General features: G+C 61.5%; 52 protein-coding genes (1 of these 52 only partly in view). 33 read left to right on the forward strand and 19 right to left on the reverse strand.

Annotated features, from left to right (window positions below; all coding sequences use genetic code 11):
• Positions 1 to 283: 283 nt before the first annotated feature.
• Positions 284 to 1,615 carry a replication-associated recombination protein A gene (locus B058_RS0107825; protein WP_018507917.1) on the forward strand — a complete coding sequence of 444 codons (1,332 nt, stop codon included), beginning with the start codon at positions 284 to 286 and terminating at the stop codon, positions 1,613 to 1,615.
• 64 nt (positions 1,616 to 1,679) lie between these two features.
• Here the strand turns inward: B058_RS0107825 and B058_RS0107830 are convergent, their stop codons facing one another.
• Complete coding sequence (locus B058_RS0107830; RefSeq protein WP_018507918.1) at positions 1,680 to 2,555, reverse strand: LysR family transcriptional regulator; 876 nt, start codon at positions 2,553 to 2,555, stop codon at positions 1,680 to 1,682.
• Between the two features lie 89 nt (positions 2,556 to 2,644).
• Here B058_RS0107830 and B058_RS0107835 point away from each other — a divergent pair, with 89 nt between their 5' ends.
• The 5 genes from B058_RS0107835 to B058_RS0107855 all read left to right on the forward strand — a co-directional run bounded on the left by B058_RS0107835 (position 2,645) and on the right by B058_RS0107855 (position 5,791).
• Positions 2,645 to 3,121 (forward strand): DUF4395 family protein, encoded by a 477-nt coding sequence (locus B058_RS0107835; RefSeq protein ID WP_157265674.1) that lies wholly within the window; start codon positions 2,645 to 2,647, stop codon positions 3,119 to 3,121.
• An 11-nt stretch (positions 3,122 to 3,132) separates the two neighbouring features.
• Positions 3,133 to 3,963 (forward strand): class I SAM-dependent methyltransferase, encoded by an 831-nt coding sequence (locus B058_RS16625; protein ID WP_018507920.1) that lies wholly within the window; start codon positions 3,133 to 3,135, stop codon positions 3,961 to 3,963.
• A 147-nt stretch (positions 3,964 to 4,110) separates the two neighbouring features.
• Positions 4,111 to 4,527, forward strand: a complete 417-nt coding sequence (locus tag B058_RS0107845; RefSeq protein WP_026240741.1) for an MbcA/ParS/Xre antitoxin family protein — start codon at positions 4,111 to 4,113, stop codon at positions 4,525 to 4,527.
• Positions 4,528 to 4,539: 12 nt separating this feature from the next.
• The gene (locus B058_RS0107850; protein WP_018507922.1) at positions 4,540 to 5,220 is read left to right on the forward strand and encodes an RES family NAD+ phosphorylase; all 681 of its coding nucleotides are present in this window, start codon (positions 4,540 to 4,542) and stop codon (positions 5,218 to 5,220) included.
• A gap of 100 nt (positions 5,221 to 5,320) precedes the next feature.
• A complete protein-coding gene (locus B058_RS0107855) occupies positions 5,321 to 5,791 on the forward strand; it encodes a DsrE family protein (RefSeq protein WP_018507923.1) in 471 nt (156 codons plus the stop codon).
• On the opposite strand, the gene B058_RS18150 is transcribed toward B058_RS0107855, so the two are convergent.
• On the reverse strand, positions 5,779 to 8,685 hold the full coding sequence (locus tag B058_RS18150; protein ID WP_018507924.1) for a patatin-like phospholipase family protein: 2,907 nt from the start codon (positions 8,683 to 8,685) through the stop codon (positions 5,779 to 5,781). The genes B058_RS0107855 and B058_RS18150 overlap by 13 nt on opposite strands.
• 179 nt (positions 8,686 to 8,864) lie before the next feature.
• Here B058_RS18150 and B058_RS0107865 point away from each other — a divergent pair, with 179 nt between their 5' ends.
• The 11 genes from B058_RS0107865 (at position 8,865) to B058_RS0107915 (ending at position 22,045) form a co-directional block, all read left to right on the forward strand.
• Entirely contained in the window at positions 8,865 to 9,275 is a 411-nt protein-coding gene (locus B058_RS0107865; RefSeq protein ID WP_081616756.1) for a type I restriction endonuclease, read from the forward strand.
• A gap of 58 nt (positions 9,276 to 9,333) precedes the next feature.
• Entirely contained in the window at positions 9,334 to 10,890 is a 1,557-nt protein-coding gene (locus tag B058_RS0107870; RefSeq protein ID WP_018507926.1) for a type I restriction-modification system subunit M, read from the forward strand.
• Positions 10,887 to 12,047, forward strand: a complete 1,161-nt coding sequence (locus B058_RS0107875; protein ID WP_018507927.1) for a restriction endonuclease subunit S — start codon at positions 10,887 to 10,889, stop codon at positions 12,045 to 12,047. Before B058_RS0107870 ends, B058_RS0107875 begins: the two co-directional genes overlap by 4 nt.
• Position 12,048: 1 nt before the next feature.
• Positions 12,049 to 13,260, forward strand: a complete 1,212-nt coding sequence (locus tag B058_RS0107880) for an AAA family ATPase (RefSeq protein ID WP_018507928.1) — start codon at positions 12,049 to 12,051, stop codon at positions 13,258 to 13,260.
• A complete protein-coding gene (locus B058_RS0107885; RefSeq protein WP_018507929.1) occupies positions 13,257 to 16,388 on the forward strand; it encodes an HsdR family type I site-specific deoxyribonuclease in 3,132 nt (1,043 codons plus the stop codon). The genes B058_RS0107880 and B058_RS0107885 overlap by 4 nt, the downstream gene beginning before the upstream one ends.
• A 21-nt stretch (positions 16,389 to 16,409) precedes the next feature.
• The gene (locus tag B058_RS0107890; protein ID WP_211208663.1) at positions 16,410 to 16,898 is read left to right on the forward strand and encodes an N-6 DNA methylase; all 489 of its coding nucleotides are present in this window, start codon (positions 16,410 to 16,412) and stop codon (positions 16,896 to 16,898) included.
• Positions 16,895 to 17,539: a DUF429 domain-containing protein gene (locus B058_RS0107895; protein ID WP_018507931.1), complete on the forward strand. Its 645-nt coding sequence runs from the start codon at positions 16,895 to 16,897 to the stop codon at positions 17,537 to 17,539. The genes B058_RS0107890 and B058_RS0107895 overlap by 4 nt, the downstream gene beginning before the upstream one ends.
• A 36-nt stretch (positions 17,540 to 17,575) precedes the next feature.
• Positions 17,576 to 18,580, forward strand: coding sequence for a restriction endonuclease (locus B058_RS0107900; RefSeq protein WP_018507932.1), 1,005 nt, complete (start codon positions 17,576 to 17,578; stop codon positions 18,578 to 18,580).
• A 99-nt stretch (positions 18,581 to 18,679) separates the two neighbouring features.
• Positions 18,680 to 20,473 carry a 3'-5' exonuclease gene (locus B058_RS16635; RefSeq protein WP_211208664.1) on the forward strand — a complete coding sequence of 598 codons (1,794 nt, stop codon included), beginning with the start codon at positions 18,680 to 18,682 and terminating at the stop codon, positions 20,471 to 20,473.
• Between the two features lie 69 nt (positions 20,474 to 20,542).
• Complete coding sequence (locus B058_RS0107910) at positions 20,543 to 21,196, forward strand: small multi-drug export protein (protein ID WP_018507934.1); 654 nt, start codon at positions 20,543 to 20,545, stop codon at positions 21,194 to 21,196.
• Positions 21,197 to 21,307: 111 nt separating this feature from the next.
• Entirely contained in the window at positions 21,308 to 22,045 is a 738-nt protein-coding gene (locus B058_RS0107915) for a sulfotransferase family protein (RefSeq protein WP_018507935.1), read from the forward strand.
• A 30-nt stretch (positions 22,046 to 22,075) separates the two neighbouring features.
• Here the strand turns inward: B058_RS0107915 and B058_RS0107920 are convergent, their stop codons facing one another.
• From B058_RS0107920 to B058_RS0107940, 5 genes are all read right to left on the reverse strand, one after another.
• The gene (locus B058_RS0107920) at positions 22,076 to 23,203 is read right to left on the reverse strand and encodes a Fic family protein (protein WP_018507936.1); all 1,128 of its coding nucleotides are present in this window, start codon (positions 23,201 to 23,203) and stop codon (positions 22,076 to 22,078) included.
• A gap of 142 nt (positions 23,204 to 23,345) precedes the next feature.
• A complete protein-coding gene (locus B058_RS0107925; protein WP_018507937.1) occupies positions 23,346 to 25,202 on the reverse strand; it encodes a hypothetical protein in 1,857 nt (618 codons plus the stop codon).
• A 194-nt stretch (positions 25,203 to 25,396) separates the two neighbouring features.
• Complete coding sequence (locus B058_RS0107930; protein WP_018507938.1) at positions 25,397 to 25,819, reverse strand: type II toxin-antitoxin system VapC family toxin; 423 nt, start codon at positions 25,817 to 25,819, stop codon at positions 25,397 to 25,399.
• Complete coding sequence (locus tag B058_RS0107935) at positions 25,816 to 26,070, reverse strand: type II toxin-antitoxin system Phd/YefM family antitoxin (RefSeq protein WP_018507939.1); 255 nt, start codon at positions 26,068 to 26,070, stop codon at positions 25,816 to 25,818. The genes B058_RS0107930 and B058_RS0107935 overlap by 4 nt, the downstream gene beginning before the upstream one ends.
• A gap of 89 nt (positions 26,071 to 26,159) precedes the next feature.
• Positions 26,160 to 26,414 carry a hypothetical protein gene (locus B058_RS0107940; RefSeq protein WP_018507940.1) on the reverse strand — a complete coding sequence of 85 codons (255 nt, stop codon included), beginning with the start codon at positions 26,412 to 26,414 and terminating at the stop codon, positions 26,160 to 26,162.
• A 125-nt stretch (positions 26,415 to 26,539) separates the two neighbouring features.
• Between B058_RS0107940 and lexA the strand changes: the two genes are divergently transcribed.
• The 6 genes from lexA (at position 26,540) to B058_RS0107975 (ending at position 30,233) form a co-directional block, all read left to right on the forward strand.
• Entirely contained in the window at positions 26,540 to 27,142 is a 603-nt protein-coding gene (gene lexA / locus B058_RS0107945) for a transcriptional repressor LexA (protein ID WP_018507941.1), read from the forward strand.
• Positions 27,143 to 27,352: 210 nt separating this feature from the next.
• Positions 27,353 to 28,189 (forward strand): restriction endonuclease, encoded by an 837-nt coding sequence (locus tag B058_RS0107950; protein WP_026240744.1) that lies wholly within the window; start codon positions 27,353 to 27,355, stop codon positions 28,187 to 28,189.
• A gap of 99 nt (positions 28,190 to 28,288) precedes the next feature.
• On the forward strand, positions 28,289 to 28,906 hold the full coding sequence (locus B058_RS0107955) for a SagB/ThcOx family dehydrogenase (protein WP_157265677.1): 618 nt from the start codon (positions 28,289 to 28,291) through the stop codon (positions 28,904 to 28,906).
• A gap of 182 nt (positions 28,907 to 29,088) precedes the next feature.
• A complete protein-coding gene (locus B058_RS16640; RefSeq protein ID WP_281166668.1) occupies positions 29,089 to 29,322 on the forward strand; it encodes an MOSC domain-containing protein in 234 nt (77 codons plus the stop codon).
• A gap of 42 nt (positions 29,323 to 29,364) precedes the next feature.
• Positions 29,365 to 29,616 (forward strand): hypothetical protein, encoded by a 252-nt coding sequence (locus B058_RS0107970; RefSeq protein WP_018507946.1) that lies wholly within the window; start codon positions 29,365 to 29,367, stop codon positions 29,614 to 29,616.
• Between the two features lie 122 nt (positions 29,617 to 29,738).
• On the forward strand, positions 29,739 to 30,233 hold the full coding sequence (locus tag B058_RS0107975) for a hypothetical protein (protein WP_018507947.1): 495 nt from the start codon (positions 29,739 to 29,741) through the stop codon (positions 30,231 to 30,233).
• Positions 30,234 to 30,305: 72 nt separating this feature from the next.
• On the opposite strand, the gene B058_RS0107980 is transcribed toward B058_RS0107975, so the two are convergent.
• Positions 30,306 to 30,923: an MBL fold metallo-hydrolase gene (locus tag B058_RS0107980; protein ID WP_018507948.1), complete on the reverse strand. Its 618-nt coding sequence runs from the start codon at positions 30,921 to 30,923 to the stop codon at positions 30,306 to 30,308.
• 122 nt (positions 30,924 to 31,045) lie between these two features.
• On the opposite strand from B058_RS0107980, the gene B058_RS0107985 reads away from it, so the two are divergent.
• Positions 31,046 to 31,750, forward strand: coding sequence for an SDR family oxidoreductase (locus tag B058_RS0107985; protein WP_018507949.1), 705 nt, complete (start codon positions 31,046 to 31,048; stop codon positions 31,748 to 31,750).
• A gap of 25 nt (positions 31,751 to 31,775) precedes the next feature.
• Here the strand turns inward: B058_RS0107985 and B058_RS16645 are convergent, their stop codons facing one another.
• The 9 genes from B058_RS16645 to B058_RS0108030 form a co-directional block, all read right to left on the reverse strand.
• Positions 31,776 to 32,372: a Spy/CpxP family protein refolding chaperone gene (locus B058_RS16645; protein WP_018507950.1), complete on the reverse strand. Its 597-nt coding sequence runs from the start codon at positions 32,370 to 32,372 to the stop codon at positions 31,776 to 31,778.
• Positions 32,373 to 32,429: 57 nt separating this feature from the next.
• Positions 32,430 to 32,699, reverse strand: coding sequence for an SHOCT domain-containing protein (locus tag B058_RS0107995; protein WP_018507951.1), 270 nt, complete (start codon positions 32,697 to 32,699; stop codon positions 32,430 to 32,432).
• A gap of 138 nt (positions 32,700 to 32,837) precedes the next feature.
• Positions 32,838 to 33,212 (reverse strand): hypothetical protein, encoded by a 375-nt coding sequence (locus B058_RS0108000; protein ID WP_018507952.1) that lies wholly within the window; start codon positions 33,210 to 33,212, stop codon positions 32,838 to 32,840.
• Between the two features lie 170 nt (positions 33,213 to 33,382).
• Positions 33,383 to 33,925, reverse strand: a complete 543-nt coding sequence (gene mepK, locus B058_RS0108005; protein ID WP_018507953.1) for a peptidoglycan L,D-endopeptidase MepK — start codon at positions 33,923 to 33,925, stop codon at positions 33,383 to 33,385.
• A complete protein-coding gene (locus B058_RS0108010) occupies positions 33,922 to 34,839 on the reverse strand; it encodes a L,D-transpeptidase family protein (protein ID WP_081616768.1) in 918 nt (305 codons plus the stop codon). Before B058_RS0108010 ends, mepK begins: the two co-directional genes overlap by 4 nt.
• 162 nt (positions 34,840 to 35,001) lie before the next feature.
• Positions 35,002 to 43,917: a glycoside hydrolase family 94 protein gene (locus tag B058_RS0108015; protein WP_018507955.1), complete on the reverse strand. Its 8,916-nt coding sequence runs from the start codon at positions 43,915 to 43,917 to the stop codon at positions 35,002 to 35,004.
• A 372-nt stretch (positions 43,918 to 44,289) separates the two neighbouring features.
• Positions 44,290 to 44,577 (reverse strand): hypothetical protein, encoded by a 288-nt coding sequence (locus tag B058_RS16650; protein ID WP_157265680.1) that lies wholly within the window; start codon positions 44,575 to 44,577, stop codon positions 44,290 to 44,292.
• A 17-nt stretch (positions 44,578 to 44,594) separates the two neighbouring features.
• Entirely contained in the window at positions 44,595 to 44,861 is a 267-nt protein-coding gene (infA, locus tag B058_RS0108025) for a translation initiation factor IF-1 (RefSeq protein ID WP_026240747.1), read from the reverse strand.
• A gap of 306 nt (positions 44,862 to 45,167) precedes the next feature.
• The gene (locus B058_RS0108030) at positions 45,168 to 46,262 is read right to left on the reverse strand and encodes a mechanosensitive ion channel family protein (RefSeq protein WP_018507958.1); all 1,095 of its coding nucleotides are present in this window, start codon (positions 46,260 to 46,262) and stop codon (positions 45,168 to 45,170) included.
• A 132-nt stretch (positions 46,263 to 46,394) separates the two neighbouring features.
• Here B058_RS0108030 and B058_RS0108035 point away from each other — a divergent pair, with 132 nt between their 5' ends.
• The gene (locus tag B058_RS0108035) at positions 46,395 to 46,853 is read left to right on the forward strand and encodes an outer membrane lipoprotein (RefSeq protein WP_018507959.1); all 459 of its coding nucleotides are present in this window, start codon (positions 46,395 to 46,397) and stop codon (positions 46,851 to 46,853) included.
• Positions 46,854 to 46,984: 131 nt separating this feature from the next.
• Here B058_RS0108035 and B058_RS18155 read toward each other — a convergent pair whose 3' ends face one another.
• Together B058_RS18155 and B058_RS18160 are read right to left on the reverse strand one after the other, a co-directional pair.
• A complete protein-coding gene (locus tag B058_RS18155; protein ID WP_018507960.1) occupies positions 46,985 to 47,122 on the reverse strand; it encodes a carbonic anhydrase in 138 nt (45 codons plus the stop codon).
• Positions 47,123 to 47,224: 102 nt separating this feature from the next.
• On the reverse strand, positions 47,225 to 47,560 hold the full coding sequence (locus tag B058_RS18160) for a beta-class carbonic anhydrase (RefSeq protein ID WP_211208665.1): 336 nt from the start codon (positions 47,558 to 47,560) through the stop codon (positions 47,225 to 47,227).
• A 300-nt stretch (positions 47,561 to 47,860) separates the two neighbouring features.
• On the opposite strand from B058_RS18160, the gene B058_RS17265 reads away from it, so the two are divergent.
• The 8 genes from B058_RS17265 to fdhE all read left to right on the forward strand — a co-directional run.
• Complete coding sequence (locus B058_RS17265) at positions 47,861 to 51,139, forward strand: EAL domain-containing protein (RefSeq protein ID WP_018507961.1); 3,279 nt, start codon at positions 47,861 to 47,863, stop codon at positions 51,137 to 51,139.
• Between the two features lie 83 nt (positions 51,140 to 51,222).
• The gene (locus B058_RS0108050; protein ID WP_018507962.1) at positions 51,223 to 51,492 is read left to right on the forward strand and encodes a hypothetical protein; all 270 of its coding nucleotides are present in this window, start codon (positions 51,223 to 51,225) and stop codon (positions 51,490 to 51,492) included.
• Positions 51,489 to 51,812 (forward strand): hypothetical protein, encoded by a 324-nt coding sequence (locus tag B058_RS17270; protein ID WP_018507963.1) that lies wholly within the window; start codon positions 51,489 to 51,491, stop codon positions 51,810 to 51,812. The genes B058_RS0108050 and B058_RS17270 overlap by 4 nt, the downstream gene beginning before the upstream one ends.
• A gap of 229 nt (positions 51,813 to 52,041) precedes the next feature.
• Positions 52,042 to 52,629: a molybdopterin-binding domain-containing protein gene (locus B058_RS18550; protein ID WP_018507964.1), complete on the forward strand. Its 588-nt coding sequence runs from the start codon at positions 52,042 to 52,044 to the stop codon at positions 52,627 to 52,629.
• Between the two features lie 12 nt (positions 52,630 to 52,641).
• Complete coding sequence (fdnG, locus tag B058_RS0108065; RefSeq protein ID WP_081616758.1) at positions 52,642 to 55,113, forward strand: formate dehydrogenase-N subunit alpha; 2,472 nt, start codon at positions 52,642 to 52,644, stop codon at positions 55,111 to 55,113.
• Between the two features lie 9 nt (positions 55,114 to 55,122).
• Positions 55,123 to 55,998: a formate dehydrogenase subunit beta gene (fdxH, locus tag B058_RS0108070; RefSeq protein WP_018507966.1), complete on the forward strand. Its 876-nt coding sequence runs from the start codon at positions 55,123 to 55,125 to the stop codon at positions 55,996 to 55,998.
• Positions 55,999 to 56,040: 42 nt separating this feature from the next.
• The gene (locus B058_RS0108075) at positions 56,041 to 56,658 is read left to right on the forward strand and encodes a formate dehydrogenase subunit gamma (RefSeq protein ID WP_018507967.1); all 618 of its coding nucleotides are present in this window, start codon (positions 56,041 to 56,043) and stop codon (positions 56,656 to 56,658) included.
• 34 nt (positions 56,659 to 56,692) lie between these two features.
• Positions 56,693 to 57,366: the 5' portion of a formate dehydrogenase accessory protein FdhE gene (fdhE, locus tag B058_RS0108080; RefSeq protein WP_018507968.1), read on the forward strand. It continues 241 nt past the right edge of the window; 674 of the gene's 915 nt are visible here — the first part of the coding sequence; it begins with the start codon at positions 56,693 to 56,695; its stop codon lies beyond the right edge, outside the window.

The following is a 57,366-nucleotide window of genomic DNA, read 5'->3' on the forward strand; positions in this document are numbered from 1 at the left end:
CAGATGGAGTTGTTCGACCAATTCGGCCAGCACACCACGCTCAAGCTGACGCACTTCGTGCGCAATCCGTCCATCGCGCCGTCGCGTTTCAAGTTCACGCCGCCGAAGGGCGCGGATGTGATTGGGGAGTAGTCAGCAGTGAGCAGTGAGCAGTGAGCAGTGAGGAGTGGACCGCTTCCCGCTTCCCGCTTCCCGCTTCCCGCTTCCCGCTTCCCGCTTCCCGCTTCCCGCTCACCGCTCACCGCTCACCGCTCACCGCTCACCATGTGATAATTCGGGACAAATGAGCTCCCAGGACCTTTTCCAGACCGACACCCCCGGGCCCGCGCGCGACGACCCGAACGCGCCGCTGGCCGAGCGCCTGCGCCCGCATACCCTGGCCGACGTCGTCGGGCAAACGCACTTATTGGGCCCCGGCAAGCCGCTACGGCTCGCCTTCGATTCCGGCAAGCTGCATTCGATGATCCTGTGGGGGCCGCCGGGGGTGGGCAAGACCACGCTGGCGCGACTGACCGCGCAGGCCTTCGGCGCCGACTTCATTGCGATTTCGGCCGTACTGTCGGGCGTCAAGGACATCCGCGAAGCGGTCGAGCGCGCGCGCATGAACCAGACCATGGCCCGCACGACCATCCTGTTCGTCGACGAAGTCCATCGCTTCAACAAGGCGCAGCAGGACGCCTTCCTGCCGCACGTCGAATCGGGGCTCTTCACCTTCATCGGCGCCACCACCGAGAACCCCTCGTTCGAAGTCGTCGGCGCGCTGTTGTCGCGCGCCCAAGTCTACGTGCTGAAGTCGCTCACGCCCGAGGAGCTCGGCCAGCTGATGCAGCGCGCCCTCAAAGAACTGCCCGACCTGAAGCTGGGCGAGGGCGTCGACAGGCTGCTGGCCGCCTACGCCGACGGCGACGCCCGCAAGCTGTTGAACCTGCTGGAGCAGCTCGACACCGCCGCGCGTAGCTCCCAGGTGAAGGAAGTCGACGCCGCCTTCGTCGAAAACGCCCTGGCGCAGTCGCTGCGCCGCTTCGACAAGGGCGGCGAGAATTTCTACGACCAGATTTCCGCGCTGCACAAAAGCGTGCGCGGCAGCGACCCCGACGCCTCGCTCTACTGGTTTGTGCGCATGCTCGACGGCGGTGCCGACCCGCGCTACCTCGGCCGGCGGCTGATCCGCATGGCGAGCGAGGACATCGGTCTGGCCGATCCGCGCGCGCTGCGCCTGGCGCTCGACGCCGTCGAAACCTACGAGCGGCTGGGCACACCCGAAGGCGAGCTGGCGCTGGCCGAAGCCTGCCTCTACATGGCCTGCGCGCCCAAGAGCAACGCCGTCTACGTCGCCTACAACGCCGCGCGCGCCTTCGTGCAGTCCAACCCTTCCAACGACGTTCCCATCCACCTGCGCAACGCGCCCACCAAGCTGATGAAGGAACTCGGATACGGCCGCGCCTACCGCTACGCCCACGACGAGCCCGAAGCCTACGCTGCCGGCGAACGCTACTTCCCCGACGATATCGAAGAGCAGACCTGGTACCACCCCACCCCGCGCGGGCTCGAAGGCAAGATCGCCGAGAAGCTGGCGCATTTGAGAAAGCTGGACGAGGAAGCGGGGAAGGAATAGGTTGGCTGTTTCGCCGCCGGCATCGCCATGGAAAGGCGCACTGCGAAGCACTCTTCGTGCTCGATCAAGTACCAAGAAGCGCAATCAAAAAATCTGCCGTGACCCGCACCCGCAGAATATGCCTCAGGTCGCGGTGATACGTGATCCAAACCTCATGCCGGGGCAAGGGTGCGTGCTGCAGAATTCGTACAAGGCCGGGATGGGTGTCCGCCAGAACACAGGGTTGAATCGATATCCCGAGCCCGCCCACCGTGGCCCTCAGGCGACTGGTTGTACTGTCGCTTTGCAGGATGCGATGGCCTGGCGTCGCATGATCGAGCAGCCAAATATTCTCCGGCAGACCCGCCAGTTCATCCCCATAACTGATGATGCGATGACTCAACAGGTCCGATTCGTTTTCGGGCCGATCATGTGTCTGCAGATATTCCCGACTGGCATAAAGCCCCATCTCCATGCGCGTCAACTGACGCGCGACCAGGTCAGCGTCTTTAGGGCGAAACAGACGCACGGCGATATCGGCTTCCCCGCGCGTGAGGTCAGCGGTGCGTGACGATACATTGAGGATCAGCCGAAGGTTCGGATACTGGCGATAGAACGTGTCCAGATGGGGGATGAGCACCTCGTTGCACAAGCCCTCGGGCAAGGCCAAGCGGACACTCCCGCGCAATTGCTGGAAATCGCCCTCGACCATGCGTTGGATGCTTTGCACCCCGCTTTGCATCAGTTGCGCCTGCTCCAACACCCACGCACATTCGTGCGTCAGCGTGAGTCCCTTTTTGTGACGCTGAAAAAGTCTGAGCCCGAGCGCTGCTTCCAGGGCGTCGATGTGCCTGCCGACCGTGGGCTGGTTGGAGTGCAGGCGTTTTGCTGCCGCCGACAGGCTTCCCGACTCGGCGGCGGCCAGGAAGTAACGCAAGTCGTCCCAGTTCAAGTTATTCATATATGAATTAATGTGGTTCATGGATCGTTGTAGATGGTTATTCTATGAATAATCTAGCATGCGGCTTCGATATAAAAAAGGAGCGCATCGTGGCTACGCAGGTCGATCATGCAGAAATAAAGCTGGGCCAGATTCTTACGATGCTGCTGTCTGCGGCAGCGGTCGTACTGGAGGAATCTGCCTACCTTGTCGTCTTGGGAGGCGTGTTTCTGGTGACCGCCGTGTATCGCCCGCTCAGTCCGTTCGTTCTCGTCTACCGGCATGTCGTCCAACCCCTGGGGTTGATCCGGTCAGACTATCGCCTGGACAACATTCAATCGCACGCCTTCGGTCAGTTCATCGGTGCAATTACAGTAATGCTCGCCCTGGCACTGCTTTACATGGGGTATCGCCCAGCGGGATGGGGTATCGTCTGGGTTCTGTTTGGCCTGACGCTCGTTTCCTATCTGGGCTGGTGTGTCGGCTGCTTTCTGTATTACCAGTTGTATCGCCTTGGACTCCGGGGTTTCTTCAGCCACGCGCCGACGGATGGCGCCGCGCGGCGAGGGCAGCGGCCGGGGAAATAACAGGGGAGGTCATGGACGCACAACAGCACAAGCAACAGATTCAGACGGCATTTGATACCGTGGCGGAGGGCTACGATCATCCTTCGCTGCCGTTCTTCCCGCAAACGGCGCAGCGAATGTGGCAGCATCTGTCGCCGCCACCGAACGCCCGCTGCCTGGATGTCGCGACTGGGACCGGCATGATGGCGCTCGAGGCGGCAAGGCAGCTGCCGGCCGGCTCGGTCGTTGGGGTCGACCTGTCCGACGGTATGCTGCGCCAGGCGCGGGCCAAGGCGCAGGCTCAACACCTGCACAATGCCACCTTTCGCCAGATGGATGTGGATGACCTGGATTTCTCCCAGGATCATTTCGATATCGCCACCTGTAGTTTCGGCCTGTTTTTCATGGACGACATGGAAGGTGCAATGCGCCGTATCGCGCGCACCGTGAAGCCCGGCGGGAAAATTGCCATCAGCAGCTTCACGGAAACCGCCTTCTCCCCCTTTACCCAGGCCTTCCTGTCCCTTTATGAGGATTTCGGGAAAGAGGCCCCACCCTTGTCCTGGCAACGTCTGGCGCAAGTCGGGGTGATCGAAAACATCTACCGCGCTGCAGGCCTGACCGATCTCGTTTTTTATCATGAACCGCTGGGTTATGCGCTTCAATCCGAACAACAATGGTGGGATGTGGTCTGGAACGCCGGGTTCAGAGGGCTGCTTAACCAGTTGAGCGATAGCGAGCGGGAGAGGTTCAAGGCGCAGCATCTGAAAACGGTGCGCGCGCTGTGCCGGGAAGGAAAAAACTGGCTGGATACCGGCGTGATCATCGCTATCGGGAAAAAGCAGCACTTGAAAGTTGAGTAGCGCGTTCACCTTCTCTGGAGACCCGGTTTTGCTTCCAGCTCTGAGTGCCGTCGTTGCAGTTCAGCTTAATTTCGGATCCGCCATTTCTAAAAGTCCATAAATGGACTATATTTCATCGTCAGTATGAAATGCTACGAGGTGGCCGACATGCAAAACACCGTCCGGGCAGCCGAGGCCCGCACCCAACCGAGCCACCGCGCGATGTCGGTCGCCGGCCTGCGCGCCTTCTTCAACATCGCGCGCGACTGGGGACTGAGCATCGACGAGCAGATGGTGCTGCTGGGCGCGCCCGGACGTTCGACCTTCTTCAAATGGAAATCCGCCCCCGAGGCGGCCGACCTCAAGCGCGACACCCTCGAGCGCCTGTCCTACCTGCTGGGCATCTACAAGGCGCTGCAGATCCTGCTGCCGGCCGCGACGGCGGCCGACGCCTGGGTGAAGAAGCCCAACAGCGCGCCGCTCTTCGGCGGCAGGAGCGCGCTCGACCGCATGCTGGGCGGCAACGTCGCCGACCTGATCGCGGTGCGCCAGTATCTGGATGCCCTCCGTGGTGGTTGGGCCTAGGCGCGGCTGGGCTTGAGCTACCCGACCGCGCGCCTGAAGTGGACCCCGGCCTGGCGGGTGATCCCCAGCCGCTTTCCGTCCGTCGGCCTGTTCGAGCGCGTGGCCAGTCCCGAGGATTTCGACGTCCTCTACGCGCTGGAAGCCATGACCAACGACCGCATCCGCGACGAAGTCGGCGAGATCAGCCTGGTGCCTGCGGAAGAGCGGCTGTTCGGCCCCGGCAGCACCTGCATCATGGCGGCCTTCACCCATCTCAACCCGCAGGGCAGCCGTTTCAGCGACGGCCGCTACGGCGTGTTCTATTGCGCCCGCACGCGCGACACCGCCATCGCCGAAACCCGCCATCATTCGGCCCGCTTCATGGCGGCCACCCAGGAACCGTCCATGCGGCTGCAGATGCGGCTCTACAGCGTGGACGCCCAGGGCCGGGCGGTCGACCTGCGCAAGGCCAGCCGGGCCGATCCCGGCATCGTCGATCCCGACGACTACGGCCATGCCCAGGGCATCGGGCGGCAGCTGCGGGCCGAGGGGGCGCACGGCATCCTGTATCCCTCGGTACGCCACCCCGGCGGCGAATGCCTGGCGGCCTTGCGCACGGACATCGTCAAAAACTGCCTGCATGCCGCCTATCTGGAATACAACTGGAACGGCCGGAGCATCGATGCCGTGTTCGAAGTCGCCCAGCTGCTATGACGGCGGCGCGCGGCCGGTATTGCATTCCATGTAAGGAATCGGCCGCATCCCCGACAAGCATGCAGGCACACACGCATCCTCATTCCACCTGGAGACCCTCATGCTCAAACGCATCCTCGTCATCGCCGCACTCGCCCTCAGTCAACCCGTCCTGGCCGACAGCCACGCGCCCTGGGGCAGCGCCAAGGTGCTGGACATCCAGTATGCGAAACAGAAAGTCGTCTACGACGCAGCCGTCAACTTAGTTGAGGCGCTGACCAGCGTACTGGATCGCGCCAGCTACCTGAGTGCGATCAACGGTGCCGATCCGTTCGACAACAAGATCGTCATCGTCCTGCATGGCAATGAGATCCCCTTCTTCGCCATCAGGAACTACGCCAAGTACAAAGACCTGATGGACCGCGCGCAAAGCCTGACCGTGGGCGGCATCATCGAATTCAGGATGTGCAGGATCGCCGCCAAGGGCCATGGCTTCGAACCCGAGGACATCCACGGCTTCGTCTCCATGGTGCCGATGGGCGACGCCGAGATCGTCCGGCTGCAGCAGGAAGGCTATGCCTACATGCGCTGACGCGCCTGCAGGTCCGGATGGTCGGGCAGCCGCTCGGGCAGCGCGTCGCGAATCTGTTCCGGCGTCATGTCGTGGGCCGAGGTGTTCACCAGGGGCGAGAACAGCGGCGCGAACACCTTGAGCCCGACGTGCCGTCCCAGCTTGCGGTAGCTCTCGAACTGGTTCTCGTCGAAGAACTGGTCGCTCGTCGACTCGTGGGGAAAGCTGCGGTGGCAGTCGGCATATTCGCGCACGTCGCTTGATTCGTCGCCGCTCTGCGACGCCTTGATGTAGATCAGGATGCCCGGCTGCGCCCCGTTCGGATAGCGGATGCAGCCGACCGCGAAATGCGCCTGGCAGTGCTTGCGCTTGCCCTTGGGCGGCCGCAGCGCCGCCAGGTCGATTTCGATTCCCACGCCGAAATCCGCCGAGCACTTGCGGATGGCGTTGGCCAGGTCCTCGAACTGGTAGTCCGGATCGCAGCCGGCATCCACCGCCACCACGACATGGCAGCGCCGCCGCACCAGTTCGTAGATGCCCAGGTTTTCGAAATGGCCGCCGTCCGACACGTTGAGGAAGCTGGCGCAGCTGTCCAGCATGCCGAACACTTCCTTGAGCAGGGCCACGCCGCCGAAGCGCGGGCTGGCCTTGCGCCACGCCTTGGGGTGGCGCGGATTGCCGCACCAGCGCCCCAGGCGGACGTTGAACACGCTCAACAGCGCCGACAGCGCGGCCGAGGTGTGGTAGCCCATGTTGGGATTGGCCGCCGCGCCCGAGGTGGCGACCACGTTGCCCAGCAGGATGCCGCCGGGCGGATTGAAAAAGGAAAACTGGTTGGCCGCGTATTCCTCGGTGAGGCGATAGGCGCCGATGCGGTCGCCTTCCGAATCCCAGAACTCGAACCCGGTGTGGAAGGGCGTGAAGGCGAAGGCGGCGGCCCGGCGCGTCTGCCAGGCCAGGTCCTCGCCGCCGTTCAGGTTCATCGCCGCGTTGACGATGGGAAAGGGCCGCTGGTTGCCCAGCACAGACAGCGGCAGGTCGTCGCCGGGATCGAAGCCGGTGAACGGATGGGGCTTGCGCACGATCCTGATCGGCAGCGTTTGGCCCACGCGCGTGGCGCCCAGGTAGCAGCGCGTCAGGCGGTTGCGGTAGAAGCCGTTGAGCGAGAACAGGTTGATGTCGATCCGCCAACCCAGCAGGCCGAACACTGCCGCGCAGACGCCGCCCACCCACAGCACATTGCCCATGTCCACCCGGCCGAGATTGAGCAGCGACGCATGCAGGATGGGGCCGAACGGTCCCGCCGCCGCGATCGGTACGCAGGCGTCGCACAGCCGCTCGGGACTGGCCAGCACCGTATTCAACACACTGGCCAGCCCGATCGCCAGGCCGACAATGAACACATAGGGCGCCACCACCACCACACGATTCAACAGGGGTGTGCCCTTGCCCGACTTGCGCCGGTCCCCGGTGAGCGAACTCTTGCCCAGCAGCACCCCGCCGATGCTGGTGGCCGCCCAGGCCAGGCCGCCCGCCAGCGCCAGCCCCGCCAGCCATTTCACCAGCGGCGCGGCATACAGCGTGACCGCGAACAGGCCCAGCCAGGCCAGCGCCGCCAGCAGGATGAAGCCGCCCAGGCGCGCCCACCATTCGCGGTTCTGGTCCGTGTACAGCCGCTTCATCATCCCGATGTGCAGCGTCACCACCGTCGAAAAACTCAGCAGCACCAGCGGCGTGCCGAACGTGGTCGCGTAGGCCACGCCGCCTACTTCGGGCAGATCCGCGGCCCCCCTGCGCAGGCAGTAGAACAACACCCCGCCCAGCGCGCCCGCCAGCAGCGTCCAGGGCAGCTGCCAGGCGAAACGGGCCAGCCCCGCGCCCCATTCGACCAGTTCAGCCAGCGTCTCGCGCAGGCGCGCGGGATCGTTGCGCGCCGCCCACAGCGCCATCAGCTTGCCCAGCGCAGTCAGCGCAATATTGCTGCCGCCGCTCTTGATCCAGAACACCACCAGCCAGGGCGCCAGATACCCCAGCATCGTCCATGTCACCCAGTCCTGCAGCGAATAGTCGGCGGCCGGGGCATGCGCCTGCAGCGCCAGCGCGAACAGCCACGCCGAGACCAGCGACGGCACCACGATCAGGCCGATGATGAAGCCCGGCCCGGTCGAATTGAACCGGTCGCCCTTGTTGAAGCGCATCAGGCTCATCGCGCAGGCGCCGATTGCAATCAGCAGCGGCCCGATCGCCATCCCGAACAGCACAGGCAGCCCGGTGTCGGCCAGCGGCGTGGCCAGCGCGAACCCCAGCGGATCGGCCAGCCAGCGGCTCCAGTTCAGCAACACATACGGCAACGTCAACAGCGCGCCGAAGAAGGCCACGAGGATCAGCTGGTTCAGCAGCAGGTTGCGCAGATAGGTCGAGATCGCCGCCAGCGAATCGCCCGAAAACAGCCCCAGCCTGGGCGTGAGGTAATTGCTGTAGCGACGCAGAAAGCGCAGCGACGGATGCTCGGGCGGGCAATCCGACGCGATCGTACCCGCCGCGCACCAGGGCCGCGATTCGCCGGACAGTTCGAGCTCCACCGCCGCCAGCGCATCCGCCACCGACTGCCCCGGCTTGCGGCTGCGAAAAATCAGCGTCGACAGCCAGGCCCCGATATAGCCGCCGCCCGACACCGTCGACAGATAGTCGAACGCGCGCAGCAGCCGCAGCCGCGCCAGCGCCTGGATCACTCCCAGGCAAAACGTCGCGCTGCGAATTCCCCCACCGGAAAAAGCCAGCCCCACCAGTTGCGCTCGATCCGCGCACGCCTCGGCGCTTTGCTGCGGATCGTTCGCCTGCGGCCGCAACTGCGCGATCTCGTCGCGCAACACCCTGGAAAACGCGTCGCTGGGCGTATCCGTATTCGTATCCATGCTTCCCCCTTGTGCAGATAGCCGGCTCCGCTCCCGGTGTTCTTTTATTGATTTTTCGGTATTAGAGCAGGTTGGCGAGGTCCGTGGAAACCGGGGCGAAGGAGGCACGTGTCAAAGCAAGGTTCGACTACCTGGCGGGATATGCGAAGATTCGGCTGACAACAAAAACAGGGGGTGTCTTGGCGCCACAGCCGGAACAAGAAGCGAGGGGGAATATCGATGTGCTGCTGGAGGCGGCAGGCTGGCACGTCTGCGACGCATCCGCCGCCAACATCCACGCCGCGCGCGGCGTCGCCATTCGCGAATTCCCGCTGCCCGGTCACGGCTTTGCCGACTATCTGCTGTATGTGGACGGCAAGGCTGCCGGGGTGATCGAGGCCAAGAAGGAGGGTGTGACCCTCACCGGCGTCGAAACCCAGTCCGACAAATACATCCAGGGCCTGCCCGCTGGCCTGCCATGCTGGCGTAAGCCGCTGCCGTTTTCCTACCAGTCCACCGGCGTCGAAAACCGTTTCACCAACGGTCTCGACCCCACGCCGCGCTCGCGCCCGGTGTTCGCCTTCCACAAGCCCAAGTTGCGGGCTGAATAATGCCAAGCTGCTTTTGAGCTGATAGCTATTCAAAACGTAGTTAAACAGGAATTTAATAATGACAAGCATCCAACAACGCGCCGCACTGCAAAGCCAGATCTGGAAAATCGCCAACGATGTCCGAGGCGCAGTCGACGGCTGGGATTTCAAGCAATACGTGCTCGGCACCCTGTTTTATCGCTTCATCAGCGAGAACTTTGCCAGCTACATCGAAGGCGGAGACGACAGCATCCAGTATGCCGAGCTGCCCGACAGCGTCATCACCCCGGAAATCAAAGACGACGCCATCAAGACCAAGGGTTATTTCATCTACCCCACCCAGCTTTTTGCCAAGGTCGCTGCCAGCGCCAACACCAACGAGAGCCTGAACACCGAACTGGCCACCATCTTTGCCGCCATTGAAGCGTCCGCCAACGGCTACCCATCGGAGCAGGACATCAAAGGTCTGTTTGCCGACTTCGACACCACCAGCAACCGCCTCGGCAATACCGTCAAAGACAAAAACGCCCGCCTGGCCGCCGTGCTCAAAGGCGTGGCCGAGCTGGATTTCGGGCATTTTGACGCCAGCCACATCGACCTGTTTGGCGACGCCTACGAGTTCCTGATCTCCAACTACGCCGCCAACGCCGGCAAATCGGGTGGCGAGTTCTTCACGCCGCAACATGTGTCAAAGCTGATTGCCCAGCTCGCCATGCACAAGCAATCCAGCGTCAATAAGATTTACGACCCGGCCTGCGGCTCCGGCTCGCTGCTGCTGCAAGCCAAAAAGCACTTTGACGCCCACATCATCGAAGACGGTTTTTTCGGCCAGGAGATCAACCACACCACCTACAACCTGGCACGGATGAACATGTTCTTGCACAACATCAACTACGACAAGTTCAACATCCAGCTGGGCAATACCCTGATCGCCCCGCACTTTGGCGACGATAAACCCTTCGACGCCATCGTCACCAACCCGCCGTATTCGGTGAAATGGATCGGCAGCGACGACCCCACCCTGATCAATGACGAACGCTTTGCCCCGGCAGGCGTGCTTGCGCCCAAGTCCAAAGCCGACTTTGCCTTTGTGCTGCACGCGCTCAGCTACCTTTCAAGCCGTGGCCGCGCAGCCATCGTCTGCTTCCCCGGCATCTTCTACCGGGGCGGGGCTGAGCAGAAAATCCGTCAGTATCTGGTGGATCACAACTACGTCGAAACCGTCATCTCGCTCGCGCCCAACCTGTTCTTCGGCACCACCATCGCCGTGAACATCCTGGTGTTGTCCAAACACAAAACCGACACCACCACCCAGTTCATTGATGCCAGCAGACTGTTCAAGAAGGAAACCAACAACAACGTGCTGCTGGACGCGCACATCAAAGAGATCATGGAGGTGTTCGACAGCAAGGCGAATGTGGATCACTTTGCCCAATCGGTGAGCTTTGAAGCCATCGCCGCTAACGATTACAACCTGTCGGTCAGCAGCTATGTGGAAGCTGAGGACACTCGCGAAGTGGTGGATATTGCCGAACTCAATGCCGAGCTGAAAACGACCGTCGCCAGGATCGGTAAGCTACGGGCGGAGATCGATGTCATCGTGGCCGAGATCGAAGGTGAGGAATTGGAGGCATGAGTAGCATGAACTTTATGTACAAGCTGCTAGGTGGGGTTGCGGTGGAGTGGAAGGCGCTGGGGGATGTTATTAAATTAGAAAAAGGCAGGCAGTTAAATAAAGAATTGCTATCCGAGAATGGACTTTATCCCGCATATAACGGGGGCATTTCTCATTCCGGTTTTACCGACACTTACAACTACACTGAAAACACAACCATAGTGAGCCAGGGTGGGGCATCTGCGGGCTTTGTCAATTTCGTTACTTCAAAGTTTTACGCTAATGCTCACTGTTATGTCGTGCTTCCGAAAACTGAAGTAGTTAAAAATAGGTATGTTTATCACCTATTGAAGCTTAATCAGGAAAAACTAACTAATAAACAGCACGGCGCAGGTATACCTGCATTGCGACCTAGTGAAATTTTAGATATCCACATCGCCATCCCTTGTCCGCACAACCCTGAAAAATCGCTTGAAATCCAGACCGAAATTGTCCGTATTCTGGACGCCTTTACCGAGCTGACCGCCGAGCTGACCGCCGAGCTGACCGCCGAGCTGACCGCCCGAAAAAAACAATACAACTACTACCGCGACCAGTTGTTGAATTTTGAACAAAGGGAAGCGGAGTGGAAGACGTTGGGGGATTTGGCCGAAAATCTTGACTCGATGCGAAAGCCAATCACAAGTAGCTTAAGAGAGCCGGGCGATATTCCGTACTATGGCGCATCCGGGATTGTCGATTACGTTAAAGACTACATTTTCGACGAGGACTTATTGCTTGTCTCTGAAGATGGTGCCAATTTGTTGGCGCGTAACACGCCAATAGCTTTTAGTGTCAGCGGAAAAAGCTGGGTGAATAACCATGCCCACGTTCTTAAATTCGAGACATACGCTGAGCGTAGATTCGTTGAATACTATTTGAACAGTATTGATTTGACGCCTTACATCTCCGGCGCGGCTCAACCAAAATTGAATAAGAAGAGTTTGGAGAGCATCAGCATCCCTAACCCTTCCCCCAAAGAAAAAGAGCGCATCGTTTCCATCCTCGATAAATTCGACGCTTTGACTAACTCCATCACCGAAGGCTTACCCCGCGAAATTGCATTGCGGCAAAAGCAATACGCGTATTACCGCGATTTGCTGTTGAGCTTCCCCAGGCCGGAAGAGGTGGAGGCATAACATGGGCAAGACGCTGACCGAAATCGCCCAGCAACTTAAGAATGCCGACAAGAAGGTGCAGCTGATCTATGGCTTCAACGGCATGGGTAAGACGCGCCTGTCGCGCGAGTTCAAGCAGATGGTTGCGCCCAAATCCAATGACGGTGAAGGCGATGGCGAGGCCGATCAGCCCGAGTTGTCGCGCAACAAGATCCTGTATTACAACGCCTTCACCGAAGACTTGTTTTATTGGGATAACGATCTGGAAGAAGACGCTGAGCCCAAGCTGAGGATTCAGCCCAACACCTTCACGGATTGGGTGCTGAAGGATCAAGGTCAGGACATGAACGTCATCACGACCTTTCAGCGTTATACCAACGACAAGCTAACGCCGCACTTTAATGCAGAGCGTAAAGACGATAAAACCGGAGAGGTCATTGCAAAGGTCTTCTCGGAAGTTACTTTCACGATGGAGCGCGGCGATGCGACGCATTCTGGAAATCTGAAAATCTCCAAGGGCGAAGAAAGTAATTTCATCTGGAGTATTTTCTACGCGCTGCTTGAACAAGTGATCGGCGTTCTCAACATTGCCGAGCCTAGTGATCGAGAAACCGACCAATTCAACCAGCTTGAATATGTGTTCATTGATGATCCGGTCAGCTCTCTGGATGATAACCATTTGATTCAGTTGGCCGTGGACTTGGCGCAGCTGGTCAAATTAAACGATTCCAATGTCAAGTTCATTATCTCGACGCACAACCCACTTTTCTTCAATGTGCTTTGCAACGAGTTTGGTAGCGATGAAAAAACTGAGCGCTACAGCTGGAAATCAAAATGGTTCAGCAAGTCACGATTGGAGAAAAATGGTGATGGCAGTCTTCATCTAGCAGAGCAGCCAAACGATTCTCCTTTTGCATATCACCTGCACCTGATATCGCAGCTTGAGGAAGCCATAAAAAGTGGGCAGATCGAAAAATATCACTTCAACCTGCTCCGGAATATTCTCGAAAAGACGGCAACATTTCTTGGGTATAAAAGATGGGAACACCTTCTGCCGGAAACAGACGATGGCTTGCCTAATCCGTATGCAAAGCGAATTGTGAACTTCTCAAGTCATTCGAAGCACGCTGCCGAAGAAGTGTCACCACTGAAGCCAGAAGAGAAGCAGGTTCTGGAAAAATTGGTCAAGCACGTTGTCGAGCGCCATCGATTTTGGCAGGAAAAAATTACATGATCGAATACAACCCCATCGCCGAATCGAAAAACTTCATCGTTCTGGATAAATACACCCAAGAGTGGAAGGTCGCAGAAAGCTACCAGAGCGAAGGCGATCTGGAGCGCGAATTCATCCAGGATTTGAAAAATCAGGGTTTTGAATTTTTGCCCGGCCTGAACACACCTGAGGCCTTGCTGACCAATGTGCGCGTGCAGCTGCAAACGCTCAACAATGTGCAGTTTACGGAGGGTGAGTGGCTGCGCTTTGTGGAAACCTGGCTGGACAAGCCCAGTGATGGCATCGTCGAGAAAACCCGCAAGATTCACGACGACTATATCCACGACTTTGTCTTCGACGATGGCCGCATCCAGAACATCTACCTGCTGGACAAAAAAAACATCGCTCGCAACAAGCTGCAGGTGATCAAACAGTTTGAGCAGACGGGCAGCCACGCCAACCGCTATGACGTGACGATTCTGGTCAATGGTTTGCCGCTGGTACAGGTAGAGCTGAAGAAGCGCGGCGTGGCGATCCGTGAAGCCTTCAACCAAGTGCACCGCTACAGCAAGGAAAGCTTCAACAGCGAGCACTCCTTGTTCAAGTATTTGCAGCTGTTCGTGATCTCCAACGGCACCGACAGCCGTTACTTTGCCAACACCACGCAGCGCAACAAAAACAGCTTCGACTTCACCATGAATTGGGCGAATGCGGACAACAGTCTGATCAAAGACCTGAAGGACTTTACGGCCACCTTCTTCCAGAAGCACACCATGCTCAATGTGCTGCTGCATTATTCGGTGTTTGATGTCAGCAACACGCTGCTGGTGATGCGCCCTTACCAGATTGCGGCCACTGAGCGCATTCTGTGGAAGATCAACAGCGCCTGGCAGGCCAAAAACTGGAGCAATACGGAAAGCGGTGGCTTCATCTGGCACACCACCGGCTCGGGCAAGACGCTGACCAGTTTTAAGGCGGCGCGCTTGGCCACCGAGCTGGATTTCATCGACAAGGTGTTTTTCGTGGTGGACCGCAAGGATCTGGACTACCAGACCATGAAGGAATACCAGCGCTTTTCACCGGACAGCGTGAATGGGTCTGACAGCACTGCAGGCCTCAAGCGCAACCTGGACAAGGACGACAACAAGATCATCGTCACCACCATCCAGAAGCTCAACAACCTGATGAAGAGCGAAGGTGAGCTGCCTATCTACGGCAAGCAGGTGGTCTTCATTTTTGATGAATGCCACCGCAGTCACTTTGGCGAGGCTCAGAAGAACCTGAAGAAGAAGTTCAAGAAGTTCTATCAGTTTGGCTTTACCGGCACGCCGATCTTCCCTCAAAACGCCCTGGGCGCCGAAACCACCGCCAGCGTGTTTGGCCGCGAATTGCATTCGTATGTGATCACCGATGCGATTCGCGATGAGAAGGTGCTGAAGTTCAAGGTCGACTACAACGATGTACGACCGCAGTTCAAGGCCATTGAAACTGAGCAGGATGAGAAGAAGCTCAGCGCGGCGGAAAACAGGCAGGCCTTATTGCACCCCGACCGCATCCGCGAGATCACCCAGTACATCCTAAACAACTTCCGGCAGAAAACCCACCGCCTGCAAGCAGGCAATAAAGGTTTCAACGCTATGTTCGCGGTAAGCAGCGTGGACGCTGCCAAGCTGTACTACGAGTCCTTCAGGGAACGACAGAAGGGCAGCGACAAGCCGCTGAGGGTGGCCACCATTTTCTCGTTTGCGGCTAACGAGGAGCAGGATGCGGTCGGCGACATTCAGGACGAAAGCTTTGATGTTTCTGCCATGAACAGCAGCGCCAAAGAGTTCTTGAGCGCGGCCATTGCAGACTACAACGCGCTGTTCAAGACCAACTTCAGTGTGGATAGCAATGGCTTTCAAAATTACTACCGCGATCTGGCCAAGCGCGTAAAGGGTGCGGACGATAGCGGCAAGAGACTTCCTGCCAATGAACAAGTTGATCTGCTGATCGTGGTGGGCATGTTCCTTACCGGCTTTGATGCCCCCACGTTGAACACCTTGTTTGTGGACAAGAATCTGCGCTACCACGGCCTGTTGCAGGCCTATTCGCGCACCAACCGCATTTTTGACGCCACCAAAACCTTCGGCAATATCGTCACTTTCCGCGATCTGGAGCAGGCGACCATCGATGCCATCACCCTGTTCGGCGACAAGAACACCAAGAACGTGGTGCTGGAGAAGAGCTACAAGGAATACATGGAGGGCTTCACCGATGTGACCACCGGTGAGGCGCGGCGTGGCTTTGTAGACGTGGTGAAGGAGCTGGAAGCGCGCTTTCCCGACCCCGCCGCCGTTGAAAAGGAATCTGACAAAAAGGCTTTTGCCAAGCTGTTTGGCGAGTATTTGCGCGTGGAGAACGTGCTGCAGAACTATGACGAGTTCGCCAGCCTGAAGGCCTTGCAAGATCTCGATATGGACGACGCGGCGGCTGTAGAGGCGTTCAAGGCCAAGCACTATTTAAGCGATGAAGATCTGGCGGCGCTACAAGCGATCAAAATACCGGCTGAACGGAAAATTCAGGATTACCGTTCAACCTACAATGACGTGCGCGACTGGCTGCGCCGGGGAAAAGCTTCCGCCGAGAAGGAAAAATCCACCATCGACTGGGATGACGTTGTCTTTGAGGTGGATCTGCTCAAATCGCAGGAAATCAACCTGGATTACATTCTGGAGCTGATTTTCGAGCACAACAAGAAAACCAGAAGCAAATCAGAACTGGTGGATGAAGTACGCCGGGTGATTCGCGCTAGCCTGGGCAACCGGGCCAAAGAGAGCTTGTTGGTGGACTTCATCAATCAGACCGATCTGGATCAGATTGGCGACAAGGCCAGTGTGATTGACGCCTTCTTCACCTTTGCCCAGGCGGAACAACAGCGTGAGGCGCAAGAGCTGATCAGCTCCGAGAACCTGAATGCGGATGCGGCCCGGCGCTATATCGCCACCTCGCTAAAACGGGAATTTGCCAGTGACAATGGCACTGAGCTCAATGCAGTTCTGCCCAAGATGAGCCCGCTAAACCCACAATATCTGACAATAAAGCAAAGCGTGTTTCAGAAAATCTCTGCTTTCGTTGAGAAGTTTAAAGGCGTGGGGGGGCGGGTTTAATTGGACCGTTCCAGCTGCTTGGTGGAGTCCAAATTGGTTTGCGGCACCGGAGGCTTTCTGCTGGCGGCGCACGATTATGTGGTGAAGCACTACCCCAACATGACGTCGGCGGAGAAGAAGCTGCGCGGCGAAAGCTTCAAGGGCTGGGAGCTGGTGCAGGCCATCGCCCGGCTGTGCGCGATGAACATGCTGCGGCACGGCATGGGCAGCGAGGAATTCGAGCCGATTGCAGTGGGCGATTCGCTGGCCGCCGACCCCAGCGAACGCTTCGACGTGGTGCTGACCAATCTACCCTTCGGCAAGAGGAGCAGCACGACGATTGTTGGAGAAGAGGGCAGCCTGGACATCTTCTGGCTCAAGGACGAATCGCTGTCCGATTCCGACAACCTGCCGGCGCCGGAAGTGATCGCGGCGGAGATCGTGGAGGATTTGGAGGCGGCTCTGGAACAGTTTCGGGAGATATTGGCGGATATGGGGCCGGAAGTGGTCGCCGAGGATGCTAGTGCATGATGGATGTGGTGATCGGCATTGATGTTCAGGCAGCAAGAGGTTGCCCATACGCTGTGCTGGATGAGTCTTCGAGGGTGGTGGACTCAGGATGGTTAGGCACTGGGGATATAGGTAAGTCGGTACAGGAATTATCGGCCCGCTATCCAGACGCACTGTTTGCTATCGATGCGCCACGTATGGCGCTGCCGACACCGCGCGCATGGTTTTGGCGCAATAAAAGGTGGGGGCGTGCAACCGGAAATGAGGTTGGGAACGGCCGCCATTGCGAGGTGGTGATTGCCGCGCATCGACTTGCTAACCCGCAGTGGACCCCGTTGTCTGAGGCTGCACCCGAATGGATGCAACACGGTTTCGCGATCTTTGAGGCATTGGACGGCCGGGCCCAGACATTGGAAGTGTTTCCATCGGCCAGCTATCGGATGCTGAGTGACACGAAGGAGTTGCGCGTAGATATGCCGCTTTCAGGGTTTCTGCCTGGCCCCAAGGACATGCTTGATGCTGTGGTGGCTGCACTAACAGGAATGGAGTTCCTGGCTGGGCGTGGCCAGGAAGTTGGCGGCGGTGATGGACTGGGCACCATTGTGTTGCCAAGGCGAATCGACAAACCGATCGATGCGGTACTGCACTGGCCTGGTAGTTAGAGGTATCACACACAAATATATAAGGGAGAAGGGTTGATGCCTAAAAAAACCATGTGGATGGTTCGCGCCGAGGTTGGTGGCAAATACTTTGAGGACTTCAAGGCCAAGTCCATCGTAGCCATCGGTTGGGTAGGGCTGGGCGACATGAAATCTCTGTCGAGCCGTGAGGCCTTTACACAGGCCGTGGCCAAGGCTTACCCGGAAATGAAAAAAATGCAGGTGGCCATATCCGCAGGTCAGCTTTATCGCTTCGCGCGTGAGATGAAAGTAGGTGATCGCGTGTTGACCTATGACCCATCTGGCCGTGTTTACCTGGTTGGCACGATCAACAGTGATTACTTCTACGATCCTTCTTTTATCGAGGATGACCCCAACTGCCGTCGCGTGGTCTGGGAGGGTGAGGTTTCTCGGGATCTTTTGTCGGTCAGCACAAAAAATAGCCTTGGTGCAATTTCCACTCTGTTCCTTTTGCCTGATGAGGCAGTTACTGAAATCGAGGCCCTGCTGGCGGGCAAACAACCGACCAAGACAGCCATCGAGCCAGAGGACGAGGAGGTGGCTGTCGGGACAATCCTCAAGGACATCCAGTCCAAGGCGTTCGAGTTCATTAAGGATAAGGTGAGCAAACTGGACTGGGAGGAGATGCAGCAACTCGTTGCCGGCATGCTTCAGGCTATGGGCTACAAGACCCGTATTTCACCGAGCGGCCCGGACCGAGGAAAGGATATCGTGGCTTCCCCCGATGGCTTCGGGTTTGAAAGTCCGCGCATCGTTGTCGAGGTGAAACATCGCACAGGTAGCCAGATGGGATCTCAGGAAATCCGGAGTTTTCTGGGTGGTCGGCACAAGGATGACAAGGGCCTTTATGTAAGCACCGGTGGCTTCACCAAGGATGCTCGCTACGAGGCAGAGCGGGCGAGTATTCCGCTTACGCTGATGGACTTGGATGATCTGGTGAAAGCCTTGCTGGAACACTACGAGAGAATGGGCATCGACAACCAGAGGCTGATTCCGCTACGCAAGGTTTATTGGCCAGCTTGACTTTGGCTTTTGGGCCAGAACAGTTTTGGGGGATTCTGGCCGATAAGGATATTGAAGGAACAATCGAAGCCTAGTCACCAGGGCTAGGGGGAAAAAATAATGTCCACCCTGATCCCAAGCTACTCTTCTTGCGCCGCCCGTATGACCGGTGGCGAACGCCGCTTCGCCCAACGCCTGGAATCCAAACTCGAAGACGACTATCTGTGTTGGTACGACGTGCCGATTGGGCAGTCGATGCGGCATCCGGATTTTGTGGTGTTGCACCCCAGGCGGGGCTTGCTGATCCTGGAGGTGAAGGACTGGAAGCTGGATACGATCCAGTCGATCACCAAGTCGGACGTCACCCTGCTGACTGACAAGGGATTGAAGCATGCGGCCAACCCGCTGGAGCAGGCCCGTCAGTACGCGCATGCCGTGACCAATGTGCTGGAAAAAGACCCGCAGCTGGTTTTCAGCAGTGGCCGCATGCAGGGCAAGCTGCTGTTCCCCTGGGCTTATGGGGTGGTACTCGCGAACATCAGCCGTAAACAGTTTGAAAGCACGGACCTGGGCGACGTGTTGGAACCCCACCGGGTGATCTGCCAGGACGAGATGGTCGACTCTGTGGAGATGGAAGCTTTCCAGAAACGGCTGTGGGACATGTTCACGGTGGGTGGTTACGGCAAACTGGGTTTGCCGCAGATCGACCGGGTGCGCTGGCACATGTTTCCCGATATCCGCCTGTCCGGAAATCAGGGCGAATTGTTTGGCGGAGAGGGGGTAGAACCTGCCGAGCTACCCGATATTTTGCGGGTGATGGATTTGCAGCAGGAGCAGCTTGCCCGCAGCCTGGGCGAAGGCCACCGCGTGATTCATGGGGTGGCGGGTTCCGGCAAGACCCTGATCCTGGGCTACCGGGCCGAATATCTGGCCAAGGTGTGTACCAAGCCCATCCTGATTCTTTGCTACAACAAGTCGCTGGCCAAGCGGCTGGAACACTGGATGCAGGAAAAGGGCGTGGCCGATAAGGTCGTCGTGCAGAATTTTCATGCCTGGTGCCATCGTCAGTTGACCGCCTATAACGTGGGGCTGCCGCAAGGTAATGCCAAACGGGAAGGCTATTGGGACGACTTGGTGGACAAGGTCATTCGCGGGGTGGATAGAAAGCTCATTCCTTCCGGGCAGTACGAGGCTGTGCTGATCGACGAGGGCCATGACTTCAGGCCGGAATGGTTCAAGCTGGTGGTGCAGATGGTTGATCCGCATACCAATTCGCTGCTGGTGCTGTACGACGATGCGCAGTCGATATACGACCACGGCGAGAAGCGCAATTTCAGCTTCAAGAGCGTGGGGGTGCAGGCGCAGGGGCGGACGACGGTTCTGAAGATCAACTACCGCAATACGCAGGAGGTTCTGGAATTTGCCGCCCGCTTTGCCAAGGAACTGCTTTCACCGTCGGAAGCGTCGGAGGATGGGGTGCCCCGGCTGGCGCCCGTGTCGGCTGGGCGTCATGGACCCAAGCCATTGTTGATCAAGCTGCCGACGCTGAAAGACGAGGCGAAATACATTGTCGAGCAATTCAAGGCGGCGCATCGGGATGGTACGGCGTGGAGAGACATGGCCGTCCTCTACCGGCATTGGGAGCCGGTCGGCAAAACTATCATCCGTGCCTTTGAGAACGCAGGCGTGCCGATCACAAGCCACAAGAACATGGAGTTCGGCGACAAGCAGGACACGGTGAAACTGATCACTTTCCACAGCAGTAAGGGGCTGGAATTCCCGCTGGTGGCGATACCGGATGTGAGTATTTCGACCGACGACGACAAGGCGGCAGAAGATGAGGCGCGGCTGCTTTACGTGGCGATGACGCGGGCGACCAAAGAATTGCTGGTTCTTGAGAGCGAAGCTGCTTGATGATTGATTACCGGATCGCCCTTTTAGAGAAGTATTTCCGCACATATCCAGACAGCCCAAGGCACCCGCATGCATGAAACGCTTTTCACCCGCCCCGAAGGCCGCATGCTGGGCATTGGCCTGGCGCTCACCGGCTTGATGCTGCTGGCGTTCGGGATCGGCTGGCACCTGTATCCGGACCGCGTCCTTCCCTACGCGATCATGACCGGGCTGAACCTGATCATCGGCCGCGAAGCGGGGATGTCCTTCGGCTATGCGAGCGGTTTCGGCCATGCCCAGGTGGTGCCCCTCAACATCCTGATCGAGACCATCCAGGTGCTGGTGATCTACCCGCTGTTCGTGCAGAGCACGCGGCATCTGATCCGGCTGCGTACCCTGGAGCCTTTCATCACGCGCATCCACCACGCGGCGCAGTCCGGCGGGGGCGTGGTGCGCAAGTTCGGCGTCGCCGGCCTGTTCGTTTTCGTGTTTGCGCCGTTCTGGATGACCGGTCCGGTGGTGGGGGCGATCATCGGGTTTCTGATCGGCCTGCGCCCGTGGGTGAATCTGGCCGTCGTGCTGGTGTCGACCTATGTCGCGATTGGCGTGTGGGCGCTGTTGCTGAACGAGCTCAATGTCTGGGCATCGGCCGTCAACCAGTACGCGCCTTACTTGTTGTTCCTCGCAATCCTGCTGATCGCTGCCGCGATGGAGTGGATGGGGCGGCACCGTGCGCACGGCTGAAAACGGCCATGGCTGGATACGCGCTGTTCCATTACGAACAGCAGAATATCGCTGCCGGTTATTCCCGATTCTTGAAATGAGAATGCTGACGGCCGACCACGAATTGAACCAATGAGCGCTTCGCCTGATCCCTACGCCCGAATCTTCCTGCTGAGCCACATGCGCGCCTACACCAGTCTGGCGGGGCATATTCTCGGCTCGCATCCGCAGATCAACGGCTATTACGAAATGCATCTCAGCTATGAGGATGCCGCCGCGCTGGATAGGCAGCTGGAGGCGTTTCGGCATGACGAGGTGCCAAAGCCGGGGAGCCGCTACCTGTTCGACAAGCTGTTGCACAACGACTATGTGCTGACGCCCGGGCGGCTGGGCGTGGCCGAACTCAGGGTGTTGATCGCGCTGGCGGAGCCGGCGCACACGATCAGGAGCATCGTGCACCTGTTCCGGCAGAAGCCGGATCCGGACCTGTATGCCTCGCCGGTGGAGGCGGCGCGCTACTACGTCGAGCGGGTGCGGGCGCTGGATGCCTTCTGCCAGACGAGCGCTTGGCCTTATTTCTATTTCGACGCGGAATTGCTGCAACGCGCGCCGGGGAAACTATTGCCCCGGCTGACGGACTGGCTCGCGCTGGATTCGCCCTTGAGCGAGCGGTATGAGGTGTTCGGCCAGACGGGTAAGCCGCGCCGGGGGGATACGTCGGCGCGGATGCGGAGCGGAAGCATCGACCAGACCCGAACGGATTATTCGCATGTCGTGATTCCCAAGGAGGCGCTGAGCCTGGCGCAGGCGGCCTACCGGGAATGCCGGGCGCGGATCATCGCGCGGGCGGCGGATTCGGCGACGCTTTAGATATACCAGGCGCCTTGAAGCGGCGCCACATTAAAACACCAGCTGATATCTCACCCCGGCGCCTTGCCCCAGGCGTTGCAGGAAGCCTTGATCGGTCAGTGTTTTCAGGGCGTACTGTACGGTCCTGCGCGGCAGTTGGGTCGCACTCACGATGCCGTTCACCTGTAAGCGTTGCTCCGGTCGCGATTTGAAACTTTGCAGCACGGCCGACGCGGTTTCCGACAGCTTTTGCAGGCGCACATACCGTGCGCGGGTGTGCTCCATGTCGTGCAATGCATCTTCCAGCATTTTCAGAAAGAACCAGGCCAGCGGTTCGTAGCGGTAGTGTGTCGGGTCAGCCTGAAACGTCCCCTGCGATACTTCATGCAGCACTGCGTAGTACTTTGCGCGGTTCTGCTCGATGCGCCTATCCAGTGCGACGTAGGGCATGACTGCGGCCAGCGGCTCGTCGTCCGATTGCAACAGCGCCAGAAGAAACAGCGCGCGTCCGATGCGTCCATTCCCATCCTGGAAAGGATGAATCGCCAGAAACCGAAACACGAATTCCGTTGCCGCCAGCAGCGGCCAGGTCGATTCGCGCCGGCTGGCGTTGTACCACGCCACCAGGTCGGCCATTGCGGTTTCGGTGGCGATGCCGGGCGCGGCCGGGTCGAGCACGATGCGCACTTCGCCCGTGGCGTGGTTTTTGGAAATCACGCGGTTGGGCGTGGTTTTGTACGCGCCTGCATAGGGCGAGGCCTGCGGATAAAACCTGAGCAAGTCATGATGCAGGCCGCGTATCACCATCTCGGTGAGTGGAATGAAATCCCGCGTCTGCGCGTAGATCGTCGTCAACACCTCGCGGCAGCCAACCACCTCTTCCACGCTCCGCTCGCGATCCTTGGAAAGTTTGTCGAGGATGATGTCCTTGTGCTGCTCGAAGGCCGTGATGCACCCATCGGCCGATAGCGTGGTGTCCACCCATTCCACCTCGGCATCGGTGAGTAGCGCGTTTTCGATCCGCGTGGAGGCGCCCACATTGCTGATCAGGGCGCAGCGATTCAGATAATGCGCCTCGCCGTCCGAGAGCGAACCCAGCCCGGAGGCAGCCTTCACCACTTCGGCTTGTAGCTTCTTGAGGGCTTTTTCGAGTTTTATGCTCGGTTGGAAGGACAGCATGGTTGTCGTCAAGCCATTGTTGAATAGGGGATTTTCCGAAAATGCGCAATATGGCGCAACTTTATTGGCTAAACAGTTGCGCAATATTGCGCATTGTGGCGCGANAGTCATCCCTCACCCCACGGATATCCTCAAGGCACCCTCAAAACAGGCTGTCCCAGGCGTCGCGCTCGGCGCGGTAGGCCATCAAGGCCTCGACGATCTGCCGCTTGCGCTGGGCGCGATGCGCGGCGGACTGGATCTGGCGCCAGGCCAGCGCCTGCTCGCCGAAATTGCGGTCGATGTTGTCGATGAAGGCGCGCACCTGCCGCAGCGCCTGGGCGAGGGCGGGCGCATGCTCGGCGGCCTGCAGCCACCAATGGCCGGCATGGAAGACGAGGTCGTCCAGCTGCCGGTTGCGCGCGGCGATGGCGTCATGCTTCTGTTGGTACAGCGCGAGCAGTTCGGTTTCCTTCTGTGCGACGACGGCGTCGATCGCCTCCTGGGCGAAGGGCCGGGTGACGTCGGCCTGTTTGACCAGCGCTTCGGTGGAAAACAGCATCAGGTCGCCGAAGAACTGGCGCTCGAATTCGTTGGAGACGTCCACGCTGGCCTCGCCCAGTTCCACGCCGGGGCGGAAGTCGTCGCCGGGGCCCGCCTCGGTGGTGCGGCGGTGCAGGTTGGGCATGTTGAAGGAGGCGAAGCGGTGGCCGATTTCGGCGGCGATCAGCCGTCCGGCGGTGGGGCCGGACATGCGCAGGCGCAGGTGGCCGAAGGGGATGACGTATTTCAGCCCGGCGTAGTTGACGATGTAGTTGCCGGGATAGACCGTGCGTGCAGGCGCAAGCTGCGTGAAACCGCTGCCGTAGGCAAACCCGGTCTTGCGCGTGAGGTGCTCGCCGAAGAAGAAGGCGTTGAGCCGCTGGGCAAAGTCCGCGAGGCACGCGCTGTGGTCGTGCGCGCCGGCGAGGCGGCAGGCATAGGGAAAGGTCGCCGGCTGGTTGTCGAAGCCGAACAGTTTCGCCATGTCGTGATAGGCGGCGTCGCCCACCGGCTGCGCGGGCAGGTCGTGAAACTGGCAGGCCTGGTCGGCGTGCAGGGTGGCCAGGCGGGTGAAGAAGGCGGTCACGTCGTCGAGGAAATTCGCGGCCATCACCGCCGGCGACACGGGCGGGTCGCCCACCATCTTGCCGGTGAGCATGAGGGTGTCGGTGGTGCGAAAGATCTTGTCGATGGCGTGGAAGTAGTTCAGCGCGAAGACCGCCTCTTCACCGGTGGCGGTCTGCCGGTTCACGCACAGCGACTGGTCGCTGTCGATCAGGTAGTAGAGCGTGTTGCGCCTGTCTGCGGTGAGCTGCAGGCACTTGAGGTAGCTGAGGTTGCGGTTGGCGGCCTGGCCCTTGAGCCAGAACCGGTCGCGCGGCTGGGTGGTGAGCAGCGTGCCGAGCCGTTCGCGCGTGGATGGCGGCAGGGCGTGCAGCAGGTCGTACTGTTCGGTGAGGCCGAAGTGAACGACCCGTAGGCCTTTCCGCCGGTATTCGTCGACCAGTTCGATATGGCGGCGGATATTGGCTTCGTCGCGGCTGTCCTCGCTGACGACGACCTGGATCCTGTCCCACCTGCCGGACGCGTGGCCGCCGTAGTCGAACAGCGTGCAGACCTGGTAGATGCTCTCCAGGCAGGCGCGCAGGTGCGACGGGCGATCCGCCACCGGAATGCTGAGGATGAAGTGGTGGCGGTCGTCGGTATGGCCATGCTGGCCGCGCTGCCGGATCAGCGCCTCCTGTTCGCGGAACAGGGCCTGGTAGCTCGCCAGCAGCGGGTGGAAGTCCGCGCCGTCGGCCCACATGGCTTTTTCCAGCAAGGGATAGCTCTGTTCGTAGAGGTCGATCAGCGCGTCGGCGTCACGGGTGGCGGCAAGACGCTTGCCGAGTTCGGCCAGGGTGGGAATCGCGCCGGAATAACGCGCGATGCAATCCTGCAGGGCCGGCGTGGCGGACGTGAAGTCGGGAGACGACATGGAGCGGGATCGGCGTTCCTGAAGCGGTCGGTTCATCGGCACGGGGGCGTTGCGAGCGCGGGCCCGCTGCGAGGCAGAAGTGTAATAGTACCTGCCTGCGCATCAAATCCGGGTGGATAGGGTGGAGTCAACAAGCGGGGGCGTCCTGGTCCAACCCCCGGAATAACAAGCGAGGGTAAATATCGATGCGCCGCTTACAGGGCCCAGGGATTGAATACCTGCGGAAGCAGGCCGAAATCCTGTACGTTGCGCGTGACTACGGTGAGGCCGTGGCACTGGGCGGTGGCCATGATCAGGCCATCCATCACCGGGAGGGGGCGCCCAGCCAGTTCGGACTGGGCGGCGAGTTGCGCCCAGCCGTGCAAGGCAGCGGCGTCGAGGGGCAGAATGCGGCCGGCGAAGCGCTGTTCCACCTTGCCCAGCCATGCGGTGAGTTTCTGGCTGCGGCGAGGGTCGGTTGCGCGCAGCTTGAGGATGCCCTTCTCGATTTCGCCCAGGGTGATGACGCTGAGATGGAGGCTGGTTTCGTCCTGCTCGTCCAGCCAGGCGATGACCTGCGGCGCGGGCGATTTCCTGATGTATTCGGAGAGGACGCAGGTGTCCAGCAGCCAACTCATAGCTCGACGTTGCGACCGGTGTCCGGGCTGCGAGTGAAGTCCAGGTCCTTGCCTGCGAGGTCGGGCTGCAACAGCGCGGCGGAGAGCTTGCCCCGACGCGGGCGGGTGAACTTTGCGTAGGCTTCCACCGACACCACCACAGCCGTCGGCTTGCCGTGCACGGTGACGACCTGGGCGTCGCCGCTTGCGGCATCCTTGATGAGCTGGCTCAGGTTGTTTTTCGCTTTCTGCAATTGCCATTCGCTGTTCATGGTGAACTCCTGCTTATTCTGGCTAGTCTGGCCAGAATATAGCACGGTGCCGGCGAATTGACCATCTCCCGCTTCATTAGGCGATCGGCTCATGCCCGTATTCGTACCCGCTTCTCCACCGTCAGCACCTCGCCCGCCGCATCCACCACCGCATACAGTCTCGGTGCCGGGCGGCCGGCCCAGGACGGGCCGGGGGTGGGGCTGTCCAGGTAAATGACCTGGGCGCCGTCGAACTGCTTTTCGACCTGTCCGTTGGCGAGCAGGTCGTTCAGGGCGTCGATGGAAATCCCGCGCCGCTTCATGTGGCTGAAGGCGAGGGCGCTGATCTTTCCGAGTTTCATCATGAGGGTTCTCCTGCTTGCCTGCGCGGGTGCGGCCCGCGCATTGGCGTTTTACGGGTTCAGTCTTTATACTGTACAAGCATACAGTAACTATACTGTACATGTATACAGTATTTGGAGGAAGCCCCATGCGAGATCTGACCCGTCGCCAGGAAGAAATCCTGAACCTGATTCGTGAGTGGATGGAGACCACCGGCCTGCCGCCGACGCGCGCCGAGATTGCGCAGCACTTCGGTTTCAGTTCGCCGAACGCGGCCGAGCAGCATCTCAAGGTGCTGGCGAAGAAAGGCGTGCTGGATCTGGTGCCGGGGACGTCGCGCGGCATCCGGTTGAAGGGCGATGGCGGAGTGCCGCTCGTGGGCCAGGTGGCCGCAGGCAGCCCGATCCTGGCGCAGGAGAACATCGAGCGGCATTACCAGTTCGACGCCGCGATGTTCAATCCGCGCGCGGACTATCTGCTCAAGGTGCGCGGCATGAGCATGAAGGATGCCGGCATCCTGGACGGCGACCTGCTCGCGGTGCATCGCAACACCGAGCCCAAGGCGGGGCAGGTCGTGGTGGCGCGGATCGGCGACGAGGTCACGGTGAAGCGCTTCCAGAAACGGGGCAACACGGTGCGACTCCTGCCGGAAAACCCCGATTTCGAGCCGATCGTCGTCGACCTCACGCGTCAGGAACTGGTCATCGAAGGGATCGCGGTCGGCGTGATCCGCAACGGCAATGGCTTGTGATCGCGATCCATGGCGTGAACGGGGAAGGCGGCCTGTCGTCGTTCACGCCGTATGCCGCCGCGCCCGGTATACCGGGCTTGAATAAGCCCTGGTAATCTCTCGCACTACACGATAAAAATCGCTCGGTTCCGGATGCGTTTCCGGGCCAGGAATACAGTCGGCGGATTCGCGTTGTATGGATCCATGGTCCGTTACAAACCCATAAAAATCATGGCGCGTCGCAAACAAAGCCCCGTTGAAGACCTGATCGAGATCACCGGCAAGCTCCCCTGGTGGGTGGGCGTGGCGCTCGCGCTGGTGGCGTATGTCGGACTGCACAGCCTCGCGATCCGTGAAGTGGCGGCAGTCGTCCAGCCCGGAAAGATGGGCGATTTCGTCAACCAGACGGTGTTCAAGACGCTGGCCGGCGTGGGCCAGTATCTGCTGCCCGCCGTGTTCCTGGCGGGGGCGGGTCTGTCTGCCTATGGCCGCTACACGCGTCGCACCTTGCACCAGACGGTGGCCGCGAGTCCGGATCACGCCGCGCTGAACGACATGAGCTGGAAGAAGTTCGAGGCGCTGGTGGGCGAGGCGTTCCGGCGCAAGGGCTATTCGGTGACGCAGACCGGAGGCGATGGCCCCGATGGCGGGGTCGACCTGGCCTTGAAGAAGGGCGGCGAGTTCTTCCTGGTGCAGTGCAAGCAGTGGCGGGCGATCCGCGTGGGTGTGAGCATCGTGCGCGAACTCTACGGGGTGATGGCGGCCCGGGGTGCGGCCGGCGGCTTCGTGGTGACGTCCGGCGTGTTCACGGACGAGGCGCTTGCGTTTGCCAAGGGCAAGAACATCGAACTGATGGACGGCAAGGCGCTGCACGCACTGATCAGCGGCGTGACCGCGCCGCCCCGGTTTTTCCGGGACCCGCTCAGTATCACGACGAACGGCGCGCCGTTCTGCCCCGAATGCCAGAGCCGGATGGTGAAGCGCAAGGCCAAGCAGGGCAGCCGGGCGGGCCAGGCATTCTGGGGCTGTATCCGCTACCCGGACTGCCGGGGTTCGCGGCCGATCTGAGTGAGGGCGGGCAGGACGGGGTCAGGCTGGACGGCATAAACGGTCTAGAGTGAAAGAAGCCCCTCTCAGCAAGGGCGCAATCACGACGAGGTGCGGACGATGAGCACGATGGAAGCGGGACAGGTACAGGAAGCCGGCGCGGTCAGGCTGCCTCCACCCGAAAAGGTGGGCGGTATCCCCTTGATGCAGGCGCTGAAGGCGCGGCATTCGGCGCGGGAATTCGATGGCAGGGCGTTGCCGTTGCAGGTGCTGTCGAACCTGCTGTGGGCGGCGAACGGCGTGAACCGGGCGGATACGGGGCAGCGCACGGCGCCGTCGGCACGCGACTGGCGCGAGACCGATGTGCTCGTGATCACCGCAGAGGGCGCGTATCGCTACGATCCGCCGACGCATGCCTTGTCCCGGATGGTGGCCGGCGATCTCCGCCCGCTGGCGGGCGTGCAGGATTTCGTGGCGACCGCGCCGGTGAACCTGGTGTACGTGGCGGACCTCGATCGGACGGGCGAAGCCAGCGCGGAAGAAGCAGCGTTCTACAGTGCAACCGATGCCGGTTTCATCGCCCAGAATGTGTATCTCTATTGCGCATCGGCCGGCCTCGCCGGGGTGGTGCGCGGCCAGCTCGATCGCGCGGCGCTGGGCGCTGCCCTGGGGCTGGGCCCGAATCAGCGCATCACGCTTGCGCAAACGGTGGGCTATCCGGCCGGCAGCGATAAATAACGCATCGGGACGCGGCCTTACCCATGCCCCGATTCGTCAAGATCCTGTTGGCCTGCCTGATTTGCCTGAGCGTGGTGGGCGGCCTGGCGTGGTGGGCCCAGCGGCTGCTGGCATGAGGTCGGGACCGGATCGAACGGCGGCCGTCACGGACGCCGCCAGCCTGCGCGACCTGACGACTCGCTTTGCCCGTCCGGGCCGGATCGAGGCGATTTATATTCGGCCCCTGCGCCGGGGTGGTACTGGAAGTGATGGGGCATTGCGATCCCTGTTCGCGTATGGAGGCGGTGCTGGGACCGGGCGGTTACAACGCGATGCGCGGACATGGCGGGGTGAATGCCCGTATCCTGGCAGGCGGCACGATCCGGGTGGGCGATGCGGTGACGGGCGAAGTAGCCGACATCCCCGACTTGGTGTAGGCGAGGGTGCCTGCGGGCTCACGAATCATGAGAGGAGGTCGTATGAAAACGAAAATCGGATTGATGACGCTGCCGCTGCTGTGTGCGGCCAATCTTGTCCTGGCGCAGGAGCCTGCGCCGGCCGCTGCGGCTGCACCGGCCGACATCGCTGAAGCGCCGACCACGGCCCAGACGCCGGCGCAAATGGCGCCGAGCAAGCCGATACGGCGGCAGGGGCGCGACATGCGCCGCTGTCTGAAGCTGAAGACCAACGAGGCGATCATCCGCTGCGCCGAGCCCGGACGTAAGCCGTAAGTGCGGGCGACCAGCAATCCGTCGCAGGCGGATCGAATGAGGGGTGGAATTCGGGTATCTTCTCGCTGCGTGTCCGAACGAGATCGGACACGCAGCCCCTTTCCCTGACGACTGGAGTTCCCATGCGCGCTTCCTTATCAAAACACATCGCCCTTGCCTTGTTCGTGACCGGCCTTTTCGCTGCCAGCCCGGTCCTGGCCGACAAACCGGACTGGGCCGGTCATGGCAAGCCGGACAAGGCCGCGAAGGGCGGCCATGACGACGACCGCAGGGAGACGCGCGGCGACGGCGACGTTCAGGTGAGCGTGCATTTCGGCGATCGCCAGCGCGAAGTCGTGCGCGAGTATTACCAGGACAGCTTCCGGCATGGGAACTGCCCGCCGGGGCTGGCGAAGAAACACAACGGCTGCATGCCGCCCGGTCAGGCCCGGAAATGGCAGCTTGGGCGGCCGTTGCCGCGCGACGTGGTGTACTACGATCTGCCGCCGCGCGTCGTGGTGAGCCTGGGCGTGCCGCCCGCCGGCCACAAGTATGTGCGGGTGGCCGGTGATATCCTGATGATCGCGATCGGCACCAGCATCGTGGTCGATGCCATCGACGACCTTGGCGGCATGTAAGCGGGTCGTGCATCGCGAACAGGGGCCAGGCATTGCCTGGCCCCTGTTTTTTTTGGGCATCCGTCGAGTCCGCTACCGTTCGAGCCTGTCGAGGAATGCTTGCAGGCCCGACCGGGCGCCGCCGATCCAGGGTGCGCCGTGAGCGAACAGCAGATGATCGAATTCGCGGTCGCGCAGATGCTTCAGGAACGCCTTGCGCAAGCCGCGCTTGACGCCTTCCGGGTCGTCGCCCATGTAGGCGTCGGGCACGAAACCGAGCCGGCCCCGTTCGCGCACGATGGCGTCGCCGACGCTCAGGATGCCGCCATGCAGCGGCAGGTAGAGCGCGGTTTCCTCGGGGCATAGCGCCGCAACCTTGAGCGCGAGCACGCCGCCGGGCAGGGTCTTGCCGTGGCTGAAGCCGCGCACCTTTTCGCCGTGGGTGAATTCGTGAAGGCCGTCCTTGTGGCACCAGACCTGCGCGCCGTAACGCTCGGCGAAGCGGTCGCTGTGGCGATAGTGGTGGCGGTTGGTTAGGTAGATGTGCTGTGGCGCGTCGTGCGCGGCGAACCACTCGATGCCCTGCGCGGGCACGCGCGGATCGATCAACACGGGCGGGTCGGTGGCGTGGAGGTAATAGGAATGGACGTAGGCCTGGATGCCTTCGTGGAAAGTCTTCCAGTGAAACACGCCGGGCAGGATTTCCTTCATGGCAGAGTCGCTTTCTTCCGGACCGTATCGTTCCAGTAAAGCCGATGAAAGGTGCAAAGGAAAGCGCTCGTGCGGGGCAGTTGCCGTCTATACAAAAGAGGACGGGTCTGGAGAATCATCCGATGCACACGCTTCCCGGCATACTGATCACCGGCGCCAACCGCGGCCTCGGACTGGAATGGGCGCGACAGTACGCCGAGGCCGGCTGGCAGGTGATCGCCAGCTGCCGTCATCCGGAGGCGGCCGACGAACTCAAGGCCCTGGCCGGCCGGCATCCACGCCTCAGCGTGCATCGGCTCGACGTGACCGACGGCGAGCAGCTGCGCACGCTGCAGCTCGACCTGGAGGACGCCCGCATCGACGTGCTGCTCAACAACGCGGGCGTGTACCTGGACAAGTTCATGGGCGCCTTCGGCGGCATCGACTATGACGTCTGGCTGCGTACGTTCGCCGTCAATACGCTGGGGGCGGTGCGGGTGAGCGAGGCCTTTGCCGGGCACTTGGCCCGCAGCGAGAAGAAACTGGTGGTGGCGATCAGCAGCCACATGGGATCCATCGCCGAGATCGGCGCGCCAGGAAACTATGCCTACCGTTCCAGCAAGGCGGCGCTGAATGCCGCCATGAAGGGCCTTACGTATGCCTTGGCGCAATATGGCATCGGCGTCCTGCTGCTGCATCCGGGCTGGGTGGGCACCCGCATGGGCGGCCCGGATGCGATGCTCACCCCGGCGCAGAGCGTGCGCGGCATGCGCGCCCTGGTGGACAATTTCCGGATGGAACTGAACGGACGTTTCTTCCGCTACAACGGCACCGAGATTCCCTGGTGATCCCTGCGAGAGCAGGCCGCCCTGCTCACTTTTCGGGAGTGGGTGCCCAGCCCTTGCGCCAGTAGCTGCGCAGCTTCTCCTTCTGTTCCTTGGTGAGGAGGGCCTCCATGCGCGTGTGCGCCGCCACGGCGGAGTCGTACATTTTCTGCTGGAGTTTGCCGAATTCCTTGTAGGCTGCATCGATGGCGGCCTCGTCCCGTTTCGGGGCCTGGTTCAGGTCGCGCAGCCTGGCCTGCTGGTCCATCATCTCGCCCATCAGGGCCCAGTGCGCCTTGCGGGTCTCGTCCTGGATCTTGTTGATCTTGGTTTGCTGCTCTGGGGTCAGGTCGAGCCCGCTGCCCCAAAATGGGCCCATCATCCCGCCCCCCATCATGCCCGGGCCCATGCCGTACCCACCCATCATGCCGGGGCCCATGCCGTATCCACCCATCATGCCGGGGCCCATGCCATATCCGCCCATCATGCCGGGGCCCATGCCGTATCCGCCATAGCCGTTCATCATGCCGGGCCCATATTGCGGGGGCGGGGGTGAATCGGCCGCCAGAAGGGCCGGGGCGGTTCCGCTCAAGAGTGCAGCAAGACTGAAGGCCGCAAGCCGGCTGACAGGTCGTGTGGTGTTCATGGCGATCTCCTTTCAAGAGAGGGGTCGAGGAAACGGTCGGATATTCATGCGTGCCGCCTATTTCTCCAGGAGGTCGTCGCGTTTCTGGAGATACTCGTCGCGGCCGATGTCGCCGCGCGCGTAGGTTTCCTTGAGGATGTCGAGGGGCGTTTTCTGTTCCGGCCGGATGTCGAGGCCGCCCTTGTCGCGGGGCCTGAAAAACAGATATTTCAGCAGGGCGATGACGAGGAGGAGAGGAATTCCCCACATCAGGAGCATCCATATGCTGCCGAACAGCAGGCCGAATCCGCCATCGAACATCCAGCCGTGATTGTATGGGGCGTACATGGTGTCCTGAGTTGTTTGGGTTGCAGGGGGAGTGAATCCTGATGAAACCGAGATGAAACAGTGGGCTTCAGCGGCTGGCAGCCAACTCAATATAGCCTCGCATGGCTCGAATACAAGCGGGTGTCCCCGGCACGCCCGCTAGCGGGGTGCGTCTGCTTCGTCGGTGTGCCGTCCCAGCCGATAGGCGATCGGCAGCACGATGGCCGCCGCCAGCGTCGGCACCCAGTAGATCAAGTCGTCTGCGTAGCCGTCGTAGCGGAGGTAGCGCTCGGATGCGACCAGCACCAGGTTGGCAGCGAGCAGCAGCAGGCCGGTGGCGAGCAGCCAGGGACCGCGCAGGCTTTCAATGAACAGGCCATAGAGCAGGAAAGGCATCAGCACGGCCAGCAGGATGCCGGGTTCGAGCAGATAGGCGACATGGTAGAAGGGAACGAGGGATGCGGCGGCAGCCAACCCGAGTCCGAGCAGAATGATGAGATAGGCCGCCGGACGGGGATCCTGGGTGAGGGCCATGACACGCCTCCTTGGCATGCAAGTGGAATCGATTCGACCCGTTGGACCGGGGCAGGGTTTCACCCTGTTGTAGAGAAATATTATTGGGCACGCATCGGTGCCCTAGGAGGCAGGTCTTCATTTGCCGGCCGCACGTCGAACGACTGCGGCCGGCGAGGCTGTCGTGCGGTCTAGCCGCCCCAGGTCCGCACGCGTCCGACGTCCAGATGCACGAAGTCGGATGCGGGATAGTAGCCGACGCCGCCGCCTTGCAGCGCGAGCCCGGTCTGGCGCAGGTCGGCCAGCGCCACGCCGGGAATGCGGATGTCGATGGCTTTGCCTTCCATGTGCAGGCTGTGCTTGGCGACACCGGAGGAGCGTTCCGACAGCAGGTGGTTGGTGGCGGGCGAACGGTAGCCGGAAATGACCTGGAAGGGTTGCGAAGAGCCGAGCGCGAGGTCGACGCGGCTGAGCAGGTCCAGCAGCTGAGGGTCGATGGCCGCGACCTGATCGTTGCGAAAGTCGCGCAGCACGTGGTTGATTTCGGCGAGGGACTCCGGGACGTAGTCGCCCTGTACCCAGTAGGCCAGGTTGAGGCTCTCGCCGGTGTGCAGGTTGTGGAAACGCAGCCGGCGCTCGGGCGCGGTCTGCCACGCATTCGCCATGGCAGGAAGCGGCATCGCGGCGGCCAGCAGGCCCAGTTTGAGAAATTTGCGTCGGCTGACGTGCTTCATGGTTGTCCTTTCGATCCGTTGCCTGGCAGGCGGCCCACTTCCTCGGCCAATCCATCCTGAGCGGCGATTACGGCGTCCACTTTAGGCCAATCGATGGACTGGCTCAAGCCATTGGCTTCAGCCAGATCGCGCACGGTTCGCGCGGGGTCGATTCCCTTCTTGTAGATGTCCCGATGGACTTCGAGCAGGATGCGGCCGTCTTCGATCACCGCCAGCAAAACCGGCTGGTAAATAAGACGTCCCTGCATTCCGACCCGCACCTGGTCGAAAAGTTCCGCAATATCATCGGGATGCAGGCGAATGCAGCCATGGCTCTGGAAATGGTAGACGCTCGCCGGCGCGATGGTGCCGTGGATGCCGTAGCCCCACAGGTTCAAGCCGAGCCAGTGTTTGCCCAGGGGATTGTCGGGACCGGGGGGCACTTCCTCCTGCACGATTTTCCCTTCGCGACGCATCTCTTCCTGAATCGATTTGGGCACGAGCCAGGGCTTGTTCGCCTGCCGATTGACGATCCTGAATTCGCCCTGCGGGGTGGGCCAGCTGGGCTTGCCCAGGCCGACGGGATAGGCGGAAACCAGCTTGCCCTGGCCGAAGTTGAACAGCATGCGCTGAGGGAGGTTGACGAGGATGCCGTCGTCGAGCGCCGCCGGGACGATGTGGGGATGGCGGACGTGGAGCAGTTGGCCGGGGTGGAGCCTGGCGTTGGCGGGCAGGGCGTTCTGCCGGGCCAGCAGTTTGGGCTCCAGGCCGAAGCGGGCGCCGATGGCGGTCAGAGAATCACCCTGCTGGACGGTGTATTCAGTGTCACTGCCCGTCACCCGGTGGGAAAGTGGCGGTAGATCCTGCGCCAGGGCCGGAAGGCTGGAGACGGCAAGAAGGCATACGAAGAAACTGCGGCGCGCTAAAGAAATCATCAGTGTGTTTTTGGGGTTGTGTGCCAAGCTCGGCCGTCCGGCTCCGCATGCCGGGGATTGCCAGGTTTCCGGTTCATCGCGCAACCGGTTCGCCGGTTTTTCGCTCGGAGGCATGGGTAACCCCCGGCAACCCGTCTCATTCCAGTCCTTCAGGTTGCCAGGTTATCGATGCATTTCGGGCTGGATCATGATGCGCACGTCGGCCGTGTGGTTTTGGCGATCGTCGATCAGAGGGATGGTCCCGTCGGGATGTTCTATCCCATCCACCGTCACGTGCATCGCGCCGTGCTGCGCAGCATCGTCGGTCTGCGTCTGCGACACGGCGATATGATAGACGGTTTCCCGATAACGGTAATGCAGCTTGAATGCCTGCCAGTCGGCAGGCAGACACGGGGCGAAATGCAGCTTGTCCACGTCCAGCCTGAGGCCGAGCAGGGATTCCACGATCAACCGGTACATCCAGCCGGCGGAACCGGTGTACCAGCTCCATCCGCCCCGGCCAGTATGTGGTGAAACCGCATACACGTCGGCGGCGACGACATAGGGCTCGACCTTGTAGACCGCCACGCTCTCCGCCGATTTGCCATGATTCACCGGATTGATCATGGCCAGCAATTCCCACGCGCGCTGGCTGTCACCCAGGGCGGCAAACGCCATGACGGTCCAGATCGCGGCATGGGTGTATTGTCCGCCGTTCTCGCGCACGCCGGGAACGTAGCCCTTGATGTAGCCCGGGTCCATGTCAGCGGTGTCGAATGGCGGGTCGAGGAGCTGGATCAGCGCATGGTCGCGCCGCACCAGATGCGCATAGACGGCATCCATCCCCATGCGCGAACGTTTGGCGTCGCCGGCGCCGGACAGGACGGACCAGCTTTGCGAGATCGAGTCGATCCGACATTCGACGTTGCCCGCCGAGCCTAGCGGTGTGCCGTCGTCGAAATATGCGCGGCGGTACCAGGCGCCATCCCAGGCGTTCTGCTCGATGCGCTGGCGCAGCTGTTCGGCTTCGGTCCGGCACTGAGCGGCAAAGGCCCCGTCGCCCTTCCGTTCCGCCAGTTCGGTGAAGCGCGTCAGCACGTCGTACAGGAAGAAAGCCAGCCAGACGCTTTCGCCCTTACCGTGCAGGCCCACTAGGTTCATGCCGTCGTTCCAGTCGCCGGAGCCGATTAGCGGCAGGCCATGTTCGCCAAAGCTCAGGCCGTGCCGGATGGCTCGCACGCAGTGCTCGTACAGGCTGGCCGACTCGGCGGCGTGACCCGGAAGATCGTAATACGAGTCGTCCTCGGGGCTGACCGGGCGGCCTTCGAGGAAGCCAACGGATTCGTCCAGTACGCCGGTATCGCCGGTACTCAGCACGTAACGGCACACCGCCAGCGGCAGCCACAGGTAATCGTCGGAACAATGGGTACGTACGCCCCGGCTCGTCGGCGGATGCCACCAATGCTGCACATCTCCTTCGACAAACTGATGTGCGGCGGAGAGCAGCAATTGCTCGCGTACGCGTTGCGGCTCGGCGTGGATCAGCGCCATCACGTCCTGCAACTGGTCGCGGAAACCGAAGGCGCCGCCCGACTGATAGTAGCCGCTGCGTGCCCACAGTCGACAGGCTAGCGTCTGGTAGACCAGCCAGCCGTTGGTCAGCACGTCGAGCGCCGGGTCCGGAGTTTCCACCTGGACTGCGCCGAGGCTGTGGTTCCAGTACTGCCACACCGCTTCGAGCGCCGCGTGCGCGGCGGCCGATCCACGGAATTGACGCACCAGCTTGCGCGCGTCGCCGCCGCCGCGCCTGCCGGCCTGGCCCAGGCGGAAAACGATTTCGCGCTCTTCGCCATCGGCCAGATCGAATCCTATCTGGATCGCGGCGCAGGGGTCGAGTGCCGCGCCCGTCTTGCCGGAAAGCCGCATACGCCCCATCGCCGCCGGATTCCTGAGCGAGCCGTTCCGCCCGATGAACTCGGCACGGTCACAACTGATCGTACGGCGGTTTGACTCATCCGCATCGAAGAATGCAATGCGGTCGGCGAATTCCGTGTTGTAGGGGTTGCGCGCGAACAGCGCACCGCTGTCGGCATCCATTTCGGTGGTCACGTGCATGGTCGATTTCGGTCGCAAATCACCCAGTACCCACTCCACGTAGCCCGTCGCTGAAAGCTGCCGCGGGCGGCCCGAGACGTTACGGACTTTCAACATCGAGAACTTGACCGCTGCATCCAGGGCCACGTAAACCCACAGTTCGGAGACGATGCCATCTTCGGTATGCTCGAACACGCTATAGCCGAATCCGTGGCGGCTGACATACGCATTGACGCCGCGGGCCGGCAGTGGCGTGGGTGACCAGAAATGGCCGGTTTCCTCGTCCCGCAGATAAAACGCTTCGCCGCCGGCATCGGACACCGGATCGTTGTGCCAGGGCGTGAGACGATATTCGTGTGCATTCTCGCTCCAGGTATACGCCTGGCCGTTCTCGGAAATGACCGTGCCGAAATGCGGGTTCGCCAGCACATTCACCCATGGCGCGGGGGTCACCTGCTCGGCCGTGGTGGTCACGACATACTCGTGCCCGTCCGGGGTGAATCCGCCCAGCCCGTTGTGCAGGATGAGGTCGCGCGACGGCAACGGATTGTCGGATGGCGACTCGGCGCGGTACGTGCGGGTCGGCTGCAGGCGTGGCATGCGCACATCCCTCAGGCTGCGGCGGTTGATCTGTTCTGCCAGCGTACCGCGGCTGTCGCTGAGGATGACGCGTGCGACCGACTGGAACAGGATGCGATCTTCGTTCGATATCTGTTCCGCAGATCGCACGAAGATGCCACCCGGCCGGTCGATGACATGCGCTTCGACCCCTGCCGCAATCAAACCGATAATCTGGTCCTGCAGCACTTGACGGTAACCGGCCCGGTCTTCGTTCCAGATTACCAGGTCCACTGCCAGACCTTTCAGGCGCCAGTAGGCGTGCGCCTGCACCAGTTGCCGCACCAGTTCGATATGGGCGCCGTCTCCGATCTGCAACAGCACGATGGGCAGGTCTCCGGAAATGGCGTAGCCCCACAAGCCGGATTGGCCACGGCGATTCTGCAACAGAATACTGGCGTCGGCGCGCAGCGAGGCGTGGGCATAGATCACGGAATTGGCCAAGCGTCCGTAGAGTTGCGCGTCGGCTTCGCTGGCATTGAGCTGGCGCAACACCACCTGGGCGTGCGTCCAGGCCAGATCGAAGACGCGGTCCGCGAGCCGCCGATCCTGATATTTTTCGACCAGCCCCAATGCAGCATCGCGGGTGTCTGCCATGCCGCTCACCATATCGATGGCGATCGTCTGATCCGGATCGAGCGTGACGGTGTAGCGGATGGCGACAATCGGATCCAGCACCGATCCCTGGCTGCCCGACAGCACGCCCGATGGCATGTTGCCCAGTGCTTGGGGGGCGGCGACGGTGTGGCCGCGGCCAATGAATTGCATGCGATCCGTCTCATAGGACACGGTATCGATGGCTGCGCCGTGCGCTGCCATCAGGTGGAACATCCACGGCGTGGGCTCGGTTCGCGAGCGCGGCCGACGCGTGCAGAGTATCGCGTGGCGCTGTTCGACGATTTCGGTCTGCACGAACAGATTGCTGAAGGCATGGTGCAGCGCATCGGCGGCAGGTACGGACAGCACTACCTCCGCGTAACTCGTCACCGCGATGGTGCGGCGCGTGGGGGCGCGGTTGGTAATGTGTACGCGGCGCAGTTCGATGTCGTCTTCCGGCGATACCACGATATCGGTATGCGTCTCGAAGTCTTCGTCGCGACGGCGGAATTCTGCCCGGCCTTCGGAGAAAATCACTTCGTAATGCTGTGGCTGTTTCAGCGTCGGTTGATATGCGGTCGACCAGACTTCGCCGCTGCGCTCGTCGCGCAGATAACAGAACGTGCCCCAGGCATCGCACGTCGTGTCCTCGCGCCAGCGGGTGACGGCGAGATCCTTCCAGCGGCTGTAGCCGCCGCCGGCGTTGGTGATCATGACGTGATAGCGGCCATTGGACAACAGCTGTACTTCCGGCGTCGGGGTATTGGCGCTGCTGAACACGCGTATCGGTGCTTCCACTGCAGCGGCAGTCGGACGGATATCGGATAGCTGGGCGGTCTGCGGGAACAGCGCCGTGGCCCTGGGAACCCGCTCCTGGAGCAGCAGCAAGGTGGCCTGGAACAGCGGGTCCGACTCGAAGCGTTTCTGCATCGGGCGATCCAGCAGCAGATAGGCAAGCGAGAGCAGGCTCATTCCCTGGTGATGCGCCATATAGGATCGCACCACCGCTCTCGATTCGCCGCGTCGTTGCCGTGACGGGGTGTAGTCGACGGCTTCATAGAAGCCGAATTTTCCTTCCAGTCCTTCTGCGCTGAGCCGCTGCAGGTTCAGGCACGCGGCTTCGGGCGCCACCATCAGCGCCAGCACCGTGGCATAGGGTGCGATGACCAGATCGTCGGCGAGCCCGCGTTTGAGTCCCAGGCCGGGCACGCCAAATGCCCGGTACTGGTAGTTGAAATGGACGTCGACCAGGTTGTAGCCGGATTCCGACATGCCCCACGGAACGCCGAGTTGCCGCCCGTAGTCGATCTGTCGCGCCACCGCCGCCTTGTAGGTCTGGTCGAGCAGGGTGTTGTCAAAGTTGGGCATCACCAGGAGCGGCATCAGATACTCGAACATCGAGCCGCTCCACGATAAAAGTACCGGTTCACCGCCAGCGGTTGTGAGCAGGCGCCCCAGGGCAAACCAACTCTCTTGCGGGACTTGCCCCTGCGCAATCGCGACGAAGTTGATCAATCGCGCTTCCGAAGCCAGCAGGTCGTAGTAGCTCGTGTCGCGCCGCAGTTCGTCTACGTTGTACCCGATCGCCAGCAGGCGCGACGTCTTGTCGTACAGGAAGTCATACGCCATGTTCGCAAACGCACCTGCTTGCTGCGCAAGATGTTCGATTGTCGCAATCCGTTCGGATGCGCGCTGGCCAGCCAGCGTGATGCATTGTCGAAACGCATACAGCCACTCGCGTTCGGCCGGCGTCGGGGACGCGCCGAGTCGACGCTCGATGGTCGGCATGCATCTGTCCTCGATGCGTGCCAATTCCCGCAAGGTCGGGATGGCACCGAGGCCGAGATCCTCGCCGAGTTCGTCCGGTGCGGCCGGCAGTAACAGCCAGGGTGCGAGAAACGACAAGTCGTCGAGGGCGGCATGGCATTGCCTCGCCAGCGCCCGCGCCCACCAGCCCATATCGCTTTCGGAGGTGGTCTCGGAGAGGACGGCGCTGGCGTGATCCAGGGTCGGGTGGTGCGCGGAATCCTCATCTGCCTGCAGGTACAGCGCGGTGTCCGCATGCCGTCTTTCCTCGGCCGGTCCGTGTGCACCCTCGGTTGAAGTGGGCTTCCGCAAGACGGCCTCGGGGCTGTCGGCAAACTCCGACGCGCGCTTTGCCAGCTGGTCGAGGTACTGCCATGCCAGCGCGAGCGTGGTGGGACCCGATTGGCTTGCTGCCTCGATATCCGCCTGCAATCGGGCAAGCAGTCCAGTTGGGTGACTTCCCGCAGCCTCCACCAAAACCCTCAGCGTGTCGTGCAACCCGTCGAGCCACGGTGCGCCCACGATCCTGTCATCGGCAAGTGCGAGCAGGCCCACCCGCAAGGTCAGCAGGTGGCCTGCAAGGTTGCCGCTGTCCACCGTCGAAACATAAGACGGATGCAGCGGTTGCAGCGTTTGCGTGTCGTACCAGTTGAAGAAGTGGTTGCGATACCGTGCCAGATTGTTCATGGTGTCGAGCGTATGTGCCGTGCGCTCTACAAGTTGTCCGGCCGGGATATAGCCGAAGTCGTAGGCCGTCAAATTCGCGAGCAGCGCCATCCCCATGTTGGTTGGCGAGGTGCGATGCGCCACGGCGGCGCCGCGATATTCCTGATAGTTGTCGGGCGGCAGCCAATGATCTTCCGGGCCGACAAATGTCTCGAAGAATGCCCAGGTCTTGCGCGACACTTTCCGCAGGAAGACGGTCTGCTCAGGTGTCAGCTGCGCTTCGCGGCGCGCGAGCGGCTGCCCGGTCCACCAGACGATCGCAGGCGAGGCCAGCCACAGCAGCAGAATTGGGGTAGCCGCCAACACCACCATGGGCTTGAACAGTAGGAGAAAGAGTAGGGTGACAAGGGCGATCGACGGGGCGATCCACATTGCGCGCAAAGCGGCGGCGAAGTCGGTGCGATTGCTGCGTGCTGCCTCGCCTGATGGATTCCATTCGAGCAGCCGGCGGCGGTTGAACAGCATGCGTCCGATCGTGCGTCCGATCGCGTCGAGGCTGAACCAGGCTTCGAAGGGCAGGCAGGCCAGGGCGAAGGCCGCCTGCATCAGGCGCTGGCTGGCCGCGTCGAGCATGGCGGCCAGATGCTGGCCCGGCCGGACCTCCTGCGGCTTGTGGAAGAGTTCCACCACCGAGGCAATCAGAGGCGGGATCAGGAAGATGCCAATTACTGCCAGGGACCATAATCCAGGCGAGTCGAGCATCGTCCAGCCCAGCAGCAGCAGCAGCGTCACTGCCATGGGCACGAGGCTGCGCCGCAGATTGTCGAACAGTTTCCATTGCGATAGCCACGACAGCGGGTTCTTCAGCCGGCGCTTGCCGGGCCCGGGGACACGCGGCAACAGCCATCCTGGCAATTGCCAATCGCCGCGTATCCACCGATGACGGCGGCTCACGTCCGTGCTGTAGTGCGCCGGGTAATCCTCATACAGATGCACGTCGCTCAACAAGCCGGCACGCACATAACAGCCTTCCAGCAGGTCGTGGCTGAGAATGCGATTCTCGGGAAAGCGATCGTTCAGCACCCGCTCGAACGTGTCCACCTCATAGATGCCCTTGCCGATAAACGAGCCTTCACCGAACACGTCCTGGTAGACGTCCGAGATGGCACGGGTGTAGGGGTCGATGCCTGGCTCGCCCCCGTTCAGGCGCGCGTAGCGCGTGCGGTTTGTGCCTGCCAGGCTCACGCTGACGCGCGGTTGGAGAATGCCGTAGCCCTCGCTCACGCGCTGCAGTTTTTCGTCGTAGCGAGGACGATTCAGCGGATGCGACATGGCTCCCATCAATTCGCGTGCAACGTCGCGCGGGAGCTGCGTGTCCGTGTCCAGGGTGATGACGTACTTTACGTCCAGAAGGCAGGTTGTATCGCCTACGATGCGCGAGAACCGTTCGCCGGCCTTATCGTGGGTGTCGCCGCGCAGCAAGGCATTCAGGTCGGCCAGCTTGCCGCGTTTGCGTTCGTAGCCCATCCAGACACGCGCCTGCGGATTCCAGCGGCGCGGACGGTGAAAGAGAAAAAACAGGCTCGTTTCCCCGCCATATTTTTCGTTCAGCGCCTCGATGCGAGTCTGCGCCAGTTGCAACAGTGGTTCATCCCCCGCCAGCATTTCTTCGTTCGCATCGCGAAAATCGGTCAGCAGGCCGAAATACAGATTGCTGTCCCGATTCGCCAGAAAGCGCACTTCCAGCGCCTCGACCAGGTCGTCGACGTTCTGGGGATCAGTGAGCATCGTCGGCACGACGACCAGCGTCCGCGATTGCGCGGGAATCCCTGCGGAGAAATCCATGCGTGGCAGCGGCTGCGGCGGCACCCACAAGGTCGCCACCCAATTCACCAGGGTGTGCGCCAGCTGGCTGGTGGACAGCAGTGCCAGCAGACCGATCGGCAACAGCCAGTCGAGGGATACGTCCTGGGCATGTGCCATTGCCAACAGGCCGGCGCTGAAGAGCAGCGTGAGCAGCGTGATTGCACCGAGATACACGGCCAATGGACGCGGCTTCACCAGATTTGCGAGCATGCCCGCAGCAGAATGGCGCATCTGCGACCGCGCTTCGAGTGTGTCCAGGCCCCGGCCAACCAGGTAATAGCCGACATGCGTCATGCGCGCGTCGGCTTCCGGCTGCACGGCCTGCGCTTCCTGGGCGAGCTGGATCGCGCGCCGGGCCACCTCGACCTCCGGGAGCGGGCTCCGCTTCGCGATTTTTTCGATCGCATGGCGATAACGGTCGCGGCTGGCAAAGTCCATCCCCGCGTAGGCACCGGCGGGATCGTCGCGCAGGGTTCGCTCGACAATACTCATGGTTTCGACGAACTCGCGCCAATCCATCGCGCCCAGGAAGCGCAGGCTGCCGATGCTGTTGCTGATCGAAACCTGGTCGGCGGCCTGCTGCTGGTTTCCCGATTGCACCAATTGCTCGATGGTCTGTCCCGACTCGGCCAGAACCTGCTCGATCCAGGTCAGCGGCAATGCAAGAGCAAGGCCCTGCCCTTGCAGCCGGCGCGTGAATTCCGATACGAATGGGGTCGACATCGGCGGATGCGAGCGCGCCATGTCCGCGATCACCAGCACCAGGCTTTTCGGATCTTTCTCCGCGGTGGCCGTCATCAGTTCTGCCCAGCTGCTTGCGATATCGCGGTCTACCCGTCCGGCGGCGATACGAACGGCAACGCGACGCAGGTTCTCGATCAAGGCCAGCCGCAGCATGATGGGGATGGCCCACAACTCGCCCAGCTTGAGCGGGCTGACTGTCTGATAGGCGGCGACGAAACGGCTGAGACTTTCTGCGTCCACCCGGCCGTCGCCGTGCGAAATGACTTCCAGCGCGATGTCATACACCCGCGGTAATCCAGCCGAAGGGCCATTCATCAATCGCGGCAGTTCCCGGCTGTAGCCCTTGGGGAAGTGGCGCCGGGCGGTGCGGATCTGTTCCTCGACCAGATAGAAGTTGTCGAGCAGCCATTCGCTGGCCGGCGTGATTTGCTGGTTGGCTTTTACCGCAGCCGTGAGCCGGCCGCAGACGCCGATCAGGATCGCTTCATTCGCCGCCAGACGCGGCAGGATCTGATCGTGCGGGCGTTCCTGCGTCAACGTGTGCATGGCAGCGAGCCGCTTGCCCCGCTGCTCCATCTGGTCGGCATTGAACAATTCCGCGCGTAGCGGTGGCTCATCGAAGGATTGCTGGATGGGGGTGCCGCCGTCGCGCAGGTTTGCTCTGAGTTGGAGAATGCAACGGGAGAAACGACTGTCGCTGGTTTTCATGTGGTGGAGCATCCCTTACCGGTAAGCCGATTCCTGGATGGACCGGGCAGCGGCCCCATGGGGAAACGGCTGCCAGGGTTCGTCCCTTCTCGACTGCGACACAAACTCGCCGTCCCCCGAATACGCGACCTCGCGGGCCGAGCAGATGGGCGGATTGGTCAGGAGGATCGATCCTCCTGTATCAGCATAGTGCAATGCGCATCCCGCACCCCACCCCTTTCTCGTATGGCGAACCGCTCCAGCAAGCACCGCCGCCCGACGGCTATGCCGGGATACCGCGAACCACTCACGGCCGGATGAGGAGAAACTGGGGTGAAGAGGGTTTGCCCGGAAGTCCGACGCTGTGATTGGCGGGTTCGATTGTGCGCAGTGTCAAAGACTCCACGGTTTGGCCAGGTTCCAGCCGATGCCACGGCAATAGGTACAGGGCGCGCTGTCGCGTTTTCCGGTGCCGTTGCAGCTCGTGCATTGTTTCCAGCAGGCGTCGCGCGTGGCGACGGCAACGATGCCGCTGCAGCGCGCCCCGCGCCGGATGCGGATGCAGCGCTGGCCGACGGATTCCTTGCGGTAGGTGATGGCGCCGCAGGCCTTGCAGACGCCGACAGGATGCGGCTTGGCGACTTCGCGCACAGGAGTGGTGGGCGAATCGGTTTCATGCATGACCGCCTGCCCTTGCATCAGTTGAATTTTCTGAACGTGGCCGGCCGTGGCGCCTGGACGTGGGTGTCCTTGTGACGGAAATTGATGCGGCCCTTGGTGAGATCGTAGGGCGACATTTCGATGGTGACCTTGTCGCCGGCCAGGATGCGGATGCGGTGCTTGCGCATTTTGCCGGAGGCGTAGGCGGTGATTTCAAAGCCGTTGTCCAGCGTGACGCGGAAGCGGGTTTGCGGGAGGACTTCGTTGACGACGCCTTCCATTTCTACAAGTTCTTCTTTTGCCATGGCGTGATTCCTCATGATGACCGGGGCACGATGGAGCCGTGCGCTGGCATGGGTGGATAGGCGAAAGATCGCAGTGGAACTGCGGCAGCCGCGCCCGGGCGCGCGGTAATGATGCCAATGAGGAAAGCCGACAGAGTGCCCGCTGGGGGCAGGAGGAGACTGACCAAAAGACCAATTCGTCAGGCCAGTATGAGGAGCAGGGCACATCTTGGCAAGGCGGGTGACCAGCCTCCGCGGCTGGACTGGGCTGCAGGCGAGCACGTGGTCCGCGTTGCCCGGAAAAGCCGCCACGAGCGCCGCGTGCCGCTAATTGGCCGCGGCTTCTGCGGCGGTGGATTCGAGGTGCACGGTACGGGTGGGGAAGGCGATCTCTGCGCCATGCGTCCGGATGATGGCCGCGATTTTCAGCAGCACGTCCTGCTTGACCTCGTGGTAGTGCACCCACTCGACGGTTTTGGTGAAGGTGTAGATGAAGAAATCCAGCGACGACGCAGCAAACTGGTTGAAGTTGACGATGAGCGTGGCATCGGTGTCGATCTCGGGGTGGCCCTGCAACATGGCCTTCACGTCGGCGACGATGGGGGCCATCTTGTCGAGGTCGACATAGCGGATGCCGATGGTTTCCTTGATGCGCCGGTTGGTCATGCGGGTGGGATTTTCCACCACGATGGTGGTGAACAGCGCGTTGGGCACGTAGATCGGATTCTTGTTGAAGGCGCGTACGCGGGTGTGGCGCCAGCCGATGTATTCCACCGTGCCCTCGATCTGGTGGTCAGGCGAGCGGATCCATTCGCCCACAGTGAACGGCCGGTCCAGATAGATGGTGAGGCCGCCGAAGAAATTGGCCAGCATGTCCTTGGCAGCAAAGCCGACGGCGATGCCGCCGATGCCGCCGAACGCCAGCACGCCGGACACGCTGAATCCGAGGTTCTGCAGGATGACCAGCACGGCCACGACGATGATCGAGACCCGTCCCAGCTTGGAGAGTGCGTCGATGGTGGTGGAGTCCACGCCGCGTCCCGTTTCGACGCCGCGGACGAGGATGTTGCGCGAGGCCTGGCTGATCAGTCGCATCAGGAACCAGGCCAGTGCGACGATGATGAGGGTATTGCGGGTCGGCAGAACGAAATCGAAGACCGGAGTGCCGAGATGCTGATGCACGATCTGGATGGCGTAGGTTGCGCCGGTCACCCACAGGATGAGCGTGAGGGGTTTGCGCATGGCCTTGATCAACGCGTCGTCCCAGACGGTTGCGGTGCGTGCGGCGATTTTTTCGATGCGACGCAGCAGGTAGTGGGCGCCGATGTTGAGCAGGGTGACGGCGCCGAGGATCGTCAGCACCTGAGGCAACCACGACGAGGCAAGGAAGTCGAGACCGATTCGTTGGATCAGATCGTTCATTGAGGGTGAAATCAGGATAGGAATGTCTCTCGGGATTCTATTGGAAAGCAGTGCATCAATCTTCCCGAACCACGCGCGGGCGTGCGGCGGTTTCCTATACTGAACCCTTAGGGAAAATTTGAGGAGTCGAACATGAACCAGAGGATTGCATTGCCGGTCTTGTTGTCGCTCGCCTTGATCGGGGGCTGTGCGGAGATGGGCAGCCTGGGCGGAACGAAATACGGTGAGACCGGGGGCTCGGTCGCGAGCCAGTCGGACCGTAACGGGACCATTGCCCAGTTGGAAAACATCCAGGTGGACGACAAGTACAAGCTCGGGGTGGGTACGGCCGTAGGGGCGGTGGCGGGCGGCCTGCTTGGCTCGGGAATGGGCGACAGTACCACGGCCACGGTGGCGGGTGCGGTGTTGGGCGGTGCGGCAGGTACCTATGCCCAGAGCAAAATCGCTAAAAAGGAGGCACAGCGAGTCACCGTTGACATGGTAACCGGGGGGCGCGTCACGATTACGCAGCCGACGGATGGCCGCCTGCGGGAAGGCATGCGCGTGCGCGTTGAGGGCAGCGGCGAGAACGCCCGGGTGGTACCGCGATGAGAAAGTGGTGGGCCTGAGGCGGTTCTTGAGGTGGCCTCGTCAAAGGAGCGGGTTGCCGCCCACACGATACGTCCGGCACGCGGTGAGGCGGCGGAAGGCTGTGTGCCAACCGCCGCCGCCGCCCACTGCTGCTATCGCGCCCGGCCCGCCGCAGTGGCGGCCGGCACCTCGACCAGTTTGCCGCTCTTCACGTCGTAGATGTAGCCGTAGATGGGGATGTTTCCGGGTACCAGCGGATGGGCGCGGATGCGTAGCACGTCTTCGAGCACACTCTGCTCCTGATTGGGAATAGTGAGCCAGCTGATGTGCTCGCCTTCGGGCGATCCGCCGCCGCCCGCATCGTGCCAGCCGCTGGCGTCGACGGGCGGTCTTCAGACTGCTGCGCAGCAGCTTGCGCATGACCTCGTCGGTGAAGGTCTCCTGCCGCAATCGGTGTGGTGGATGACGAACCACTCGCGGGTACCCAGCAGCTTGTAGGAAATGACCAGCGAGCGGATGGCGTCATCGCTGGCGCGGCCGCCGGCATTGCGGATGACATGGGCGTCGCCCTCCGCGAGTCCGGCATATTGGGCCGGATCGAGGCGGGCGTCCATGCAGGTGAGGATGGCGAAGTGTCGGCCCGGCGGCATGGGCAGGCTGCCTTTATTGCCGAAATTGGATGCATAGCGCTGGTTGGCGGTCAGGACTTCATTCACGACGGTACTCATGCTTGTCTCCTTATCCACGCCGCGATGACTGGATCTGCGGGGGCGTCGCGGATTCGGTCCGCCGCGTCGATTGGCTTGCCTGGGTGGGTGAAGGTCGCCAGGCAGGTGGAAAATTCGAGAACCCAGTATAGGAAACAGGCAAGCGGACGAATCAAGAGGCGGGCTGGTCGATATGGCAAAACTCTGCATGATCGTATGGGAATACTGTAATTCGTACCGCCCGCCATGAATATTTTTGACGGTACACCTGACGGCATCTGTCGGTATGATGGCAACGTCACATAATCATCTTGGTCTGTCATGGCCCGTACTGCCATACCTCTTACCGATCGCCGTATCCGCCAGACGCGTCCAGCGGCCAAGCCGCTCAAGCTGGCAGACGGCGGTGGCATGTATCTGCTGCTGAATCCAGATGGCTCACGGTACTGGCGGCTGGATTACCGTTTTGGCGGGAAACGCAAGACCCTGGCTCTCGGGGTATACCCGGAGGTGACGCTGGGCGAGGCAAGGCGGCGCCGCTGTGCCGCCCGGGCGTTGCTGGCGGAAGGGCGTGATCCAGCCGCAGAGAGGAAGGCAGGCAAGGCCGGCAAACCACAACCCGACGGGAGCGAACAGGCCTATGCCCTGGCGCTCCTTGGCGAAGGTGTGTGGGACTGGGATTTGCGTAGCGGTCGGGTGCGGCACAACCCGCAGTGGGCGCGCCTGATGGGCCTGGATGAGCAGCAGTCGGAGCATACCTGGCAGGAGGCCATTGCCTGCCTGCAGGAGCAGGATCGGGCCGGTGTGATGACGGCGATCCGGGCCTGCCTCAATGGCAAGGCGGTGTTCGATCGCGAACATCGAATCCGGCACGCCGACGGTACCTTGATCTGGCTACATAACCGGGGCGAGGTTGTGGAACGCGATGCCGAGGACAACCCGCTGCGCATGGTGGGCAGCCTGCGCGAGGTGACCGAACAGCGGCGCGAGGCGCTGGTCATGCGGCAGCGCAATCTGTTGCTGCAGATCATCGCGGCGGTGAACGAAATGCTGATGGCGGAGCGGCCCGAGCACGAGCTGATGGCGCGCATCTGTCAGGAACTGGTGCGGGACGACCTGTTCCGCATGGCCTGGGTCGGTCTGGTGAACAAGGATGGCGTCACGGTCGATTCGGTGGCGGAGGCGGGCTTCGAGAATACGTATCTGCCCAAGGCGGAAATCCGCTGCGACGATTCTCCCCAGGGCCAGGGGCCCACCGGGACCGCCATCCGTCTGGGCATTACGGCGATCAACGACGACACCGAGACCAATCAACAGTTTGCGCCGTGGCGGGAACGTGCGCTCATCCATGGTTATCGATCTTCGGCTGCGACGCCGTTGCGGGCGTATGGACGGGTCATCGGCGCTCTGACGGTTTACAGCGAAGAGCCCCATGCGTTCGGCCCGGAAAAGGTGATCCTGCTGGAGAAGCTGGCTGCCGATCTCGGCGTGGCCATGGGCCATCGCGCGGCCTTGGCCGCATTGCGCGAGAGCGAAGAACGTTTCCGTCTGCTGCTGGACGCATCCCCCGAGGCGATTTTCGGGGTCGACAGCCAGGGCATCTGCACGTTCGTGAATCCGGCCTGTCTCGACATGCTGGGCTACACGCAGGCGGAAGTCCTTGGCAAGGGTATTCATGCCCTGATCCACCACAGCTATCCGGACGGGCGCCCCTATCCGAAGGAGCAATGTCACATTCGCAGTTCCACCCTGGAGGGCAAGCCCACCCATGTGGACAGCGAAGTGCACTGGCGCAAGGATGGCACCAGCTTCCCGGTCGAATACTGGTCCCATCCCATGTACCGCAACGGCCAGCTGGTGGGGGCAGTGGTCAACTTCATCGACATCAGCAAACGCAAGCGGATGGAGCAGGCGCTGCGCGAGAGCGAGGAGCGCTACCGCCTGATTTCCAGCGTGTCGACCGACCTGCTGTACTCCTGCATGCAGACGGCGGCAGGGGATCTGATCATCGACTGGGCGACGACTTCGGCGGATCAGGTCTTCGGTTATTCGCTGGATGAAATCATGGCCAAAGGTTGCTGGCGCCATCTCGTTCACCCGGATGATTTCGCCGAATTCGATCGCAATATTGCCCATCTCGCGCCGGGGCAGCGTAGCGAATGCGAGCTGCGCATCCTGGCAAAGGACGGCGCCATCCATTACATCCGCGCGTATACGCTGGCCGTGGAGGCGGAAGACGACAAGGTCGGGAACCGCCTGTACGGCGCCTGCCAGGATATTACCGAGCGCAGACAGGCGGAGGCGCGCATCGAATTTCTCGCCCATCACGATGTCCTTACCGGCCTGCCCAACCGCGTGCTGCTGCGCGACCGTTTCGAGCAGGCGCTGGCCAGGGCGCAACGGTCGCAGAGTCTGGTGGCGATGCTGTTCCTAGACCTCGACAATTTCAAGCGGGTGAACGATACCCTGGGACATGTTGCGGGCGACCAGCTCTTGCTGGAGGCCGTCAAGCGGCTGATGCACAGCACGCGCGACAGCGACACCATCAGCCGCCAGGGCGGGGACGAATTCATCCTGCTCCTCAACGAAATCCCGGACATGGAAACGGTGGAGCGCGTCGCGGCAGACATCCTCAGGTTGCTGGCCGAACCGGTGGAGATCAACGGACACGCGATGAACGCCTCCTGCAGTATCGGCATCGCCATGTATCCGCAGGATGGCAGCGACTTCGACAGCCTGTTGCAGAAGGCCGATACGGCCATGTACAACGCCAAGGATGCGGGCCGTAATACCTATCGCTTCTTCGACGACCGCATGAACCGGCAGGCCCGCGAGCACCTGATGCTGCAAAACCGTCTGCATCAGGCGCTCTACCGGGCCGAGCTGCTACTGCACTACCAGCCGCAACTGGACGCCGACAGCGGCAAGGTGACCGGCGTGGAGGCGCTGCTGCGCTGGCACAACCCGGAACTGGGCGACATATCGCCGGCCCGCTTCATTCCGGTGGCGGAAGACAGCGGTCTGATCGTGCCCATCGGCGCCTGGGTGATCGAACAGTCCTGCCGGCAGGCCCAGGCGTGGCGGCAGGCGGGATTGCCGGATATCACCATGTCGGTCAACCTGTCGGCCCTGCAGTTTCGCCGTGCCGGCCTGATCGAGACCGTGGCGGGCGCGCTGGCGCGCAGCGGGTTGTCGCCGCAGCTGCTGGAGCTGGAGCTGACCGAATCCATCCTGCTGCAGGATGTGGAGAACACCCTGGACACGGTTCGGCAGTTGAAAGCCCTGGGCATCCGGCTGGCGATCGACGACTTCGGCACGGGCTATTCCTCGCTCAGCTATCTCAAGCGTTTTGCCGTCGACCGGCTCAAGATCGACCAGTCTTTCGTGCGCGACATCCACACCGACCCGGATGATGCCGCCATCGTCAGCGCCATCATCCAACTGGCGCGCAGCCTGCGGCTGGGCATCATTGCCGAAGGCGTGGAAACGGCGGAGCAACTGGCGTTCCTGCGCGAGGCCGGGTGCAGCGAAGTGCAAGGCTACCTGTTCAGCCGGCCGCTGGCACCGGCGGCGATGGATGCGTTCCTGCGCATGCCCTGACGTGTCCCGGCGCCATTTCCCCTTCACGTGGGGCGTTGGCAGTTCTATGCTGAAAGGATGTCGAATGTCGCGAGTCTCTGTTCATGAGTCACAAGCACGAGAATTTGTTGCGGACGATTTTCGAAGGACCGGTCAGCGGCAACGTTCATTGGCGCGAGGTGGAAGCGATGCTGGCGCATCTGGGTGCCAACGTGGAACCGCACCATGGTGCGAGCTTCCGTGTGGTGCTGAACGGCGTGGAAGGTTTCCTGCACCGCCCGCACAACAGCAATACCTGCAGCAAACAGGAGTTGCGGCATGTGCGCGATTATCTGGTGTCGGCAGGCGTGGAACTGCCGCAGGGCAAGGCATGAGCGTCGCCCTGCGTAATGGCCTGGTATCCGCCGTGCTGGCCACGGCCCTCGGCCTGATGCCCGTCTCCGCACTCGCCCAGCAGGATGGCACCGTCAGCGGCGACAAGACCACCGACATGGTGGTGGACGCGGTAATCATGCGGCCATTGGGACTGGCGGCCACGGTGGTTGGGACGGTGCTGACCGTGGTGGCATTGCCTTTCACCATCCCCAGTGGCAGCGTGGAAACGTCGGCACGGCAACTGATCCTCCGACCGGCGGACTATACGTTCAAGCGGCCGCTGGGCGATTTCAGCGACAGCGGCGAGGACGGGCACTAGCGTCCGACTGCCGCCCCGCAATCGGATCAGGTTGCATTTCACCGCGGGACCGGTGCCGAACATCTCGAGACCAAAGGGGCTCCACGCCGCCAGACACGTGGGAAGCGGATTCCTGTCCATCGCTGGAACGTTTTTTATGGCGGCGATCGATAAATAATATTTGTAAGGGGATATTTTGTTTCTATAGTTTTTCCATGCGTGCCTGAATTCACGAGAATGGAGGACCGAGATGCAAGTGACCCGGAGACAGTTTTTCAAGATATGCGCAGCGGGGGTCGGCAGCTCCAGCCTCGTTGCGTTGGGATTCGCGCCTGGCGAGGCCCTGGCGGAGGTGAGGGCATTCAAGCTGGCACGCACCACCGAAACCCGCAACACCTGCCCCTATTGCTCGGTAGGTTGCGGCCTTTTGATCTACAGCCTGGGCGACAAGGCCAAAAACGCACCCGGCGAAATCATGCATATCGAAGGCGACCCGGATCATCCGGTGAACCGCGGTACGCTCTGCCCGAAAGGGGCGGGTCTGCTGGATTTCGTACACAGCCCGGGCCGGCTCAAGCAGCCCGAATACCGTGCGCCCGGCAGCAAGGAATGGACGCCCATTTCCTGGGATGACGCCTTCACACGTATCGCCAAGCTGATGAAGGACGACCGCGACAAGAACTTCATCGCCAAGAACGACAAGGGTGAAACGGTGAATCGCTGGGTGTCCACCGGCATGCTCGCCGCCTCCGCTTCCAGCAACGAAACCGGCTACCTGACGCAGAAGATCGCGCGCAGCCTGGGGATGCTCGCATTCGATAACCAGGCGCGTGTCTGACACGGTCCGACGGTGGCAAGTCTTGCCCCGACGTTTGGCCGCGGTGCGATGACCAACCATTGGGTTGACATCAAGAACACGGATCTGGTTTTGATCATGGGCGGCAATGCTGCCGAGGCACACCCATGCGGCTTCAAATGGGTGACCGAAGCGAAGGCGCATCGCAAGGCCAGGCTGATCGTGGTCGATCCGCGTTTCACGCGCTCGGCCGCGGTGTCGGATTATTACGCGCCGATCCGTGCCGGCACGGATATCGCCTTCCTCGGCGGGGTCATCAACTATCTGCTGAGCAACGACAAGATCCATCACGAATACGTGAAGACCTACACCGATTTCAGTTTCCTGGTGAAGGACGAATTCGCGTTCAATGACGGCCTCTACTCCGGCTATAACCCGGAGAAACGCAGCTACGACAAGTCCACCTGGGGCTACCAGGTGGGCGCCGACGGCTATGTCGTCACCGACCCGACGCTGCAAAACCCCCGCTGCGTATATCAGATGATGAAAGCGCACTACGCACGCTACACGCCGGACGTGGTGTCGTCCATCTGCGGCACCCCCAAGGAGGCCTTCCTCAAGGTGTGCGAGATGATCGCCGGGACCGCCACGCCCAACAAGACCATGACCATCATGTACGCCCTGGGCTGGACGCAGCACTCTCAGGGCTCGCAGAACATCCGTACAGGCGCGATGGTGCAATTGCTGCTGGGGAACATCGGCGTGGCGGGCGGCGGCATGAACGCGCTGCGTGGTCACTCCAACATCCAGGGACTGACCGATCTGGGGTTGCTGTCCAACCTGCTCCCGGGTTACATGAGCTTGCCCAATGATGCCGAGCAGGACTACAAGGCCTACGTCGAGAAGCGTGCCTCCAAGCCGCTGCGCCCGGGCCAGCTCTCCTACTGGCAGAACTACAACAAGTTCTTCGTCAGCAACATGAAGGCGTGGTGGGGCGACGCCGCCACAGCGGAAAACAACTGGTGCTACGACTGGCTTCCCAAGCTCGACAAGGGCTACGACCTGCTGCAGGTGTTCGAGAACATGAATCAGGGCAAGGTCAACGGCTACATCTGCCAGGGCTTCAACCCGCTGGCCTCGGCACCCTGCAAGGTGAAAGTGTCCGGCTCACTCGCCAAGCTCAAATATCTGGTGATCATCGACCCGCTGGCCACCGAGACCTCGGAGTTCTGGCAGAACCACGGCGAATACAACGACGTGGACCCGGCCAAGATCCAGACCGAGGTGTTCCGCCTGCCTTCCACCTGCTTCGCGGAAGAAGACGGTTCGCTGGTCAGTTCCAGCCGTGTGCTGCAGTGGCACTGGAAGGCTGCGGAACCGCCGGGCGATGCCAAGGGCGATCAGGAAATCATGGCTGGCATCTTCCTCAGGTTGCGCGACCTGTACAAGAAGGGCGGCGGCGCCTTCCCCGATCCCATCCTCAACTTGACCTGGAAGCATCGCCAGCCCGAGTCGCCGTCACCCGAGGAACTGGCCAGGGAATTCTCCGGCAAGGCGCTGAAGGATGTCACCGACCCGAAGGATCCGGCCAAGGTCCTGGTGAAGGCCGGCGAGCAGTTGAACGGCTTCGCCGAATTGCGCGACGACGGCTCCACTTCCTGCGGCTGCTGGATCTTCTCCGGTGCCTGGTCGGAGAAGGGCAACCTCATGGCGCGGCGCGACAACAGCGATCCCTATGGCATCGGGCAGACGCTGAACTGGGCTTTCGCCTGGCCGGCCAACCGGCGTGTGCTGTACAACCGCGCCTCGTGCGACCCGAGTGGCAAGCCTTACGATCCGACGCGCAAGCTGATTGCCTGGGATGCCGCCAGCGGCAAGTGGGGGGGCGCCGACATTCCGGACTTCAAGCCGGACTCTCCGCCGGAAGACGGGATGAATCCCTTCATCATGAATCCGGAAGGCGTGGCGCGCTTCTTCGCGGTGGGCCTGATGGCGGAGGGCCCCTTCCCCGAGCACTACGAGCCGATGGAATCGCCGTTGGCGAACAATCCGATGCATCCGAAGAACGAGATGGCACGGGCAAACCCTGCCGCGCGGGTGTTCAAGGAGGATTGGGCAAGCTTCGGCAAGCCGGACCAGTTCCCCTATGTGGGCACCACTTATCGGCTCACCGAACATTTCCACTTCTGGACCAAGCACGCTCGGCTCAACGCCATTATCCAGCCGGAGCAGTTCGTGGAAATCGGCGAGGACCTGGCCAAGGAGAAGGGCATCAAGGATGGCGATCATGTCCGGGTAAGGTCCAAGCGCGGTTTCATCGTCGCAGTGGCGGTGGTGACCAAGCGCGTGCGTACGCTCGACGTCGAGGGCCGGAAAGTACATACCGTGGGCATGCCGATTCACTGGGGGTTCATGGGGCTGACCAAGAATGGCTATATCACCAACACGCTCACACCCTTCGTGGGCGATGCCAACACCCAGACGCCGGAATTCAAGGCGTTCCTCGTGAACATCGAGAAGGTTTAGGAGGCGGCCATGGCACTGCAATCACTCGACATCAAGGCCCGGTCCGCCACCACCACCCCTTCGCCCAATGTGCGCATCGAGGGAGCGGGCCCTGTTGCAAAATTGATCGACATCTCGAAATGCATCGGCTGCAAGGCGTGCCAGGTGGCATGCATGGAATGGAACGACCTGCGCGACGAGGTCGGCACCAACGTCGGCGTCTACGACAATCCTCGCGACCTCACGGATCAATCGTGGACCGTGATGCGCTTCTCCGAGGTGGAGGTGGAACAGGGCCGGCTGGAATGGCTGATCCGCAAGGACGGCTGCATGCATTGCGCCGACCCGGGCTGCCTGAAGGCCTGTCCGTCGCCGGGTGCGATCGTCCAGTACTCGAATGGCATCGTGGATTTCCACGAGGAAAACTGCATTGGCTGCGGCTATTGCATCACCGGCTGCCCCTTCAATATTCCGCGCATTTCGAAGAAGGACAACAAGGCGTACAAATGCACGCTCTGTTCCGACCGCGTGGGGGTAGGGCTGGAGCCGGCCTGCGTGAAGACCTGCCCGACCGGGGCAATCGTGTTCGGCTCCAAGGTTGACATGATTCACCATGCCGAGGGCCGCATCACCGATCTCAAGGAGCGCGGCTACAGCAATGCGGCGCTATACGATCCCAAGGGGGTCGGCGGAACGCACGTGATGTATGTGTTGCAACACGGAGACAAGCCCGAGTTGTACGCGAATCTGCCCAAGGATCCGAATATCAGCCCGTTGGTCAGCCTATGGAAGGGTGTGACCAAGCCGCTCATGAGTCTTGGCCTGGGCTTGGCTGTCTTTGCCGGTTTCTTCCATTACGTGACGGCAGGTCCCAAGGAGGTGGAGGAAGAAGAAAAGACGGATTGAATCGTCCGCTTCCCTTCACTTTTCCGACCTCAAGGAGCGATCATGAGCAAGCCTATACAACGCTACACCGCCCGGGAACGCAGCAACCACTGGATCGTGGCCATCGCCTTCGTCCTGGCCGGCCTGTCGGGGCTGGCGCTGTTCCATCCGGCCTTTTTCTTCCTGACGAATCTGTTTGGCGGCGGTCCCTGGACCCGCATCCTGCACCCCTTCATCGGCGTGGTGATGTTCCTGTTTTTCATGGCAATGGCGGCGAGATTCTGGCGGCTAAACCATTTCACGGCCGCCGATCGTCAGTGGATGGCGCGCATCGGGGATGTCATCAGGAACCGCGACCGGGGATTGCCTGAAATCGGCAAGTACAACGCCGGACAGAAGTATCTGTTCTGGACTATGGTGGTGAGTATTCCCCTGTTACTGCTGTCGGGTATCGTGGTCTGGCAACCCTGGTTTGCGCCGTATTTCCCCATCTGGCTATTGCGCATTGCCGTGGTCGTCCATGCGCTGGCTGCCTGGATCATGATTCTCGGCATTATCGTGCATGTCTATGCGGCCATCTGGGTCAAGGGCTCGGTTCGCGCCATGACGCGCGGCACGGTTTCCGAAGCCTGGGCCAAACATCATCATCGCGCCTGGTATCGCGAGATGACCGGCAAGTGATTGCAATGCATGACAAGGAAGGATTGATGCGCGCATGACGACCACACTCCTGCAGCCCGGCGAAATCGAAGCCGCGGCCGGCGACATTCCCGAATTGCGGTTGCCGCCTGCTGATCTGTTTCTCACGCGTGCGCACCGGCTGGATCAGCTCGCCGAGGGCCATACCCTCGGCGACTATCTGCGTTTTGTCGCGCGTCTCGCCCGCGCTCAGCAGGCGGCGCTGGACGCCGGCCCGGCGGGAGAGCCGCCTGCGGCCGACAGGCTTGCGCAGTGCCGCGAGTATCAGATGCCGCCGCTGGCGCCTGCCGGCCTCGGCCTGCCGGCGGGCTGGCGCGATACGGCCCGACACCTGGCCCAGGCGGTCAAATCGGGTTTGCCGGCGCCAGGCCAGGCGGTACTGGAATCGATTCCGGACAGCGAAGATGCCTGGCTGGATGCGCAGGCCACGCGACTGATCGAGGGGAATACACAAGACCTCGACGCCGCCATCGCGCCGGTAATCGGCGCCGCCCTGCAAGTGCACTGGACTCACCTTGCGCGCCAGCTCCATCCCGGGCACGTGGCGCGACCCGAGCATCCCAATCTGTGCCCCGTATGCGGCTCGCATCCGGTCAGTTCGGTAGTGCGCATCGGCGGGGCCGCGAATGGCCTGCGTTATCTGTATTGTGTGCTGTGCAGTTCGGAATGGCATGTGGTCCGAGCCAAATG

Source organism: Thiobacillus thioparus DSM 505, from assembly GCF_000373385.1.
In the GTDB taxonomy this organism is placed as follows: Bacteria; Pseudomonadota; Gammaproteobacteria; order Burkholderiales; family Thiobacillaceae; genus Thiobacillus; species Thiobacillus thioparus.

Excerpts from the sequence above, each read along its gene's own strand:
- B058_RS0107825 (WP_018507917.1), top strand. The coding sequence starts at position 284 with ATGAGCTCCCAGGACCTTTTCCAGACCGACACCCCCGGGCCCGCGCGC.
- B058_RS0107830 (WP_018507918.1), bottom strand. The coding sequence starts at position 2,555 with ATGAATAACTTGAACTGGGACGACTTGCGTTACTTCCTGGCCGCCGCC.
- B058_RS16625 (WP_018507920.1), top strand. The coding sequence starts at position 3,133 with ATGGACGCACAACAGCACAAGCAACAGATTCAGACGGCATTTGATACC.
- B058_RS0107845 (WP_026240741.1), top strand. The coding sequence starts at position 4,111 with ATGCAAAACACCGTCCGGGCAGCCGAGGCCCGCACCCAACCGAGCCAC.
- B058_RS0107855 (WP_018507923.1), top strand. The coding sequence starts at position 5,321 with ATGCTCAAACGCATCCTCGTCATCGCCGCACTCGCCCTCAGTCAACCC.
- B058_RS18150 (WP_018507924.1), bottom strand. The coding sequence starts at position 8,685 with ATGGATACGAATACGGATACGCCCAGCGACGCGTTTTCCAGGGTGTTG.
- B058_RS0107870 (WP_018507926.1), top strand. The coding sequence starts at position 9,334 with ATGACAAGCATCCAACAACGCGCCGCACTGCAAAGCCAGATCTGGAAA.
- B058_RS0107875 (WP_018507927.1), top strand. The coding sequence starts at position 10,887 with ATGAGTAGCATGAACTTTATGTACAAGCTGCTAGGTGGGGTTGCGGTG.
- B058_RS0107880 (WP_018507928.1), top strand. The coding sequence starts at position 12,049 with ATGGGCAAGACGCTGACCGAAATCGCCCAGCAACTTAAGAATGCCGAC.
- B058_RS0107885 (WP_018507929.1), top strand. The coding sequence starts at position 13,257 with ATGATCGAATACAACCCCATCGCCGAATCGAAAAACTTCATCGTTCTG.
- B058_RS0107895 (WP_018507931.1), top strand. The coding sequence starts at position 16,895 with ATGATGGATGTGGTGATCGGCATTGATGTTCAGGCAGCAAGAGGTTGC.
- B058_RS0107900 (WP_018507932.1), top strand. The coding sequence starts at position 17,576 with ATGCCTAAAAAAACCATGTGGATGGTTCGCGCCGAGGTTGGTGGCAAA.
- B058_RS16635 (WP_211208664.1), top strand. The coding sequence starts at position 18,680 with ATGTCCACCCTGATCCCAAGCTACTCTTCTTGCGCCGCCCGTATGACC.
- B058_RS0107910 (WP_018507934.1), top strand. The coding sequence starts at position 20,543 with ATGCATGAAACGCTTTTCACCCGCCCCGAAGGCCGCATGCTGGGCATT.
- B058_RS0107915 (WP_018507935.1), top strand. The coding sequence starts at position 21,308 with ATGAGCGCTTCGCCTGATCCCTACGCCCGAATCTTCCTGCTGAGCCAC.
- B058_RS0107920 (WP_018507936.1), bottom strand. The coding sequence starts at position 23,203 with ATGCTGTCCTTCCAACCGAGCATAAAACTCGAAAAAGCCCTCAAGAAG.
- B058_RS0107925 (WP_018507937.1), bottom strand. The coding sequence starts at position 25,202 with ATGTCGTCTCCCGACTTCACGTCCGCCACGCCGGCCCTGCAGGATTGC.
- B058_RS0107930 (WP_018507938.1), bottom strand. The coding sequence starts at position 25,819 with ATGAGTTGGCTGCTGGACACCTGCGTCCTCTCCGAATACATCAGGAAA.
- B058_RS0107935 (WP_018507939.1), bottom strand. The coding sequence starts at position 26,070 with ATGAACAGCGAATGGCAATTGCAGAAAGCGAAAAACAACCTGAGCCAG.
- B058_RS0107940 (WP_018507940.1), bottom strand. The coding sequence starts at position 26,414 with ATGATGAAACTCGGAAAGATCAGCGCCCTCGCCTTCAGCCACATGAAG.
- lexA (WP_018507941.1), top strand. The coding sequence starts at position 26,540 with ATGCGAGATCTGACCCGTCGCCAGGAAGAAATCCTGAACCTGATTCGT.
- B058_RS0107950 (WP_026240744.1), top strand. The coding sequence starts at position 27,353 with ATGGCGCGTCGCAAACAAAGCCCCGTTGAAGACCTGATCGAGATCACC.
- B058_RS0107955 (WP_157265677.1), top strand. The coding sequence starts at position 28,289 with ATGAGCACGATGGAAGCGGGACAGGTACAGGAAGCCGGCGCGGTCAGG.
- B058_RS0107970 (WP_018507946.1), top strand. The coding sequence starts at position 29,365 with ATGAAAACGAAAATCGGATTGATGACGCTGCCGCTGCTGTGTGCGGCC.
- B058_RS0107975 (WP_018507947.1), top strand. The coding sequence starts at position 29,739 with ATGCGCGCTTCCTTATCAAAACACATCGCCCTTGCCTTGTTCGTGACC.
- B058_RS0107980 (WP_018507948.1), bottom strand. The coding sequence starts at position 30,923 with ATGAAGGAAATCCTGCCCGGCGTGTTTCACTGGAAGACTTTCCACGAA.
- B058_RS0107985 (WP_018507949.1), top strand. The coding sequence starts at position 31,046 with ATGCACACGCTTCCCGGCATACTGATCACCGGCGCCAACCGCGGCCTC.
- B058_RS16645 (WP_018507950.1), bottom strand. The coding sequence starts at position 32,372 with ATGAACACCACACGACCTGTCAGCCGGCTTGCGGCCTTCAGTCTTGCT.
- B058_RS0107995 (WP_018507951.1), bottom strand. The coding sequence starts at position 32,699 with ATGTACGCCCCATACAATCACGGCTGGATGTTCGATGGCGGATTCGGC.
- B058_RS0108000 (WP_018507952.1), bottom strand. The coding sequence starts at position 33,212 with ATGGCCCTCACCCAGGATCCCCGTCCGGCGGCCTATCTCATCATTCTG.
- mepK (WP_018507953.1), bottom strand. The coding sequence starts at position 33,925 with ATGAAGCACGTCAGCCGACGCAAATTTCTCAAACTGGGCCTGCTGGCC.
- B058_RS0108010 (WP_081616768.1), bottom strand. The coding sequence starts at position 34,839 with ATGATTTCTTTAGCGCGCCGCAGTTTCTTCGTATGCCTTCTTGCCGTC.
- B058_RS0108015 (WP_018507955.1), bottom strand. The coding sequence starts at position 43,917 with ATGAAAACCAGCGACAGTCGTTTCTCCCGTTGCATTCTCCAACTCAGA.
- B058_RS16650 (WP_157265680.1), bottom strand. The coding sequence starts at position 44,577 with ATGCATGAAACCGATTCGCCCACCACTCCTGTGCGCGAAGTCGCCAAG.
- infA (WP_026240747.1), bottom strand. The coding sequence starts at position 44,861 with ATGGCAAAAGAAGAACTTGTAGAAATGGAAGGCGTCGTCAACGAAGTC.
- B058_RS0108030 (WP_018507958.1), bottom strand. The coding sequence starts at position 46,262 with ATGAACGATCTGATCCAACGAATCGGTCTCGACTTCCTTGCCTCGTCG.
- B058_RS0108035 (WP_018507959.1), top strand. The coding sequence starts at position 46,395 with ATGAACCAGAGGATTGCATTGCCGGTCTTGTTGTCGCTCGCCTTGATC.
- B058_RS18160 (WP_211208665.1), bottom strand. The coding sequence starts at position 47,560 with ATGAGTACCGTCGTGAATGAAGTCCTGACCGCCAACCAGCGCTATGCA.
- B058_RS17265 (WP_018507961.1), top strand. The coding sequence starts at position 47,861 with ATGGCCCGTACTGCCATACCTCTTACCGATCGCCGTATCCGCCAGACG.
- B058_RS0108050 (WP_018507962.1), top strand. The coding sequence starts at position 51,223 with ATGAGTCACAAGCACGAGAATTTGTTGCGGACGATTTTCGAAGGACCG.
- B058_RS17270 (WP_018507963.1), top strand. The coding sequence starts at position 51,489 with ATGAGCGTCGCCCTGCGTAATGGCCTGGTATCCGCCGTGCTGGCCACG.
- B058_RS18550 (WP_018507964.1), top strand. The coding sequence starts at position 52,042 with ATGCAAGTGACCCGGAGACAGTTTTTCAAGATATGCGCAGCGGGGGTC.
- fdxH (WP_018507966.1), top strand. The coding sequence starts at position 55,123 with ATGGCACTGCAATCACTCGACATCAAGGCCCGGTCCGCCACCACCACC.
- B058_RS0108075 (WP_018507967.1), top strand. The coding sequence starts at position 56,041 with ATGAGCAAGCCTATACAACGCTACACCGCCCGGGAACGCAGCAACCAC.